The sequence below is a fragment of the Sorangium sp. So ce296 genome, from assembly GCF_051529605.1.
Lineage (GTDB): Bacteria > Myxococcota_A > Polyangia > Polyangiales > Polyangiaceae > Sorangium > Sorangium cellulosum_D.
Genome location: NZ_CP150325.1, coordinates 1,092,833 through 1,150,503 on the forward strand (window position 1 = coordinate 1,092,833; position 57,671 = coordinate 1,150,503).

Annotated in this window: 33 protein-coding genes (2 of these 33 running past the window's edge); 17 read left to right on the forward strand and 16 right to left on the reverse strand. The window is 72.1% G+C overall.

The window, feature by feature from the left end; all coding sequences use genetic code 11:
- A protein-coding gene (locus WME98_RS04160) for an ArsR/SmtB family transcription factor (protein ID WP_437950074.1) crosses the window boundary here: on the reverse strand, nucleotides 1-327 show its 5' portion. Its footprint begins 216 nt before the window's first position; the window shows 327 of its 543 coding nt (coding positions 1-327); the start codon lies at nucleotides 325-327; its stop codon lies beyond the left edge, outside the window.
- Between WME98_RS04160 and WME98_RS04165 the strand changes: the two genes are divergently transcribed.
- Nucleotides 317-958: a glutathione S-transferase family protein gene (locus tag WME98_RS04165; protein ID WP_437950075.1), complete on the forward strand. Its 642-nt coding sequence runs from the start codon at nucleotides 317-319 to the stop codon at nucleotides 956-958. The two genes, WME98_RS04160 and WME98_RS04165, sit on opposite strands and share 11 nt — an antisense overlap.
- Before the next feature lie 95 nt (nucleotides 959-1,053).
- Here WME98_RS04165 and WME98_RS04170 read toward each other — a convergent pair whose 3' ends face one another.
- From WME98_RS04170 to WME98_RS04180, 3 genes are all read right to left on the reverse strand, one after another.
- Nucleotides 1,054-1,836: a hypothetical protein gene (locus WME98_RS04170; protein WP_437950076.1), complete on the reverse strand. Its 783-nt coding sequence runs from the start codon at nucleotides 1,834-1,836 to the stop codon at nucleotides 1,054-1,056.
- 282 nt (nucleotides 1,837-2,118) lie between these two features.
- A complete protein-coding gene (locus tag WME98_RS04175) occupies nucleotides 2,119-2,961 on the reverse strand; it encodes a CPBP family glutamic-type intramembrane protease (protein ID WP_437950077.1) in 843 nt (280 codons plus the stop codon).
- A gap of 95 nt (nucleotides 2,962-3,056) precedes the next feature.
- On the reverse strand, nucleotides 3,057-4,316 hold the full coding sequence (locus tag WME98_RS04180) for an NAD(P)H-dependent flavin oxidoreductase (RefSeq protein WP_437950078.1): 1,260 nt from the start codon (nucleotides 4,314-4,316) through the stop codon (nucleotides 3,057-3,059).
- Between the two features lie 169 nt (nucleotides 4,317-4,485).
- On the opposite strand from WME98_RS04180, the gene WME98_RS04185 reads away from it, so the two are divergent.
- Complete coding sequence (locus WME98_RS04185) at nucleotides 4,486-5,301, forward strand: hypothetical protein (protein WP_437950079.1); 816 nt, start codon at nucleotides 4,486-4,488, stop codon at nucleotides 5,299-5,301.
- Between the two features lie 96 nt (nucleotides 5,302-5,397).
- Here WME98_RS04185 and WME98_RS04190 read toward each other — a convergent pair whose 3' ends face one another.
- From WME98_RS04190 to WME98_RS04210, 5 genes are all read right to left on the reverse strand, one after another.
- Nucleotides 5,398-6,348, reverse strand: coding sequence for an OmpA family protein (locus tag WME98_RS04190; RefSeq protein ID WP_437950080.1), 951 nt, complete (start codon nucleotides 6,346-6,348; stop codon nucleotides 5,398-5,400).
- A gap of 17 nt (nucleotides 6,349-6,365) precedes the next feature.
- Nucleotides 6,366-6,767, reverse strand: a complete 402-nt coding sequence (locus WME98_RS04195) for a DUF4398 domain-containing protein (protein WP_437950081.1) — start codon at nucleotides 6,765-6,767, stop codon at nucleotides 6,366-6,368.
- Nucleotides 6,768-6,912: 145 nt separating this feature from the next.
- Nucleotides 6,913-8,835: a DEAD/DEAH box helicase gene (locus WME98_RS04200; protein ID WP_437950082.1), complete on the reverse strand. Its 1,923-nt coding sequence runs from the start codon at nucleotides 8,833-8,835 to the stop codon at nucleotides 6,913-6,915.
- Nucleotides 8,836-8,975: 140 nt separating this feature from the next.
- Nucleotides 8,976-10,886 (reverse strand): glycoside hydrolase family 9 protein, encoded by a 1,911-nt coding sequence (locus WME98_RS04205; protein WP_437950083.1) that lies wholly within the window; start codon nucleotides 10,884-10,886, stop codon nucleotides 8,976-8,978.
- Between the two features lie 428 nt (nucleotides 10,887-11,314).
- Nucleotides 11,315-12,214, reverse strand: coding sequence for a 1,4-dihydroxy-2-naphthoyl-CoA synthase (locus WME98_RS04210; protein ID WP_061629811.1), 900 nt, complete (start codon nucleotides 12,212-12,214; stop codon nucleotides 11,315-11,317).
- A gap of 352 nt (nucleotides 12,215-12,566) precedes the next feature.
- On the opposite strand from WME98_RS04210, the gene WME98_RS04215 reads away from it, so the two are divergent.
- From WME98_RS04215 to WME98_RS04235, 5 genes are all read left to right on the forward strand, one after another.
- The gene (locus WME98_RS04215) at nucleotides 12,567-13,739 is read left to right on the forward strand and encodes a PAS domain S-box protein (protein WP_437950085.1); all 1,173 of its coding nucleotides are present in this window, start codon (nucleotides 12,567-12,569) and stop codon (nucleotides 13,737-13,739) included.
- A gap of 252 nt (nucleotides 13,740-13,991) precedes the next feature.
- A complete protein-coding gene (locus WME98_RS04220; protein ID WP_437950086.1) occupies nucleotides 13,992-15,059 on the forward strand; it encodes a fibrinogen-like YCDxxxxGGGW domain-containing protein in 1,068 nt (355 codons plus the stop codon).
- A 70-nt stretch (nucleotides 15,060-15,129) separates the two neighbouring features.
- The gene (locus WME98_RS04225; protein ID WP_437332268.1) at nucleotides 15,130-15,651 is read left to right on the forward strand and encodes a hypothetical protein; all 522 of its coding nucleotides are present in this window, start codon (nucleotides 15,130-15,132) and stop codon (nucleotides 15,649-15,651) included.
- 26 nt (nucleotides 15,652-15,677) lie between these two features.
- Nucleotides 15,678-16,313 carry a hypothetical protein gene (locus tag WME98_RS04230; RefSeq protein WP_020738422.1) on the forward strand — a complete coding sequence of 212 codons (636 nt, stop codon included), beginning with the start codon at nucleotides 15,678-15,680 and terminating at the stop codon, nucleotides 16,311-16,313.
- Between the two features lie 90 nt (nucleotides 16,314-16,403).
- Complete coding sequence (locus WME98_RS04235) at nucleotides 16,404-18,491, forward strand: protein kinase domain-containing protein (protein WP_437950087.1); 2,088 nt, start codon at nucleotides 16,404-16,406, stop codon at nucleotides 18,489-18,491.
- An 86-nt stretch (nucleotides 18,492-18,577) separates the two neighbouring features.
- On the opposite strand, the gene WME98_RS04240 is transcribed toward WME98_RS04235, so the two are convergent.
- Both WME98_RS04240 and WME98_RS04245 read right to left on the reverse strand, forming a co-directional pair.
- On the reverse strand, nucleotides 18,578-19,369 hold the full coding sequence (locus WME98_RS04240) for a hypothetical protein (RefSeq protein WP_437950088.1): 792 nt from the start codon (nucleotides 19,367-19,369) through the stop codon (nucleotides 18,578-18,580).
- A gap of 293 nt (nucleotides 19,370-19,662) precedes the next feature.
- On the reverse strand, nucleotides 19,663-23,637 hold the full coding sequence (locus tag WME98_RS04245; protein WP_437950089.1) for a protein kinase domain-containing protein: 3,975 nt from the start codon (nucleotides 23,635-23,637) through the stop codon (nucleotides 19,663-19,665).
- Nucleotides 23,638-23,722: 85 nt separating this feature from the next.
- Between WME98_RS04245 and WME98_RS04250 the strand changes: the two genes are divergently transcribed.
- Nucleotides 23,723-25,288: a serine/threonine-protein kinase gene (locus tag WME98_RS04250; protein ID WP_437950090.1), complete on the forward strand. Its 1,566-nt coding sequence runs from the start codon at nucleotides 23,723-23,725 to the stop codon at nucleotides 25,286-25,288.
- A gap of 52 nt (nucleotides 25,289-25,340) precedes the next feature.
- Here WME98_RS04250 and WME98_RS04255 read toward each other — a convergent pair whose 3' ends face one another.
- Entirely contained in the window at nucleotides 25,341-26,402 is a 1,062-nt protein-coding gene (locus tag WME98_RS04255) for a class I SAM-dependent methyltransferase (protein ID WP_437950091.1), read from the reverse strand.
- 156 nt (nucleotides 26,403-26,558) lie between these two features.
- Here WME98_RS04255 and cysS point away from each other — a divergent pair, with 156 nt between their 5' ends.
- Nucleotides 26,559-28,097 (forward strand): cysteine--tRNA ligase, encoded by a 1,539-nt coding sequence (gene cysS, locus WME98_RS04260; RefSeq protein WP_437950092.1) that lies wholly within the window; start codon nucleotides 26,559-26,561, stop codon nucleotides 28,095-28,097.
- 882 nt (nucleotides 28,098-28,979) lie between these two features.
- A complete protein-coding gene (locus tag WME98_RS04265; RefSeq protein ID WP_437950093.1) occupies nucleotides 28,980-31,484 on the forward strand; it encodes a LamG-like jellyroll fold domain-containing protein in 2,505 nt (834 codons plus the stop codon).
- 129 nt (nucleotides 31,485-31,613) lie between these two features.
- Here the strand turns inward: WME98_RS04265 and WME98_RS04270 are convergent, their stop codons facing one another.
- Nucleotides 31,614-32,429, reverse strand: coding sequence for an arylamine N-acetyltransferase family protein (locus tag WME98_RS04270; RefSeq protein ID WP_437950094.1), 816 nt, complete (start codon nucleotides 32,427-32,429; stop codon nucleotides 31,614-31,616).
- Nucleotides 32,430-32,841: 412 nt separating this feature from the next.
- Here WME98_RS04270 and WME98_RS04275 point away from each other — a divergent pair, with 412 nt between their 5' ends.
- A complete protein-coding gene (locus WME98_RS04275) occupies nucleotides 32,842-38,796 on the forward strand; it encodes an AAA family ATPase (RefSeq protein WP_437950095.1) in 5,955 nt (1,984 codons plus the stop codon).
- A gap of 182 nt (nucleotides 38,797-38,978) precedes the next feature.
- On the opposite strand, the gene WME98_RS04280 is transcribed toward WME98_RS04275, so the two are convergent.
- The 3 genes from WME98_RS04280 to WME98_RS04290 all read right to left on the reverse strand — a co-directional run bounded on the left by WME98_RS04280 (nucleotide 38,979) and on the right by WME98_RS04290 (nucleotide 42,743).
- Nucleotides 38,979-40,049 carry a type IV pilus twitching motility protein PilT gene (locus tag WME98_RS04280; protein WP_061624770.1) on the reverse strand — a complete coding sequence of 357 codons (1,071 nt, stop codon included), beginning with the start codon at nucleotides 40,047-40,049 and terminating at the stop codon, nucleotides 38,979-38,981.
- Nucleotide 40,050: 1 nt separating this feature from the next.
- Nucleotides 40,051-41,949, reverse strand: a complete 1,899-nt coding sequence (locus WME98_RS04285) for a PilT/PilU family type 4a pilus ATPase (protein ID WP_437950096.1) — start codon at nucleotides 41,947-41,949, stop codon at nucleotides 40,051-40,053.
- A 263-nt stretch (nucleotides 41,950-42,212) separates the two neighbouring features.
- Complete coding sequence (locus tag WME98_RS04290; protein ID WP_437332279.1) at nucleotides 42,213-42,743, reverse strand: hypothetical protein; 531 nt, start codon at nucleotides 42,741-42,743, stop codon at nucleotides 42,213-42,215.
- 911 nt (nucleotides 42,744-43,654) lie between these two features.
- Between WME98_RS04290 and WME98_RS04295 the strand changes: the two genes are divergently transcribed.
- The 6 genes from WME98_RS04295 to WME98_RS04320 form a co-directional block, all read left to right on the forward strand.
- Nucleotides 43,655-44,440: a class I SAM-dependent methyltransferase gene (locus WME98_RS04295; protein WP_061623715.1), complete on the forward strand. Its 786-nt coding sequence runs from the start codon at nucleotides 43,655-43,657 to the stop codon at nucleotides 44,438-44,440.
- A 46-nt stretch (nucleotides 44,441-44,486) separates the two neighbouring features.
- Nucleotides 44,487-44,720, forward strand: a complete 234-nt coding sequence (locus WME98_RS04300) for a hypothetical protein (protein WP_437950097.1) — start codon at nucleotides 44,487-44,489, stop codon at nucleotides 44,718-44,720.
- A gap of 441 nt (nucleotides 44,721-45,161) precedes the next feature.
- On the forward strand, nucleotides 45,162-49,901 hold the full coding sequence (locus WME98_RS04305) for a copper oxidase (protein WP_437950098.1): 4,740 nt from the start codon (nucleotides 45,162-45,164) through the stop codon (nucleotides 49,899-49,901).
- A 430-nt stretch (nucleotides 49,902-50,331) separates the two neighbouring features.
- The gene (locus WME98_RS04310) at nucleotides 50,332-55,083 is read left to right on the forward strand and encodes a multicopper oxidase domain-containing protein (RefSeq protein ID WP_437950099.1); all 4,752 of its coding nucleotides are present in this window, start codon (nucleotides 50,332-50,334) and stop codon (nucleotides 55,081-55,083) included.
- Nucleotides 55,080-57,083, forward strand: a complete 2,004-nt coding sequence (locus WME98_RS04315) for a YncE family protein (RefSeq protein WP_437950100.1) — start codon at nucleotides 55,080-55,082, stop codon at nucleotides 57,081-57,083. The genes WME98_RS04310 and WME98_RS04315 overlap by 4 nt, the downstream gene beginning before the upstream one ends.
- A gap of 8 nt (nucleotides 57,084-57,091) precedes the next feature.
- Nucleotides 57,092-57,671: the 5' portion of an SCO family protein gene (locus tag WME98_RS04320; RefSeq protein ID WP_437950101.1), read on the forward strand. It continues 29 nt past the right edge of the window; 580 of the gene's 609 nt are visible here — the first part of the coding sequence; it begins with the start codon at nucleotides 57,092-57,094; its stop codon lies beyond the right edge, outside the window.

Consider the following 57,671-nt stretch of genomic DNA (forward strand, 5'->3'; position numbering starts at 1 on the left):
CGTCTTGGCGATGTCTCCCACGGAGAGCGGCTGTGCGCGCACCCGCTCGAGAATCTGCCGGCGCGTCGGATCTGCGAGTGCCGCCAGCACCGCACCGACCGGATCCATGGAGCCAGCATGCGCAGGCGCAGAGGCAGCCGCAAGAACGATCTTCCGCTTGACCGGACCCCTCGAACCGGTAAGTATTGGCTTACGCGATACGGCGTGCGGGGTTCGGCCGCGCGCTGGCGCGAACCGCCGGAGGCGCGGCGAGGGGGCGCTCCATGCCTGCTCGCGCCGCGCGTCTGCGCCCCAGCCTCTCGTCAAAGGAGCCGTCATGTCGCGCATGATCGTCTATGGCACCCCTGGCTCGACCTACACCTGGAGCGCGGAGATCGCGCTGGTCGAGAAGAAGATCCCCTATGAGCTCGTCGAGGTCGCCTTCGGCGCGCACCTGTTGCCGCCGCACCGGGAGCTGCATCCGTTCGCGAAGGTGCCCGTGCTCGAGCACGACGGCTTCAGGGTGTACGAGACGCAGGCGATCCTCCGGTATCTCGACCAGGTGGTCCCCTCCCCGCCGCTGCAGCCGAGCGACCCGCGCGACGCGGCGCGGATGAACCAGGCGATCGGCATCGTCGACTGGTATTTCTGGAGGGCCGCGGGCCCCGGCATCGTGGGCCAGCGGCTGTTCGCGGCGGCGCGCGGCCTCGCGCCGGACGAGGCCGTCGTGCAGGCGGCGGTCCCGGTCGTGCGGACGAGCCTCTCCGAGCTCGATCGCTTCCTCGGAGACCGGCAGTTCCTGGCGGGCGACCGGCTGACGCTGGCGGACATCATGGTCCTGCCGATCGTGCGCTATCTCCAGCTGACCCCGGAGGCGTCGCTCTTCGAGCCCCACCCGCGCCTGCGCGCGTGGTGCGAGCGCCTCCGTTCCCGCGAGAGCGTCAAAGAGACCGAGCCGCAGCTCGCGCGGGATCGCTGAGCGAGCTCCGCGCCGCCCGGGCTCATCTCGCGCTCTGCCCGGCGGCGGCCCCCGAGGGAGGCGAGGCCCGCCGGCCGCGCGAAACGTGAGCGGGTCTAAGGGGCCAGGAACACCGTCACGGCGGCCTGCTGCATCTTGCCGGAGGGATCCCTGCACTTGTCGTAAGCGCCGTCGCTGAGCTCGCTGCCGCAGACGTCATCGCACTCCCCGAGCACCTCGATGGGGGAGCAGGCCCGGATGGACGGCCCGCACACCCGCGGGATCTGCGACGCGCCGGGCGCGACGCAGGCGTGGAGCTTCTGGGGGGTCGCGAAGATGTCTCCGAAATAGGCGCCCTCGCGCCTGGTGTATCCCTCGCGCTCCTCCCTCGTGCTGGCGAGCGCCTTGTCCTTCCCCCGGATCGAGATCCGGACGGTCTCGCCGAGGTAGTTGACCCGGGAGATGACGCACGCGGACACCCAGGACTTGCAGCTCTCGCCGCACGCGCCGCCGGGCTTGCCCCACTCGGGCGCGAGGCCCGTCGAGCCCTCGAAGGCGTAGTCGGCGCCCTGGATGTTCAGGCGGATGACCTGCCCCTTGGGGAGCGCGCAGCCCACGATGGTGGACAGCTGCTGGCGGCCCAGCGGATCCGAGAGCGCCGCCATGACAGACCCGTTGAAGGTCAGACCGTTGAACGTCAGGGCGTTGGAGGTCAGCCCGTTGTACGTCAGCCCGTTGAACGTGAGCCCGTTGAACGTCAGCCCATTCCCCATGATCGCGGCCTGCTCGTCCGCATCGACCGGCTCCTCGGCCGTATCCTCCGGGAGGACGGCACAGCCAAGTTGCACGAGGGAAGCCGCGGCGGCGACGACGAGGGCAAGGAGGGGCGACTTTGTCATGGTTCTTAACAATTGCCCGTCCCCGGCGCATGTTCAAATTTTTCTTTCCGTAAATAGACGGTGCTGCTGGACGGCGCTAGCTCGGTCGCGCAGGCCGCCAGCCGCGGTGAGCGGCCGAAGTGAGCACCGCGTGGCCGGACGCCGGGCAGCCTCGTCACGCGGCGCGGGTGAGCGGGGAGCAGGCCTCGCCGGCCTCGGTGTCGAGCGCTCCATCCCGATCGAGCCGCACGAGCCGCGCTCGACGCAGCGCCGCCTCGGAGGCGAATCGAGGCGCGCGCGGGGTCATAGAAGCCCTTGATGCCACAGGGAGAGCAGGTCCATCGACGTCGCGACGGCGACGTGGATCGCGCAGCCGCCCCAGATGGAGTCGCTCTTCAGGCTCACGGTGCCGAGGATGAACCCGGCGAGCACCGAGCCGAGCGCCTCGGGCAACGGCTTGCCGAAGTGGATCATCGCATAAGGCACCATCATGGCGAAGATCGAGGAATAGCCGAGCGCGCGGCGGACGCCGTGGATGAAGAAGCCGCGGTAGAAGAACTCGAGCGCGACGAACTGCGCGGCATAAAGGGCCTCCCACGCCCAGAACCACGGCCAGAGGTCCTCGCCGCGCGCGAGCTTGTAATAGGGGTACTTCGCCTGGAACGCGGGCGAGAGCGACGCGACGTAGAGGACCGGCGCCATGACCGCGAAGAAAAAGGCATAGATGGACATGTGCCGCGCCGTCCCGCGGACGCGCAGGCCGAGGGTCCGGATCGGCACGCCCAGCACGAAGCGCGCGACGAGGAGGGTCGGGAGCAGGTAACCGGTGAGGCGGCCGACCGCCCAGACGATCCGCTGGTGAAAGCGGCGGTCCGGGGAGGTGTTCAGCGCGTCGTGGAGCCGCGCCGCGGCGTCCTCGAGGCCGACGGCGCGCAGGCCATCCACCATCCAGCGCGTGTCGTTCTCGTTGCCGGCGAACCGGACGAAGATGAGCACGCCGATCACGGTGAGAAACACGCTCACCATGCGGCGGGTGACCTCGCCCGCGGGAGTCTCGGCCCGATGGAGCGCCGCCTCGGCGTCGAGTCGATCGCGCAGGTCGATGACGTACTCCTGCCAGATCCCGCGGAAAAAACGTCCGATCACGCGCCGTGCCTTATCACCGCGGGCGCCCCCGGCACAATCGAGAAGGCCTGCGCCCGAGCGCGAGCGGCCCTCCGGCCGGGCCGCTTTGCTGCCCGTCAGTCGTCCAACGCACGATCGTCGGAGTCGTCATCGTCCGCGTCGCCTCCCGACGGCGCGGCGCCGAGCACGCCGGTCGGGCGCACGTCGAGGATGGCCTGCGCCTCAGTCATCATCTCCGCCACGATCTCGGCTGCTGGCTTGACGCTGGCGATGGACAGGACGCTCTCCGAGCCTGCGGGCATATCCATCTCCTCGAGGTCGCCCACCGTGTCCGGCGTGGGCACGAACGCGCTGAATTTCGGCATCTCGTACGGGACGTCCAGGACCCCGGGAAACAGCACCGTGGTGCCGATCGTGGCCGGCGGGGGCGGCGGATCCGGGATCCGCGGCTCTCTCCCGGCCCACTGCCGCACGACGCGGTTCCGCAGGACGCGCTGGCGCTGGCCCGGCCACTCCGGGCCGAAGAAGGTCTGTACCGCCGTGGCCCCGGCGCCCGCCGCGACGAGGCGAGCCTTGTAGTCGGGATGGGCGTAGGCCTCCGTGGAGGCCACCAGCCGCGTGCCGACGACAACGCCGTCGGCGCCGTCCCGCAGCGCCCGCACGACGCCGGCCCCGTCCGCGATCCCGCCCGCCGCGAGGAGCAGCGCCGGCTTCACGTCCCTGCGGATGGCATCGACGAGGGGCTTCGTCTTCACCGTGGCCCGCGCGTGCCCGCCGGCCTGCGACCCCTGCGCGATGATCCCGTCGGCGCCGACCGCGACGGCGTCGCGAGCGGCCGCGACCGAGCCCACCTGGACCCAGACCTTCGCGCCCGCCGCGTGGAGCGCGTCGACCCAGGCGACCTCCGGCGCGTTCCAGTGGAAGACCACGAGCCGCACCGCCTCGGCGACGCAGACATCGATGTGATCCCGCGTGACGAACGCGCCCGCGGGCCCGGTCGCGACGATGAAATCCACGCCGAACACGCCCGCCGTGAGCGCCTTGGTCGCCCGGATCCGCGCCTCGACGACGGAAGGCGGCTCGGTCGCCGACCCCAGCACGCCGATCCCACCCGCGTTCGAGACCGCCGCGACCAGTGGAGGAAGGCTGACGAACGCCATGCCGGCGCTGACGAGCGGAAACGGAACACCGTAATCCACGGTGAGCCGGGTCCGGAGCGAGAGCGCCGGCCCCGCGCGCAATCCGTCCGACAGCGCCTCGCCGTCCTCCTCAGGCCCGCGCCCCGCATCGCCCAGCACGCAGCCCGGGCCCAGGGCCAGACCGAGCCCGCTCAGCCCCAGGAGATCCAGAAACGTACGTCGATCGAGCTTGTGCACCGATTCCTCCGTGTCTTGCGTCCTGCGCGTCGCCCACGCCCACCCAGAACCACCTCGGCCGACGGCCGCAGGGCCCCTCAGCGCTCCTCAAAGCAGCTGGCGACGCACCGGACGTTCCGTTTTCGGTATGTGGTTTGCATTCTTACGGGCTCTCGGAGAAAGCCAGCCCATGAAAATCGTTCAGCAGCACATTGTGCGCCATCAGGAGCAGTTCAGCGACCACCCCTTCTTTGCACGCCTCGCGACGGATCCGCCGTTCGAGCGGCTCGCGCCTTTCCCGGTCTGTCTGACATTCTTCGTGATGACATTTCAGGACATCCTGCGCATCTGCGATGAGCGCGCGACGGAGCCGGGATACAAGTCCATGGTGCACCGCCATCGCCTCGAAGACGCGGGGCACGACCGCTGGTTCCTCGGCGATCTGGCGGCGCTCGGCCTCGAGCCTCCCGCGGCGGCCGAGCTGTTCGGCGAGCGTCATCGCGCCGCGCGGAACGCGAGCCTCGCGCTGCTCTCGGAGGCGCTCCGCGCGCGCCACGACGCGTGCCGGCTCACCCTGCTCCTGACGCTGGAGTCGGCGGGACACGTCTTCTTCGAGCGCGTCGCGCGCTACCTGGAGCGCATCGGCGAGCGGCGCCGCCTGCGCTACTTCTCCCAGACGCACCTCGACGTGGAGAAGGCCCACGACGTGTTCGAGGAAGACACCGACGCTCGCATCGAGGCCATCTCCCTCGACCAGGAGACGCGGACCGAGGCGCTGCAGCTGATCGACCGATGCTACCGGGAGCTCACGGGGATGTTCGACGCGATCGAGGCGCAGATCGCGGCCGGCGCGGCGCGCCCCGCCCTCGCCCCGTCGAGGCCTCGGTCGGCGCGAGAGGCGGCGCGAGAGGCGGCGCGAGGGGCGGCGCCCCGCGTCGTGAGGACGCCCGTGATGAGGCCGTTTGCGCGGCGCGCTCCCCGGGGCGACGGGGGCAGCCCCGGATGACCGGCGCCGCGCCGTCGCTCGCCGTGAGGTGGTGATCGGAGAGAGGCAGGGAGGCGGGAGGTGCCGATGGATGCTCTCCCCGCCCCCCCGGCGGCGTCACTGCGCCGAGGTGGGATTGACGATGATCTCGACGCGCCGGTTGTTGGCGCGGCCCTCGGCGCTCGCGTTGTCCGCCACCGGGCGATCCGGCCCGTGGCCGACGGTCGCGATCTTGTCGGCCGGCAGACCCACGCTGACGAGGTGAGCCTTCACGGAGTCGGCGCGCGCGAGCGAGAGCTTGCGGTTCGCCTGGGCGGAGCCGGTCGAGTCGGTGTGCCCCTCGATCCGCAGCGGCGGCGACCCCTGATCCTTCAGGGTGGTCGCGACCTGGTTGAGCTTCTCCTTGGCGATCGGCAGGAGCTCGGACTTGCCCGAGGCGAAGAGCACCGCGCCGGAGAGCGTGATGACCACGCCGCGCTTCTCCTCCTTCACCGCGGCGATCTCCTTGAGGCTCGCGAGCGCCGCGTTCGCGACGCGCTCGGCCTCCCGCCGCGCCGCCTCGGCCTCCTGCCGGGCCTTCTCGGCCTCGGTCCGCGCGCTCTCGGCCTGGAGCCGCGCGCTCTCGGCCTGCGCGCGCGCCTGGCGCTCGCGCTCGATCTGCTGCTGGCCGCTCTGCAGCGCGTCCTTCGCGGTGGCGAGCTGCTGCTGCGAGAGCTCCTTGAAATCTTCCTCGGCCGCGGCCTTGTCGCGCTGCGCCTGCTGCAGCGCCGCCGCCGCCTCGGCCTCGCGCGCCTTGCGATCGGCGATGTACGCGAGGTCGCGCGTCTGCTGGGCCTCGGGATCCTCGTTGAACGCGCCCTCGGCGCGGGAGAGCGCCTGCTTCGCGGTGTCGAGCTGGGCGGGCGCGAGGCTCGACGCCGGGCCCTGGGCCGCGCGCTTGTAGCTGGTGCGGGCGTCGACGAGCTCCTTCGGCGGCATCGCCGCGCTGCACCCCGTGGCCGCGACGAGCGCGGCGCACAGCGCGAGGGACCAGCCCCGCGACGACACGTTGTTCACGAAAGAAGCCATCTCCTTCACCTCTCGCTTCACTGGACCCCCGCCTCTTGCAGCTTCTCGACCTGCTTCAGCGCCTCCTGCGCCTGGGCCTGCGTGGCGCGCGCCTTGGCGATGGCCAGCGCGAGCTCGGCGTCGGCCTCGGCGCGCTCGAGGAGGCGCAGGGCGGGCTCGTTCTCCTCGGCCTCGATCAGCTTCTTGGCCTTCTCGAGCTGCTCGCGGGCGAGCTTCAGGTGGAGGGTGGCCTGGGGGTCGGCCTCGGCGCCCACCTCGTCGGCCGCGCGGATGGCGGCCTGAGATTCGGCGAGCTGGTCGTTCGGCGGCGGCAGGGAGCCGCCGCAACCGGCGACGGCGAGGCCGAGCAATGCAGCGAGCGCCGCAACCGGGCTCGCGAGACGGCGTAGGGCTGGCTTGTTGTTCGGGCGTCGGTTCACCCGGCCTTTGTACATCACCTGAGGTCGTCGAGAAATCAGGAAACCCCTGCACTTGCTGGCGATCGTCGCCGCAGGGCGCGAGCGCGATCGATCGCGGCGCGGCGGCGCGCGCCGCCGACGCTCGGCGAAACGCTCGGCGACGCGGCTAGTCGACGCGCATCGAGCTCGCGCGGACGATCCGGATCCGCGCGTCGCGCGCGTCGGGCTGGTTGACCGCGCGCGCGAAATCGGGCGCGGCGGGGGAGGCCACCTCGACGACCGACGCGGTGGAGCCGATCCGGATCGCGCCGATCTGACGGCTCGAGACGCCGCCGCGGCGGCACACGAGGGCGAGCAGGCGCCGGGGATCGGCGCCGTGGCGCTCCCCCCAGTTGACCTGGAAGGGCACGAACGGGAGCCGCGGGGGCTGCTCGCCGTCGCCGCGGCGGGGCGCGGGGCGGCCGCGCGGCGGCGCACCGGACCAGGGCGCCTCGGCGGAACGGCCGCGCGACGGCGCACCGGACCAGGGCGCCTCGGCGGAACGGCCGCGCGACGGCGCGCCGGACCACGGCGGCGCCGCGGGGCGGCCGCGCGGCGGGGGCTCGGACCGCGGCGGCGCGACGGGGGTGACCGGCTGCGGCGCGCAGGGGCCGGTGTGCTTCGCCCGCGCGAGCAGGGCCGCGACGAGCTCGGTCGCGTCCATGTCCGCGAGCAGCCGCGCCGCGAGCTGCTGGAGCCGCGCGTCGGGCGCGGGGCAAAACGCCTCACGGGGCTCCCGTGCACCGGGCGCGGGGACCGGCGCCTCGCTCGCCCCCTCCGCGGCCGCCTCGACGGCCGCGTCGGCCGCGCCGCCGCGGCGCGCGCCGGCGAGCTCGGCCGCGAGCCGCTCGTCGGCGGCGCGCAGCACGTCCTCGGGCGACGGGGCGGGCCGGAACGTGGCCTCGACGCGCGCGCGCCGGAGCAGCCTCAGCGCGTGCTCGCGCGCCGACGGCGTGACGAGCAGCACGCTCGTCCCCTTGCGGCCCGCCCGCCCGGTGCGGCCGCTCCGGTGCGTGAAGACCTCGGGGTCGCCCGGGGGGTCGGCGTGGATGACGCGCCCGACCTCGGGCACGTCGATGCCGCGCGCGGCCACGTCGGTCGCGACGAGGGTGGTGACGGCGCCCGAGCGGAACGCGTCGAGCGTGCGCGTGCGCTCGCGCTGCTCGAGGTCGCCGCTCAGGGCGCGCGCGGGCAGGCCGAGCGCGGTGAGCTTGTCGGCGAGCTCGGCGGCGCCCTCGCGCGTGCGCACGAAGACGAGGGTGCGCTCGCCGGGCGCGAGGAGCAGCAGGTTGACGAGCGCGGCGTCGCGCTCCGCCGGCAGCACGAGGTGGGCGACGTGCGCGATGTCGACGTTGGCCGCGCCGGGGCGCGTGCCCTCGACGCTCGCCGGGTCGCGCTGGAAGCGGTCGGCGAGCGCGCGGACCTCGCGCGAGAAGGTGGCCGAGACGAGGTGGGTCCGGCGGTCCTCGGGCATCTTGCCGACGATCGCCTCGAGGTCATCGCGGAAGCCGAGATCGAGCATCTGGTCCGCCTCGTCGAGCACGAGGTCGAGGACGCCGCGCGGATCGAGGGTCCCGCGCTCGAGGTGGTCGAGCAGGCGCCCGGGCGTGCCGGCGATGACGAGCGGGTCGCGGCGCAGCGCGCGCGCCTCGGCGCCGAAGCTGGTGCCGCCGGTGACGCACGCGACGCGCGCGCCGAGGGGCGACAGGAGCCAGCCGAGCTCGCCGGCGATCTGCGCGGCGAGCTCGCGCGTCGGGGCGATGATCACCGCGGCCGGGGCCGCCGCGATCCGGGGAGCGGCGTCGGGCGCGGCCGCGGCGTCGGGCGCGGCCGCGCGCCCGGCGAGGGCGCGCTCGAGGCGGGGGGCGAGCGCGAGGCCGATGGCCACGGTCTTCCCGGAGCCGGTCTGCGACGAGATGCGGAGATCGCGCCCGGCGAGCTCGGGCGCGAGGACGGCGTGTTGAACGGGGGTGAGGGAGGTGAAGCCGCGGCGGGCGAGCGCGCCCGCGAGCGGCGCGGGCAAGGCGTCGTGCAATGAGTCTGGATTCATGAAAGCCGCGCAACCTAGCAGAACCTGGACGGTTGTCGCGGCCAATCGCCCGGCGGGGCGCCGGGGGCTGCCGGCTCCCCCGCCGGGGGGGAGCGCGCCGCGCGATCACGGGACCGCGCGGCGCTCCCGCGTCGCTCGCGTCACTGGGCGGTCTTGGCCTTCTCGTCGAGCCAGGCGACCGTCCACGCGAACGGGCTGTTCCAGTTGATGGTGATCTCGTTGACCGACCACGCCCCGATGTCGTCGAGGTAGCACCTTTGCGGGGCGCACTTCGCGCGCTCGGCCGTCTCGTCGAGCGCCGCTTGCGCCACCTCATCCTCCAGCCCCGAGTTCGGCCCGCCGGAGACCGCGCCGGGCGGAGCCGACGGGTACTCGGGGTCGACCTGGGCCGCCCAGAAGCGATGATGCGGGTTCTCGAGCGGGTTCTCGCCGTAGCCGGAGACGTAGGACTTGTCCATCGGGTTGCGCCCGAGGAGGTAGTCCGCGCCCGACGCCACGCCGTCGAAGTACTTCTGCTCGCCGGTGAAGTCGTGGGCCAAGGCCAGGACCAGCATGTTGTTGAGCACGAACGAGTTGGAGCCCCAGGGATACCCGCCCGCGCCCACCGTGAAGGGCACCCGGTACCCCTCCGTCGCGACGGCCTCGAGGTACTTGTCGGCGATGGCGATCAGCTGGGTGCGGGCCGCCTCGCGCTCCGCCGCGGCGTGCTGGGCCTCGACCACGGCGAGCGAGATGGCGCCCAGCCCGTCGACCTGGCCCCAGGTCATGGCGCTGAACGTGCCGTCCACGCCGATGAGCTCCTTGCTGTAGTCCGACGCCGCGAGCTCGGCCTTGTACGCGGCGTCGCCCGTGGTGAGGAACAGCTCGGCGGCCGCCCAGTAGAACTCGTCGTCCAGGTTTTCGTCGCCGTAGGCGCCGCCGCCCGCAACCATCCCCTCGTTCGGGAGGGTGACCTTCGGGTTCGCCTTCGCCGCGGTCCACGCCCGCGTCGCGGCCTCAAGGCACTTCGCCGAGAACGCGGGGTCGAGCTCCTTCCAGATGCGCGCGGCCTGGGCCGCGGTCGCGGCCAGGTTGAGCGTCGCCGCCGTGCTGACCGGGCGCAGGAAGCGCGGCTGCGTATCCTCGTGCGGCGCCAGCGGCAGGCCGGTCCACGCGAGGTCGTGGATCTTGTGGTGCACCATGCCCGCGTTGGTCTCGCCCTGGGGCACCTGCATCTTGAGCATGAAATCGATCTCCCACCGGGCCTCGTCGAGGAGGTCGGGGATCTGGTTCCCGTTCTCGGGGATCTTCAGCTTGCCGTCGGCGAAATCCCCCGCCGTGGTCCCGAGCGCGACGAACCGCTCGTACTGGTTCAGCAGCGTCCAGGCGGAGATACCGCCGTTGACCACGTACTTGCCGTGATCGCCGGCGTCGTACCACCCGCCCGTGACGTCGAGCGTGTACGAGCAGCCGATGCCGTCGGCGCAGGGCGCCTCATCCGGCTTGTGCCCCGCCGGGCGCGCGTGGTCCGGGCCGACGTACTGCTCGAGGATCTCGATGCCGGAGCGGTTGTGGTAGAAGTACGCGAGCGCGTCGTACTTCATCTGGGAATAGATGGTCGGGCTCACGTCGAACGGGTGGCTCGTCACGGTCCCGACGCGGAGCTTGTAGCCCTCGCCGACGGTGGTGAAATCGCTGAAGTCGATGGTGTGCACGTGCTCGCCGGAGGCGGCGTCGTCGCCCACGACGCGGGTCGCCCCGCTGTCGACCACGGTGCCGGCCGCGTCGACGAGCTCCCACGCGTGCGGCTTGTCGGCCGCGGCCACGACCGTGGCGACCTTGGCGGCGGCCGGCAGGTACCCGACCTGATTGACGCGGATCAGCTCCGAGCCGGAAGGCGGCACCGTCTCGACCGGCTCCTCGCCGCCCGCGCCGCCCCCGCCCGAGGCCCCCACGCCGCCGTCGCCGCCCGCGCCGCCCGCGCCGCCCGAGGCCCCCGCGCCGCCCGAGCCGTTGTTCGCGCCGTTCGAGGAGCCGTCGTCGCCGCAGCCAACCGCGGTGAGGCCGCCCACGAGCGCCAGGAGAAGCGACCCTCCCAGGGACAGCCATGAACGCTTCCAACCAGCCGACCTACCAGCACAAAGCATGATGAGCATCTCCGGAAGAAGAAGAAGTTGAGGGCCGCGCAGCAGTGAACGATGCGAACGTCACGTCACGGCGCGGCAGCGACACCATTGATGGATACGGTGTGATTGTCAAGCGCAGATAGGCGCCCCTCCCGCCGTGCGATCACCCGACCTCGTTGACTCGAGATCACGCATCGCGGCGTCACGAACATGCCGCATCCGTGCGTCCGCGATGGATTTTTGCAGGTCCGCGCCCCCGTGTAGACCGCGGGAGCGGCGCCCGGCCGCCCGGCTCTACATCAATTTTTCTACATGTTTCCGATGATTTATGGGAGGCCATCGGGGCCCCGGGAACAACCGGCGGCGCGGCGCCGTCAGTAGTGCCAGGGAAAGCGCTTGAAATCTGGACGGCGCTTGTCTAGAAACGCATCCCGACCCTCCTGCGCCTCCTCCGTGCCGTAGGCGAGCCGCGTCGCCTCGCCGGCGAAGAGCTGCTGTCCGACGAGCCCCTCGTCAGGCAGGTTGAAGCCGTACTTCAGCATCCGCATCGCGGTCGGGCTCTTCGAGTTGATGATCGCCCCCCAGCGGAGCGCCTCCTCCTCGAGCTCGGCGTGGGGCACCACGGCGTTGACCATCCCCATCGCCGCCGCCTGCTCCGCCGTGTAATCGAGCCCCAGAAAGAAGATCTCCCGCGCCTTCTTCTGACCGACCTGCCGCGCGAGCAGCGCCGAGCCATAACCGCTGTCGAAGCTCGCCACGTCCGGGTCCGTCTGCTTGAACATCGCGTGCTCGCGGCTCGCCAGGGTCATGTCGCAGACGACGTGGAGGCTGTGGCCGCCGCCCGCCGCCCAGCCGGGCACCACGGCGATGACGACCTTCGGCATGAACCGGATGAGCCGCTGCACCTCGAGGATGTGGAGCCGGCCGAGCCGCGCCGGATCGGCCTGCCCCGCGCTCTCGCCCTCGTACTTGTAACCGTCCTTCCCGCGGATGCGCTGATCGCCGCCGGAGCAGAACGCCCAGCCGCCGTCCTTCGGAGAAGGCCCGTTGCCGGTGATCAGCACACAACCCACGTCGGAGGTCGTGCGCGCGTGCTCGAGCGCGGTGTACAGCTCATCGACCGTGCGGGGACGAAAGGCATTGCGCACCTCCGGCCGGTTGAACGCGATACGCACGGTGCCCTGATCGACGGCGCGGTGATAGGTGAGATCCTCGAACGAGAAGCCCTCGACCTCACGCCAGCGCGCCGGGTTGAAAATCGCAGAGACGGTCATGGTCCACTCCTTGTGGCGCGGACCCTACCCGCCTCATCATGGCCTTGCAACCTCGCTCACACTGACAGCGGACGCCGCCCAGGGGCGAGCACGCACACCAGGCTCCGGCCGCTTCCGGCGGCTTCCCGGCGACGCCGCGGAGCCCGCGAAACACTCTTGACATAAAAGTCGATCTCGTGGACAAGCAAGCTCCGAAGCATGGGTGGGCTCGACCTCCCGCCGTGTGGACGCGGGCGCTTGCGCGCTCCGGCCGGACGGCGGAAGGGCTCGCCTGCGCCGGCACAGGGGAGTCGAGCGGAGCGGCCGGACGCGACGAGGAGCGCGCCGCGCCCGCACAGGGGAGGACATCGGCTTGAGCCACGAAAAGTTGTTCGAGGTCGCTTCAGGGCTCCTGGCTACGGCGGACGCACGCGGCCATTTCCACGATCTGAACCCCGCCTGGGAGCGGACCCTCGGCTGGTCGCTCGACGAGCTCAGGGCGAAGCCGTACATCGAGTTCGTCCACCCGGGCGACCGGGAGGCCACGCTCGCGGAGACCAACGCTCTCTTCAACGGTCGCACGACATCGCGGTTCGACAACCGCTATCTGTGCAAGGACGGGTCGTACCGCTGGCTCGGCTGGGCCGCCCGCGTGGACATGGCCGAGCCCGCCGAAGCGCGCCTCATCTATGCCACGGCGCTCGACGTGACGAACGACCGGGAGCAGGCGGCTCGGTTCGAGCAGGTGGCGCAGCTCGCAAAGGTGTACGAGCGGCTGTTCCAGGTCTCGGTGGGCCTGCTCGTGACCCTGGACGCCGACGGGTACTTCCGGCACGCCAACCCGGCCTGGGAGCGCACCCTGGGGTGGACGCCCGAGGACATGACGTCGCGGCCGTTCATCGAGTTCGTCCACCCCGAGGACCGCGAGGCCACGCTCGCCGAGGCCGCCGCCCTCTTCCAGGGCCGCACGACCATCCGGTTCGACAACCGCTACGAGTGCAAGGACGGCTCCTACAAGTGGCTCGCGTGGACCGCGCACCTCGACGCGGCCGATGACCCGGCGAACCGCCTCGTCTATGGCACCGCCCACGACGTCACGTCGTACCGGGAGCTGCTCGGCGAGTTCGAGCGGACGCTCGCGCGGCTCCGCGACTCGATGCAGGCGATGTCGACGCCGCTCATCCCGATCACGGATCGCATCGTGGTCATGCCGCTCGTGGGGCAGATGGACACGGAGCGCGTCAGCCAGGTGATGGCCGTCGCGCTCGATGGAGTCCAGTCCAGCCAGGCCCAGATGGTCATCCTCGACGTGACGGGGCTCAAGGAGATCGACACGCGGGTCGCCTCCGCCCTCGTCGACACCGCGAGGGCGCTGCAGCTGCTCGGCGCAAGGACCATCCTGACCGGCATCCGGCCGGCGGTGGCGCAGACGCTCGTCGGGCTCGGGCTCGACCTGGCGGGCCTCATCACGAAGAGCACCCTCCAGAGCGCCATCTCGTTCGCGCTGCAAAGCGGGCAGACCCCGGCCCGGGCCCTCTCCCCCTGACCGTCGCGCGCCGGCGCCGCGGCCACGCCGCGCCGGCGCCGCGGCCACGCCGCGCCGGCGCCGCGCGCCACGCCGGCGCCGCGCGCCACGCCGGCGCCGCGCGCCACGCCGGCGCCGCGCGCCACGCCGGCGCCGCGCGCTACGCCGGCGCCGCCCCGGTCGTGCTCGGTCGTTGGGCGGGGCGAGGCGGCTGGTGTATAAGGCAGCGTGGCGCGCGCTCGGTCCTCTCAAGAGTCCCCCCAACACCGCACGGTGCTCGGCCAACGTCCGGTCGCAGGCGCCTGCTGCGCGGCCGTCGTGTGGCTGGCCGCCGCGCCGGCCTGCACGACGAAGGTGCGGAGGTTCGGGGAGGACGGCGCCGGGGGGGGCGCGGGCGGCGCCTCGGCGAGCGCCGGCGAGGGCGGCGCGACGGCGAGCGGCGGCGGCGCCTCGGCGAGCAGCGGCGGCGGGCCGTGCGAGCCCGGGACCCAGGACGGCTGTTATAGCGGAGAGCCCGACACGATGAACCGCGGCGTCTGCCGCGGCGGCGTGAGGACCTGCGACGAGGACGGGAAGGGATACGGCCCCTGCGCCGGAGAGGTGCTGCCGGCGTCCGAGCGCTGCGACACCGCCGAGGACGAGGACTGCGACGGTGTGATCAACCAGGGGTGCACCTACGCCCGGTGCGCCGATGTTCCCCGCGGCCAGCCGAGCGGCGTGGTCCTCCTCGATCTGGACGGGGCCGGCCCAGAGCCGGAGCTCCCCGTCTACTGCGATCTGACGACGGACGGCGGCGGCTGGGCGCTCGTCTACAACAGCGTCGGCTCCGACGCGGGAGCGACGCTCCCTTTCTGGAACATCCCTTACGCCGAGCGGCTCGGGACCCGGGGAGCGCCGGCGATCTCGCAGAACTATTACCGAGGCTCGCTCTACTTCGTCGGTCGAGAGTACCGCGACGAGATCGAGGATATCGAGGGGACCGTCAAGACGGTCATGCGCGCGACCGCCGAAGGCATCGACTCGGCGACCATGAAGCTCCTCCGCCCCGAGCACGTCTCCGGGAACGCCGACATCTACGTCTCGCAGTTCCTCTCCGGGTGGTCGTCCCGGGACCGCGACGTCGACCCCGACCCGGGGAACTGCGCGCTCCAGAACCAGAACGTCACCCAGCACTACGCGCAGTGCTGGGAATACAACCTCGGCGCGGACGGGGACGAGCCGCGGGACGACGGCGGCTGGGGCCCCCACCTCGGGACCCACCTCGCGGAGCGGCTCGGGCTCGCCAGCGACGACACACGATTTACACGCGTTCGGCGAATCTCTCGCTGGACGCGGTGGTGAGCCGACCTCGGGGCGCACCTCCGCGGATTTGGTGACAATTTCCGGGCGGCTCGAGTATGCTGCCCCGGCCATGCGCTTCTATGCACTGTGTTTGCTCATGCTCTTCGCGGGCCTCTGCCTGGCGAGCTGCTGGAACAGCGGCGCCTGCGTCGAGGGAGAGGCGTGCGAGTGCTTCAACGGCGACGATTGCTACCTCGGCTGCGACGGTGATTTCTGCGACCAGCGCTGCTTCCAGATGGTCCACTGCGGCGCCGTCTGCGAGCACGGGTGCTCGTTCGAGTGCTTCGACGTCAACGACTGCTCGGCCTCGTGCGGCGACGACTGCGATCTCAACTGCCATAACACCGCGTCGTGCGGCGCCATCTGCGACCGCGGCTGCCGGTACGAGTGCCACGACACGAGCCGGTGCGGCGTCAGCGTCGGGTCGAGCAGCGTCGTGACCTGCCGGAACGTGGGGACCTGCGAGATCGAGTGCCGGGGCTCGTGCCATGTGTTCTGCGAGGCCGTGAGCGGCGAGTGCCGCGTCAGCTGCCCCGACGGCGAGGCCGCGGTCAGCTGCCCGGACGGCTCGCGCGCGTGCGGCGGATGCTGAGGAGACGGAGATCCATGCAGAGAGCGATGACATCGCAGCTTCGCGCGCCGCGCCTCCTGGCCGCCGCGCTCTCGTTCGCGGCGCTGACCGTCGGGTGGGCCGAGGTCGGGGAAGCGCAGATGACGATCAAGCGCCCCGGGGATCGCCCGGATTACAAGGTCGAGCTCGAGCCGCACCTGCTCTTCGCGCCGTTCGAGCCGCTGGGCCCGGGCGTCGGGACGGGCGTCGGCGCGGGCTTCCGCGCCACCATCGATATCGTGCCCGACGGCTTCATCAAGCGCATCAACGACTCGGTGGGGCTCGGCTTCGGCATCGACGGCCTCCACTACGCGGGCAACGGGAATTATCGCGGCGACTGCAGGCGCTTCGAGAACGGGCCCGCGGGCACGCGCATCTGCACCGAGGTCGACGCGTACGGGGACGCGTCGAACTACGTGTTCGGCTCGGTCGTGATGCAGTGGAACTTCTGGCTTCACCGGCGCTGGTCGGTCTTCGGCGAGCCGGGGCTGTCGTTCTATCTGGGCGACCTCGGGCGCGACCCGTACCCCGGGGTCTCACCGGTGGTGTTCATCGGAGGGCGCTTTCACTTCACCGAGAACGTGACGCTCACGATGCGCCTCGGGTATCCCGCGTTCTCGCTCGGCGTGTCGTTCCTCCTGTGAGGTGCGTCGCCGGGAGGCGCGCGCGCCCGCGCCCCTCCCGGCGCTGCGCACCTTCCCCGCGGCGCCGGCCGACCTGATATCCTGCGCCGCATGCCGGAGACGCCGCGATCCGAAGAGCCGCTCGGCTCGGCCGAAGAGCCGCTCGGCTCGGTCGAAGAGCCGCTCGGCTCGGCCTACATCGAGGAGCTCGCGGTGCCGAAGGTCGGAGCGCCGGCCGCCGCGCCGCTGGAGGAGCTCTCGAGCTCGGCGCTCGCCGAGGACATCGAGGCGGCGGCCGCCGCCGGCGCCGCGGGCGGCGACGCGCTGGTCGGGAGCCTGATCTCGGGGCGGTACCGCGTCGACGCGCTCATCGGGGAGGGCGGGATGGGCGCCGTCTACCGCGGCGAGCAGGTGCACCTGCGCAAGCGGGTCGCCATCAAGGTGCTCAGGCCGCTCGCCCGGCGGATGCCGGAGCTCGTGGCCCGGTTCGAGCGCGAGGCCGTCGCGGGCGCCCACATCCGGCACCCGAACGTGGTCGCGGCCATCGACTTCGGTCAGCTGGACGACGCGTCGTTCTTCCTCGTCCTCGAGTACGTCGAGGGCACGCCGCTCAAGGACGTGATCGCCGGGGGGCGGCTGCCGCCCGCGCGGGCGCTCCGCGTCGCGCGCCAGCTCGCGTCGGCGCTCTCGGCGACGCACGAAAAGGGCATCGTCCACCGCGACGTGAAGCCGCTGAACGTCCTGCTCGACGCGCACGATCAGGTCCGGCTCATCGATTTCGGGCTGGCGAAGGTGGATGTCGATCTCCTGTCCAGCCAGAGCCGGAAGACGGCGGGCCCGACCCCGGCCCTCACGAACGCGGGCGAGGTGTTCGGCACGCTCGCGTACCTGGCGCCGGAGGCGCTGCGCGGGATGGATGCGGTGGACGCGCGCGCGGACCTGTATGCGCTCGGGCTCGTGCTCTACGAGATGCTCACCGGACATCACCCCTTCGACACGAAGAACATCGTGGCGCGGCTCAAGCAGCAGGGCGCGGCGGGGCCGCCGGCCCTCAGCCTGCGCGCGCCGGATCTGGTCGTGCCGTACGAGGTCGAGCAGGCCGTGGCGCGGCTCATGGAGCACGACGCGTCGTTCCGCTACCAGACGGCGGCCGATGCGGTCGCGGCGCTCGACGAGGCGCTGGCGGCGATCGCGCGGGCGGCGGTCGGGAGCGCCGCGCAGGGGGCGCACGCCGCGCAGGCGACGCAGGCCGGGCAGGGAGTGCACGCCGCGCAGGGGGCGCACGCCGCGCACGCCGGGCCGGGAGCGCAACCCGCGCCGCGAGCGCCAGCTGCGCAGGCGGCGCCGGGGGCGCCGGCGACGCAGCCTGCGCAGGGCGCCCCCAAGGCGGCGCCGCCGGCCTGGTCAGGCCCCCGGAAAACCCTGCTCGCCCACGCGCACCGCCGGCCCGCGCCCTCGGCGCGCTGGGTGCCCCTCGCGGTGGCGCTGGCGACCGCGGCGGCGCTCCCGATCGGCGTCGCGCTCTGGCTCGTCGTCCGGCAGCCCAGGCCAGCCGCGGAGCCGCCCGCGGCCGCCGCCGTGGTCACCCCGCCCGCGCCGATAGCGCCGCCGCCGGCAGCGCCGGCGAGCGCGCCGCCCGAGGAGGACGACCGGGGCGCCGCCGGGCTGCGCGCGCAGCTCGGCAAGGCGGTGGCGATCAGGAACTGGGTGCTCGGCGCGCAGTCGCTGCTGGCCCTGGCCGAGGCCGACCCGGAGCTCGTCCTGAGCCGGGGCCTGCGCGAAGAGGTCCTCTCCACGGTGGCGGGCATCGCGTTCGAGGAGGACAACCCGGCGGCGGACCAGGTCTTCGACCTGCTCACGAACCGGCTCGGCACCGGCGGGCTGGACGTGCTGCTCGACGTCGTGCGCGCCCGGGGGGGCACGAAGGCGGCCCGGCGCGCCAGCGAGATCCTGGCGAGGCCCGAGGTGATGGCGCGCGCGACCCCCGCGCTCCGCGTCACGTTCGCGTTCCGCAAGGCCACGTGCAACGGCAAACGGGCGCTGTTCGGCCGCGCCGCGGCCGAGGGGGACGAGCGCACGCTCTTCGAGCTCCAGGTGCTGCACGGCGCCCGGTGCAGGCGGAACGACCCGTGCTGCTTCCGCGAGGACAAGGCGATCGCCGACGCCATCCAGCAGCTGAAGGCGCGCCTCGGGACGTGACGAGGTGCGTGGCGCGCGCGGGCAGGCCGCGCGCTGCGCCCGCCGGCCGGCGCGCGGCGAGCTCCCCGGCCGCCCGCCGGCGCCGGTCAGAGCAGGCCGCAACCTGGGTAGAGCGGGAGGAGATCGGCGTCGCGTAGCTGGGTCCGGATCGTCTCCGCGTAGCTGGGTCCGAGGATCGGCCCGAGCAGCGGCCCGAGCAGCGGCCCGAGCAGCGGGAGCGTGTTGCACGTCTTGTTGCCGGCGGTGTCCGCCGTGCAGGCCAGGCTGCAGAGCCCGACGAAGGCGATCCCGCACGTCGGCACATGACCGCAGAGCCTGTCCAGCTCGAGGAGGTTGAGATCGAGCGGGCAGCTCAGCGAGAGCCTCGAGAGCTCCCCCGTCAGATCGGGATCGATGCAGGCAAACCCGGCAATGGGCCCGGCAAGGAAGGCGTTGCCGAACATCGTGGCGTCCCGCACGATGAAATCGAGAAAGGGCGCCTCGTCCGGGGAGCACGCGAGGGCCGAATGGCCGCCCCTGAGCAGGATATCCACATGCGCGCCGGAGCCGTTCAGGTGCTGAAAGATGCACGCCGAAACCCAGCGCTGCTCCGAGAGGTTGAGCGCACGACCTGTCCAGGCCGGTGCAAAGCCAAAGGAGCCGTAATACGGATCGCCGTTCGGTGCGTGGACGACCTGACCCTCGGACAGCGCGCAACGTATCGTATAGTCGAGCACGCTCCTCCCGCCCTCGGTGCCGAGCAGCGACGTCGCGGCCAGGACGCCGCCGACGACGAGCGGAGCGCCGCCGAGCGCCCGGAACGCCGCGCGGTTCTCCTGCGCCCAGAAGTGAGCGGGGGCCAGGCCGTTCGCGCCGATGGGCGCCACCGGGCGGCGCATGATCGGCGCCTCCGCCGTCTCGGCCGTTTCGGCCGGCTCGACATCGGATGGTCCGATGCACCCCGCCGTGAGCACACAGGCGCCAAGGACACCAACTGCGACGAAGCGAATCGAGGACATTCCGCTTTCCTCCTGGGTCATTACAGCGTCAGACATAAGACTACAAGCGCTGTTTTCTTAATCCTACACTATTTCATTTTCCAGGAAGACGCGCAATACTGAAAACTGGTATACACTGCGTGCACGGATAGCCGTGCTCGCCCGAACGCGGCGCGGGGACATGGCTTGTCGAATCAAGCCGTCAGGGTTGGACGAACGTCCGTTCGCGACGCCTCCTCCAGCCTGCGCTCGAGCTCGTCGAAGCGAGACAGCCACATGGGGCTCGCCGCGCGGAGCGCCCGCGCGCTCGCGAGCGACTCCTCCGCCTCTCCGGTGTGTCCTCGACGAAGCGCCATTCGAGCACGCCAGTAGAAGAGCTGAAGCGTGTTCTCGACGATGGGCTGGTCTCTCGCGAGCGCGATGGCCTCGTCCCACGACAGAGAGGCGGACCCGGCCGGCCGGAGGCCGACCTCGGAGAGCACGAGCTCGAGCAAGGCGTAGTCCCGGACGTCGCCCGGCTCGAGGACGCAGGAGCGCGCGATCCACAGGGCCAGCTGGCTGGCCTGCTCGTACTCGTCGAGCACGAGGTGGATCTGCGCGAGCAGGATCGCCGTGTGCGGCACGGGGCGCTCCGAGGCCTGCTCTTCCAGCCACCGGGCGCGCCGCGCGAGCGCGAGCGCCTCACGCTGCCTGTCGCTCCAGTGAAGGAGCACGGCGACGTTGTACGAAGCCATCTTCTCGAGCCACGGATTGCCGATCTCGCGCGCGAGATCGACCGCGCGGCGGAGGTCGTCGACCGCGCCAGGCAGCGACCACCTCCAGGCCCACAGCGCGATGCGGTTGATGTACGCGGCGCAGAGGTGGAACCGGTCGCCGGCCGCCGTGAGCAGGGCGATGAGATCCCCGAAGGCCCGCTCGGCCTCCTCGCGGCGGCCCGCCGACGCGAGCTGAAAGGACAGCATGATGAGGGCGAGGACGCGCGCGTCGTAGTCGCCCGACGCCCCGGCGCGCTCGGCGCAGTCGGTGAGCTCCGCGATCGACGCCTCGAGCTTCCCCCGCCGCCACGCGGTCCGGCCCTCGGCGACCCGGAGGAGCAGCGCGAGCTCCGGCGAGCGCTCCGCGTCGACGAGCGGCCGCGCCTCGTCCACCCGGCGCGCCGACGCCTCGAAGTCGAAGTCCCAGTCGAGCGCGGTCGCGTCCTCGAGCAGCAGGCTCGCCCTCTGGTGGGCGTCGCCGAGCGCCTCGGCCAGCGCGAGCGCCTCGCCGAAATCGCGGCGCGCCTCCTGGAGGCGGCACATGCGGTACCGGCTCCTACCGCGCCCCGCGAGCGCGCGCACGCGCCGGCGCGCGTCGCCCGGCGCCGCGACCTGGAGCGCGGCGCCGTAGCGCTGGTCCGCCTCGACGACGTGGTGCCGCGCCGACGCGAGATCGCCGAGCGCGAGGTAGGCGTCGGCGGCCTCGGCGCACTCGCCGCTCGCGGCCGCGTGGCGCGCGAGCGCGCGGAGCCCGTCGGTCGAGCCGGCCGCCACCTGCGCCCGCCAGTACGCGAGGGCGCTCAGGTGGATCGCGGCGCGGTGCGCCGGGTCGAGCATCTCGTAGACCGCCTCCTGGAAGATCGCGTTCTGGAACGCGTGGCGGTCGTCCGCGCCGCCGCCGACCTCGCTGTCGCGCAGCAGGATCCGCCGCTCGACGAGCGCCGAGAGCCCGAAGCCCGCGTCGACCATCGAGCCGGCGGCGCCCGCGCGCTCCAGGCCGTCCAGCACCGCCTCGAGCTCGGCGCGATCGAACGACATGCCGAGCGCCGAGCAGACCCGGGCGCACGCGGCGAGCTCCGCCGGGAGCTCGTCGAGCTGCCGCGCCGCGAGCCACTGCCACGCCGGCGCGGGCGGCAGCGCCTCGACCTCCGCGGTCGCGAGGTAGAAGCCGCCGCCGGCGCGCCGGCGCACGACCCCGGCGTGCTTGAGGGAGCGGACGATCTGGCGCAGGCAGTCCGGGTTGCCCCCCGCCCAGTCGGCCAGGCGGCGGAGGGTCTCGGCCGGCGGGAACTCGGCGGGCAGGAGCAGCCGCGACGCGAGGTCCATCGCCGCCTCCTCCGCGAGCGGCGCGAGCGTCACGCGGGTGTGGCGCTGGTTGCGCTGGCCCCAGCTGGGGCGGGCCTGCTCGAAGCGCGGGCGCGCGGTCACGACCGCCCAGAGCAGGACGCCCTCGCCGTCGAGCGTGGCGTACTCCAGGGCGTCGAGCAGCACGTCGTCCGCCTGGTCGGCGTCGTCGAGGATGACGGCGAGCGGGCCGCGGCGCGCCCGCTGGCGGAGCGCCTCGGCGAGCGCCAGCATCAGGCCGTGGCGGGCCGCGCCGGACAGCCGTCCGCCCCCCGGATCCGCCCAGCCGAGCGCCGCCGCGACCGCCTCCCACGTCGCGCTGCCGAGCGGCTCGCCGAGCCGCGCCACGCAGAAGCCCCGCGGGTCGTCGGGCGCGTCGTCGGGCGCGTCGAGCGCGACGCGCAGGAGCGCGCGCACCGCCTGCGCGGCGCCGCCGTGGATGGGGTGGAGCGCGCGCACGACCACCACGCGCACGTCCGGGACCGGCACGCCGGCGATGCAGGCGGCCTCGGCCGTGAGGCGCGACTTGCCGAAGCCGGCGTCTCCGATCAGCGTGAACAGGCCGGGGCACGCCCCGTCGAAGGCCTCGGTCGCGCTGCCCGCGAGCGCCGAGAGCACGTCGTCGCGGCCGAGCAGCGGCGGCTCGCCCAGGCTCTCTGGGTCGTTCGGCGGCGTGGGGGCGAGCTCCTCCTCGGGCAGCGCGCGCTGGAACTCCTCGGTCATCGCGAGGCCCCGCCACGGCTCGGGGGGGAGCCACGTCTCGGGGCGCTCGACCGGGGAGCCGTAGGCCGCGTGCATGCCGCCGGGGACCCGGCGCAGGCGCACGCTGGCGAGGTGCAGCGCGACGCGCGCGCCGCCGCGCTCCGCGATCTCGCGCGCCGCGGCGAGGGCGGCGCGGGCCGGGTCGTGGACGTCCCGCGCGGAGAACACGGCGAGGCAGCGCTGCCCCCGCTGCCGCGCGACGAACCCCCGGCGGCTGCCGACCGCCGCGATCACCGGCCCGGCGCCGGCCTCGGCGAGGAGCAGCGCGACCGGCTGGCGCCCCTCGGCGGCGGCCGTGGCGACGCCGTCGACCGGCCGCGACGACCGCGGCCCGGAGCGCGGCGACGAGGGCGGCGGGAGGGTGTCGGCGGCCGGGCGCGCGCGCAGGGCGTGCAGGGTGCGCCGGAGCGCGGCGGCGCTGGCGGGCCGGCGGCTCGGGTCCTTGGCGAGGCAGGCGAGCGTGAGCTCCTCGAGCCCCTCGGGGACGTCCGCGAGGTCGCTCGGGCGCGGCGGGCGCAGCGCCAGGTGGCCGTGCTCGATGGCGTCCTCGTTCCCGACGAACGGCGGGCGCAGGGTGAGCAGCTCGAACAGGACGACGCCGAACGCGTAGATGTCGGCGCGCGCGTCGATCCGCGCGGCGTCGCCCCGGAGCTGCTCCGGGGCCATGTACTCCGGCGTCCCCACGACGTCGCCGGCGCGCGTGGCGCCGACCGACGATGCCGGCTGGTCGTCGCCCGGGGCGAGCTTCGCGAGGCCGAAATCGAGCAGCACGGCGCGGCCGCTCGCGCGGAGCAGGAAGAGGTTCTCCGGCTTGAGATCGCGGTGGACGACCCCGCGCGCGTGCGCCGCCTCGAGCACCGCGAGGATCGCGTCCGCGCGCCCGGCGGCGCGGTCCGGGTCGAGCGGGGCGCGGAGCGCGGCGAGCTCGTCGGCCAGGGTCCGGCCGAAGAGCCGCTCCATCGCGAGGTAAGGCCGGCCGTCGGCGAGCTCGCCCTGGCCGTACAGCTGGGCGACGTGGGGCACCCCCACGCGCTCGAGGAGCGCGGCCTCGCGCCGGAACCGCTCGCGGACGCTCGACGCCGCCTGCCGCGCCACCTTGATGGCCGCCGGCGCGCCGTCGTCGTCCCGCTCCGCGGCCCAGACGTCCGAGAAGCCGCCGCGCCCGAGCGGACCGAGCAGCGAGAAGCCGTCGATCGCGGGCGCCGCGCCTGCCACGACGTCGGGCTCGCCGGGCGGCGGCGTGAAGCCATCCCTGGCGCACGGCGCGCCTTCGGCGAGCCGCCCGTGACATACGGCGCAGCGGTGCATGATCGGCTCGATTTCGGGCAGCCGACGGTCGCGTTGGACACCGGCCTACTCCTACAGTAACGCAGGAAGTCGACGGCTGTCATGTATGAAGACCTCCTCTCGAGACGATGAGCCGTCCCTCGCCGAGCCGGCGGTGGACGCGCCCGTCGCGCCCGCGGCGGGCGCGACGGCGGCCGGCACGGCGCCGACCTGGGACCAGCGCACGCTCGATGCGCGCGATCGCGAGGGCGACGGCCCCGGCATCCCGATCGCCGCGGCGCCGCGGGCGGGCGAATACCTCCTCGACGGGGTGATCGCCGAGGGCGGGTTCGGCGTCGTCTACCGCGCGGCGCACGCGACGAGCGGGGCGCCGGCGGCGGTCAAGATCATGCACGCCGAGCTCATCTCGCGCACCGACGTGGTGCTCCGGTTCCAGCGCGAGGTCGACGCGATCGGGCGGATCCGGCACCCGAACGTCGTCGAGATCCTCGACGTCGGGCAGCTCGAGGACGGGCGGCCCTACTACGCGATGGAGCTGCTGCAGGGCAGGAGCCTCGAGCAGCACCTGTTCTCGCGCGGCCGGCTCCCGGCCGACGAGGCGCTCGCGATCCTCGATCCGCTCTGCAGCGCGCTCGCCGCGGTCCACGCGCTCGGGATCATCCACCGGGACGTGAAGCCCTCGAACGTGATCCTGTGCGAGCAGGGCGGCGGGCTCCGGGTGGTGCTGCTCGACTTCGGCATCGCGAAGCTGCTCGGCACGACGGATCTCTCGCTCACGTCGTCGCGGCACGTCGTGGGGACCCCGGCGTTCATGTCGCCCGAGCAGCTCCTGAACCGGCCGGTCGACATGCGGACCGACGTCTACGCGCTCGGCGCGCTGCTCTACACGATGATCGCGGGCGCGATGCCCTTCTCGGCGAGCGCGTACCCGGTGCTGCGCCACCTGCACCTCCACCAGGCGCCGCCCCGCCCGAGCCTGCACGCGCCGGTCGACCCGGCGTTCGACGACATCGTCGTGCGGGCCATGAGCAAGGACCCCGCGGGCCGCCACCCGGACGTCGCCGCGTTCCTGGAGGACGTGCGGGCCGCGACGGCGCGGGTCCTCCGCACCGACGCGAAGGAGGCGGGGCGCGTCCGCCGCCTCGCCATCGGGATGCTCGTCGAGGTCCTCGCCGAGACCCGGGCGCTCGAGGCGCCGACCGACTCCTTCCTGACCGATTTCGAGGCGGTGCTCCCGGAGGCGATGACCGAGCTCGCGACCGCGGGGTTCTCGCCGCTCGCGGTCACGAGCACCAGCGTGCTGCTCTCGGCGGACTGGCCGCGCGACGAGCGCGGCGCCGAGGAGGCGCGCGGCCGCGCGATCTCGGCCGCGCTCGCGCTGTACGAGCGGATCGCCGGGCCGGACCGGCGCGACCTGCGGGTCGGCGTGCGCTTCTGCCTCCACGCCGGCGACGTGGTGGTCACCGAGGACGGCTCGGTGGTGGGCGGGAACGTGCTCGAGCTCTCCTCGTGCCTGCCGGAGACGGCGGCGACGGGCGTCTACGCGTCGCCGGCCATGCTGGACGGCCTCGGCTTCACGTCGCACCGGGCCACGGGGGCCCCGGGCGCCGCGATCCCGATGCGCCGCGTGGTCGCGCGGCCGCCCTCGGACAGCGCCGCGGCGCCCGCGTAGCGGCGGGTCGGCGCGGCGCGCGAGGCGCGGGTGGGATCTGCGCGGGCGGGGGTCAGCGGGCGGGCTTCACGAACTTGAGGGTCATCCGGTCGCTCTCGCCGATGGCGGCGTAGCGCGCGCGGTCCTTGTCGCCGAGCCGGAAGTTCGGCGGCAGCGTCCAGACCCCTTCCGGATAGTCCTTCGTGTCCTTCGGATTGGCGTTCACCTCGGACTTCGTCGCGAGCTTGAAGCCGGCCGACTCGACCTTCTGGATCACCCACGCTTCCGGGAGGTATCCCTGCTTGGCGCTCTCGTCGGGGTTCGCGTCGGGCTTGGCGCGGTGCTGCACGATGCCGAAGACGCCGCCCGGCTTGAGCGCCTTGAACGCCTCGGCGACGTAGGTGTCGAATTTGCCGTTCCGTTGCCAGCCGTGCGCCTCGCGGATGGCGAGCACGAGGTCGGCCTTGCCGTCGATTCCGAGCTTCGGGTCGTCGCGGTCGATGACGACGACATCGACCTTGCCGAACAGGTCGAGCGACTTATCGAGCGTGCGCTTCAGCCGCTTGCCATAGAGGGTGTTGCGCGAGTCCGCGGGGCCGTTGGGGTCGAAGGACGTGACGATGAGCTTGCCCTTCTTGGCGAGCACGGGCGCGAGCAGCTCGGTGTACCAGCCCTCCCCTGCCCCGAGCTCGACGACGGTGCTCGTCGGCTTGAGGCCGAAGAACTCCAGGGTCTCGACGGGGTGGCGGGCCGCGTCCCGCTCGGCGTTGCCCGGGACGCGGTGCTTGCTCTTGAGCGCCGCGCGCAGCGCCGCGCCGGCGCTCGGGTGATTGGCCGCGAGGAGCGCCTTCACCTCGGCCTTGAGCGCGTCGTCGAACCGCGCGGCCTCCTGGTCGGCCTTGGCCTCCATGGCCTTCGTGTCCTCGGCGAGCTTGGCCAGCTCCGCCTTCTTCTTCTCCTCTGCCGGATCCACCGGGGGCGGGGCCGCCGCCTCGGGCTGCGCGGCCGGCTCGGCGGCCGGAGCCGGAGCCGGCGGCGGGGGCGGCGGGGCGGTCTCGACGGGCGGCGGGTTGGACGCGCAGGCGGCGAGCGCGCCCGTGAGGACGAACAGCAAGGTCCTTGAAGTGATGTGCATGCACGCCTGCGTAGATCGAAGACAGGACGGCCGCAAGCGTGCGGAAAACCACGGGAACGGGCGGGAACGGCGACGATGTTCCGCGTTGACCGGGGAGCGACGCCAGGGTAGCGTACGCGGTCCGGGGGGCAGCTCGCACATTCACGCAGGTGGCCGATGCCGCTCAAGGTCCATAACACGCTCACGAGGAAGAAGGAGCCATTCGTCTCCGCCCAGCCGAAGATCGTGCGCATCTACACATGCGGCCTCACGGTCTACGCGCCGATGCACATCGGTCACGCGCGCACCTACTGCTTCTGGGACGTCTTCCGCCGCTACCTCGAGTACCGCGGCAATCACGTGCTGAGCATCATCAACTACACGGACATCGACGACCGCATCATGCAGCGCGCGAACGAGCGCGAGGGCGCGGTCGACGTCGCCGAGCGGAACATCGCGGCCTTCCGGCGCGACTGCCGCAAGCTCCACATCAAGGACTACGCGGTCTACACGCGCGCCACCGACTTCGTCGACGAGCAGGTCGACATGGTGAAGCGCCTCATCGAGAAGGGCCACGCGTACTCGGTGAACGGCGAGGTCTTCTACGAGGTCGCCACGTGCCCCTCCTATGGTGAGCTCTCGGGGCGCAAGGTCGACGAGCAGGAGGTCGGGGCGAGCGGCCGCGTCGAGGAGGACTTCGCGCGGAAGCGGCACCCGGCGGATTTCAGCCTCTGGAAGCCGACCTCCCCGGGCCAGCCGAGCTGGCCGACCGGAGAGGGCGCGTGGCCGACGGGGCGGCCCGGCTGGCACATCGAGTGCTCGGCGATGAGCACGGCGCTGCTCGGCGACCATTTCGACGTCCACGGGGGCGGGATCGACAACATGTTCCCGCACCACGAGAACGAGATCGCGCAGAGCGAGCCGCTCTGCGGGAGGCCGTGGGTGCGCTACTGGCTGCACCCCGAGCACCTCGATCTCAAGGAGGTGAAGATGTCGAAGAGCCTCGGGAACGTCATCTCCGTCGAGGAGCTCCTGTCCCGGCACGGCCACGACGAGGCGCGGTGGTTCTTCGTGACGCACCATTACCGGTGCAAGCTCCCGTTCGGCTGGGATCTGCTCCAGCAGAGCGCCCAGGGCTACGCGCGCATCAAGAAGCTCGCGGCGGTCCTCGCCGAGAAGCTGCGCGGCGCGGGGGAGGAGCCGCTCGCGCCGGGCGCGTATGCGTCGCAGCGGCCCGAGGAGGAGCGGTTCCCGAGGATGCGCCACCAGTACGTCCACGGCCAGTTCAAGGAGCACACCGAGCGGTTCATCGCGCGCTTCGTCGAGGCGATGGACGACGACCTGAACACGCCGAACGCGGTGGCGGCCTTCTTCGATTACGTGAGCGCGCTTTATTCGGCGGGGATCGAGCAGTGCGACGACCGCGCGTCGCTGCTCGCGGTGTACCGGGCGGTGGCGCGCCATCTCTGGGTCTTCGGGGTGGAGGTGGCCGAGCCGGCGCTCTATCCGGCGCTCGTGGCCGACTATGCGGTCGCCCCTTCCGAGAGCGCGGCGGGGCGCGGGGGCGACGCCGCCATCGACCGGCTGATCGCGATGCGCCAGGCGGCGCGGAAGGCGAAGGATTTCGCGAAGGCGGACGCCATCCGCAACCTGCTGGCCGAGGCCGGCGTCGTCCTCGAAGACACCCCCCAGGGCCCCCGCTGGACCTCGTCCTGAGGAGCCCTCCCGCTTCGGATACGGGCCCATCTCGACGTTTTCGGTGCTCGGCGTACAAGAGTACGCCTCCGCGCCGAAAACGCCGATCTGGGCCCGTCTCCTGTGCGGGAGGGCTCCGCTGACGTGGGTCAGAGATTAGGGGGGAGGCCCGTCTCCTGTGCGGGAGGGCTCCGCTGACGTGGGTCAGAGATTAGGGGGCAGGCCCGTCTCCTGTGCGGGAGGGCTCCGCTGACGTGGGTCAGAGATTAGGGGGGAGGGCCGTCGCCTGTGCGGGAGGGCTCCGCTGACGTGGGTCAGAGATTAGGGGGGAGGCCCGCCTCCTGTGCGGGAGGGCTCCGCTGACGTGTATCAGAGAATAGGGGTGAGGTTGTAGAGGGGGGAGCGGCGGAAACTTGCCGCGATCGACCGGGGCACCGCGGCCGCCAGGAACGCGGCGCGACGGGAGCTGCTCCGTATAACGACCTCGCGCAGGGCGACGGACGGCAGAGGCGCGGCGTTCGGGGCGAAGAGCGACGGGCGCGCGGCTCCAGAGAGGAGCTTTGGCGTAGACGCGGCGCAGCGGCGGACGGTGAGGACGCGTTGGAAGCGTGCTTGTCGGGGCTCGAGCACCCGCCTGTCATCGTAAAAATGGTGTGCCACATGTGCCAGTGTCAGGCCGCCGCGACATGGCCGGACACGCTGGGATCGATGCGGCAAGGGGGAAAGCGTCGTCCAGCAGCGGGCATATCCATTGCTTGAGAAACAATGGGGCGCTCGGCACCAGCGCCCAAGCCCGAACAGCCCGGTCGGGTCTGAACCAACGCCTGCTCGCGTCACCAGCCGCAGATCGCGCTGCGGCCGGACCACGCTCGTGCAGTCAACTCTTACCCAACGAGAACGTAGATGCGGAACCTCTCCTTCGGCTTCGCCCATCCTCTCGCAACCAAAACCAGCTCGGCTGCGGTCCTCGCCCTGTTCGCCTTGGGCGCCGCCGCATGCGGAAGCTATGGCGTCGATGAAGGCTCGCTCGGCAACGCAGAGCTGGCGCTCGACGAGGCGGAAGGCGCCTCGATCGCCGTCAGCGTCGGCGTCGGCGGCAGCGGCGGCAGCGGCACCGGCGGCAGCGGCACCGGCGGAATCAGCACCGGCATCAGCAGCAGCAGCAGCAGCAGCACCGGCGTCGGCGGGGGCACCGGCGGCGGGCCGGTCGAGCCAACCCCGGTCGGGCCGCCGGCGGTCGCCTTCTGGCAGTTCGACGACTGCAACGGCTCGACGACGGAGCTGCTCGATTCGTCAGGCAACGGCACGACCGCCACCCGCTCGGCCAGCGCCGCCTGCGCTCAGGGCATCAGCGGCCTCGCCATCTCGTTCGACCAGAAAAAAGACACCGTCAGCGCCGACGACAATCCCCTCTTCACCTTCGGAAAGAACCTCGCGGTCGCGGCGTGGGTCAACCCGACCTCGGTGTCCGAGTCGACCCTGCAGACGATCGTGCAAGAGCGAGACAGCGGAGACAGGGGCTTCTCGCTCGGCATCCGCAACGGCGAGGCGCGGTTCGCCGTGACCCTGACCGACGGCCGGACCGTCACCTCCCGCGCTCCCATCGAGGCCAACGTGTGGACGCACATCGCGGGCATCTACGACGGCAGGTTCGTACGGCTGTTCCTGAACGGCGAGCAGGTCGGGCAGCTCAGCGCCGCAGGCACGATCCGCGACGTCAACGCGCCCATCCACATCGGCGGCAACGAGCAGAAGCAGCAGCGCTTCACGGGCCTCATCGACGAGGTGTGGCTCTCCGCCAGCCCGACGACCGCGAGCGAGATCGCCCAGCTCTCCTGCCTCAGGCGGCCCGGGACGATCACCGTCACGCCCGCGAGCACCGGGCCGGTCCCCCCGAACACGCCGGTGGCGTACCAGGTCGCCGTCGCCAACAACGATGTCGGCGCGTGCGCCCCGGGGGACTACGCCCTCCAGATCTTCAACCCGTCGCCGGGCATCAACGTCTCCGGAGATACCACGTTCATCCCCGGCGTCCCGCCAGGGAGCACGGCGACCTTCGCGGTCACCGTGAACGGCACCGAGGACGCGGATCCCGGCGTCCACGAGATCCCCTTCGACGTGCTCAATTTCAGGTCGACCGAGCTCCTCGTCGGCTCAGGCGCCCTCAACTTCGAGCTCGCCGAGCCCACCGGCTGCTTCGTCCGGACGAGCCGCGAGATCTTCGTGAAGCACCTCAGCGTCGTCGAGGATCCCATCCGCACGACCTCCAATGGGCCGCCGGAAGACCCCCGGACCGGCGCGTGGACGTTCGCGCGCCTCATGGAGGACATGGCCCCCACGCCCGCCGAGGCGCCAGCCATGGTCGAGCAGATGCTCAATACCTGGCTGACCGACCAGGTCGTGAACGGCTTCACGGTGCCGGCGCGCCCGGCCATTCAGCAGGTCGTGCTCGACGAGTGGCCGAGGAGCCCCGACGGGTCGCTCGACCTGACGCAGGCGCCGCTCCTGCTGCTCGGCATCGTCAACAGGATCGACGTGCGGAACCTCGCCGAAGGTCACGCAGGCGAGGGGCGCTTCGTGTTCGGCGTCGTGAGCCAGGGCTTCCCGCAACAGTTCACCATCATCCTGGAGTACAAGCTCCCCGCGTCGACCGAGGCCGACGTGCTCGACTGGGCGAACGACTGGCACGCCCTCGGCAGCCTGCCCTTCCCGTCCGAGGAGTACAACGCCGCCCTCCAGGACATCACCTCCCGGTTCGCGGGCCGGAACGCCGCGCCCGGCAGGCCGAACGGGAGCTCGCTCGGGCAGCTCCGCACGAACGAGATCGCGCTGGCAGGCCCGTGGGAGCTGCGCGAGTTCGTCCTCTCGGCCGACACGGGCTTCTTGCGCCCGGAGACCGTCAAGCTGACGCCGGACATCGGCTTCGACGGCTCGGCCACGCTCGCGGCCTACGTGAACCAGAACGAGGCGGCGATCGTCGCGGAGCAACACACGGTGCCCGACTCGTTCCAGGGGAGCCCGTTCCTCGGCGGCTCGTCGTTCAACAACCTGACGGCGTGGACGGCCCCGGGCATCCTCAACAACGAGGCGCGGCACAAGTTCTCGCTCAACACCTGCAACGGGTGCCACGGGGCGGCGGAGACCGGGACGCCGTTCCTGCACGTGAACCCGAGGTCGCTCGGGGGCGAGGCGACGCTGTCCGGCTTCATGACCGGCATCAACATGCCTGACCCGGTGACCGGCGAGCTGCGCTTCTTGAACGACCTCGGGCGCCGGAACCAGGACCTGAAGGCGCTGGTCTGCGAGCCCGCCCCGACCTTCGCAGGCGCCGCGGGGCGCGGCGGCGCGGCCGGCGCGGCCGCGAGCCGCTCGGCGTTCATCCGCCGCGGCATCGGGCGCGTCCACTGACGCGGCAGCGCGACGGGCGGCGGGCGCGGCCGGCGAGCCGCGCCCGCCGGCCCGTCGCCGCCTCGCCCCCGCGACGGCCCGCGCCCGAGGCGGCGCGCGCCGGACATCCCCGCTCGCGGGGCCGCCGCTTCAGCCGTTCAGGCCAGCGCAGGAGAGCCGCGCTCCGGCCGGGAGCTCCAGCCCGAAGCGGGTCTTCAGGACGTCGATGAGCTCGTCGTCCCCGAGCTCGAACCACTGGACCTGGCCGCCCCGGAGCACCCCCAGCTGGCGGTTGCGCAGCGTCACGCGCGCCTCCGGCGAGGAGATCGCCGCGAGCACATTGCTCACGAACAGCGAGTCGGGGTGGGTGGACGTGTAATGATTCGCCACCTCGTAATCGACCGGGAATTGCTCCTCGAGCGTGAACGCATAGAGGTCCTGCCACGGCTCGCGCCCCCTCGTCTCGAGCACCCACGCGTCGCCCTCCCGGCGCAGGCCGACCACATCGTGCGCCTGCGCCTGGCTCTCCCCCTCCACGAGCCGGATCGGCTGCGTGAGGCCCGGACCGCCGAAGCCGACGTCCGCGATGAACGGCCCTTCGGGCAGCTCGATCAGGGACAGCATATGAGTCCGCGGGCCGATATCGCTCCGATGGTACCTCACCCGCGCGATGAGCGTCGTGACCTTGAATCCGATCCGGCGCAGCGCCGCGACGAACAGGGTGTTCTGCTCGAAGCAGTAGCCGCCGCGGCGCGCCTTGACGAGCTTTTCCTGCACGCCGGCCAGGTCGATGCGGATCGGCCGGCCGAGGAGGACATCGAGGTTCTCGAAAGGGATAGAGTAGGAGTGCGCGGTGTGCAGCGCATCGAGCACCTCCCGCGTGGCAGCGAGCGCCCCGCGGTAGCCGATGCGGGCGAGGTAGGCGTCAAGGTCGAGCGAAGCGGTATCGGGTGCGGGCGGATGCATTGGGCCCACAAGGATACGCGCGTCGCCCCCGGCCGCGCCAGACGGAAGCTCCGCGAAGGCCGCGGGGCCGCCGGAGCGAAGCCGTCGTCGCGCGCGCTCGAGCCCGCATCGCTGCGCCGCGCGCCGCGCGCCTTCGCGGCCCGAGCTGCGGTGGACGCGGTGGACGGCAGACGTCGATACGCCCCCGCGGCTTGACCGCCACTGTGCCGGCCAGCACACTCCCTACAGTGGAGCCGATCTACCGGGCCAGCCCGCGGCGTGCTCGGTCGCCCTCTTCTGTGGAGAGCGCTCGGTGGCGCTCTGCGCGAAGCCGCCCGCCAAGCCGGCCAGTAGCGCGCCGGGGCGCGCGCCGCGCCGAGCGCGGGCGGACTCGACGGCTCGCGCGGCGCAGCCTGGCCGCCGGTTGAGGGCCATGCCCAGGCCCGATCGCTACACGCTGACGGAGGTCCTGCGCGAGGAGACCAGGTATGTCGTCCACCGCGGCGTGCGGAACGAGGACGGCTGTCCGGTATTGCTCAAGATTCCTCGCGCAGAGCGCCTCGATCGCCGGGACGTGGCGCGCCTGCGCCACGAGCTCGAGATCGGCCGGAGGCTCAGCGAAGAGACCGCCATCAGGCCCTGTGAGCTGACGACGTACCGGGACCGGCCGGCGCTCGTCCTGGAGGACTTCCGCGGGCGCTCGCTCGACCGGATGCTGGGCGCGCCGATGGAGCTCGGGCGCTTCTTGACGATCGCCGCCCGAACCTCCGCCGCGCTCGCGGACATCCATGCGAAGGGGGTTGTCCACAAGGACATCAAACCGCAGAACATCCTCCTCGATCCCGAGTCGGGAGAGGTGAAGATCGTGAGCTTCGATCTCGCGTCCTTCCTCCCGGAGGAGGAGAACGATGGGCGGAGCCCGGGCGTCATCGAGGGGACCCTCGGCTACATCTCGCCGGAGCAGGCAGGACGCCTGGACCGGGCGGTCGATCACCGCGCCGACCTCTACTCGCTCGGCGTCACGCTCTACGAGATGCTCACGGGCGTCCTGCCCTTCTCGGCCAGCGATGCCCTGGAGTGGGTCCACTGCCACGCCGCCGTGCTCCCCCGGCCGCCCTCGGAGCTCGTCCCCGGCATCCCGCGGACCGTGTCCGAGCTCGTCATGAAGCTCCTGGCCAAGGCCGCCGAGGACCGTTACCAGAGCGCGCGCGGCGTCACGCGCGACCTCGAGCGCTGCCTCGAGCGGCTCACGACGGTCGCTCACATCGACCCATTTCCGCTCGGAGAGCACGACTTCTCCGGCCTCTTCCGGATCTCGAAGAAGCTCTATGGCCGCGAGCGCGAGGCCTCCGCCCTCCTCGCCGCCTTCGCGCGCGTCGCCCTGCGCGGCGCGCCCGAGCTCGTCCTGCTCGCCGGCGGCGCCGGGGCCGGCAAGACGTCGCTGGTGCAGGAGCTCCACCGCACGTCGGTCCGCGGGCGCGGCCTCTTCGCGGCGGGCAAATTCGACCAGCGGCACCGGCACGTCCCCTACGCCACGCTCGTCCAGGCGCTCCGCGAGCTCCTGCTCGGCGTCCTCGGCGCGAGCGAGCCCGTCGTCGGCGCGTGGCGGCGGCGGCTCTCCGCGGCGCTCGGCAAGAACGCGCAGCTCGTCATCGACGTCCTCCCCGAGGTGGCGCTCATCCTCGGCGAGCAGCCGCCCGCCCCCGAGCTGCCGCTGACCGAGGGGCAGCGCCGGTTCGAGGCGGTGCTCCGGCAGCTCGTCGGCGTCTTCTGCCGCGCGGAGCGCCCTCTCGTCCTCTTCCTCGACGACCTCCAGTGGGCAGACCCGGAGAGCCTCTCGCTCCTCGAGCAGCTCGTCACCCACCCCGAGGCGCGGCACCTGCTCGCCATCGGCGCCTACCGCGACGTCGAGGTGGGGCCGCTCCACCCGCTCGCGCGCATGATCGAGCGCGCGCGGGGCGCCGGCGCGCCGCTCCGCGAGATCGAGATCCCGCCGCTCTCCACCCGGGACGTCCAGCGGCTCGTCGCCGACACGGTCCAGGCGAGCTGCGAGGACAGCGACTCGCTCGCGCGGCTCGTCCACGAGAAGACCGCCGGCAACCCGTTCTTCGCCACGCAGTTCCTGGCCATGCTCCACAAAGAGGGCCTGCTCGAGGCCGATCTGCGCGCCGGCGCCTTCCGGTGGGACATCGGCGCGATCCGCGAGAAGGGCCTCGCCGACAACGTGATCGATCTCATGATCACGAAGATCAAGCGCCTCTCCGAGCCCGCCCAGGAGGCGCTCACGCTCGCCGCCTGCGTGGGGAACACCGTCGACGCCGGCACCCTCGCCGTCATCCGGGATCGGCCCGCGGGCGCGATTCACGAGGACCACCGGGAGCTCGTGCGCGAGGGGCTGCTCCTCCGGTCCGGCGACACCTACCGCTTCCTCCACGACCGCGTCCAGCAGGCGGCCTATGCGCTCATCCCGGAGGAGGATCGCGCGGCGGCGCACCTCCGCATCGGCCGGCTGCTCTCCGCCCGCGCGGCGGCGGACGCCGCCGACCCGCGCATCTTCGAGATCGCCGGCCACCTCAACCTGGGCTCGGCGCTCGTCACGGACCGCCGCGAGAGGGACCGGATCGCCAGGCTCAACCTGATGGCGGGCCGGCGGGCCAAGGTCTCTTCCGCCTTCGCGGCGGCGGCCCGTTACCTCGCGGCGGGCATGGCGCTGCTCGCGGACGACGCGTGGGAGAAGGACTACGCGCTCGCGCTCGAGCTCCACGGCGAGGGCGCGCGCTGCGCCTTCCTGAGCGGCGATTTCGCCGCCGCGGAGCGGCTCGTCGGCGCGCTCCTCGGGCGCGCCCGGTGCCGGCTCGATCTCGCGGAGGTCCACCGCATCGAGATCGATCTGCACACGACGCGGGCCGATTTCGAGCGGGCGGCGCGGAGCGCCCTCGCCTGCGCGCGCCGCTTCGGCGTCGACCTCCCGCTCCACCCGGCGCGCGACGCCGTGGAGCGCGCGGCGCGCGAGGTGTGGGGCGAGATCCGCGATCGCCGCACCGAGGCGCTCGCACGGCTGCCGCGCATGGCCGATCCGGACACCGCGGCCCTCATGCTCACCCTGTCGACCGCGCTGCCGTCGGCCTACTACACGGATCCGGACCTCTACGGCCTCATCGCGTGCCACATGGTCCGGCTCAGCCTGCGCGCGGGCAACTCGGACGCCTCTCCGCCCGGCTACGTCGCGTTCGGCGGGACGCTCGGCCGCGTCCTCGGGCTCTACCGCGAGAGCTACCGGTTCGGCGAGCTCGCCCGCGCGCTGCTCGACGCCGGCGGTCAGGCCGGGAGCCGGGCGCAGATCCTCCACATGATCAGCACCTTCATCGACCCCTGGATCCGCCCCTTCCGCGACGTGGTCGGCCTCTTCCACGAGGCCTTCGACGAGGCCGTCGAGACCGGCGCGCTCATCTACGCGTCGTACTGCTGTTTTCACATCGTGGCGCTGCGCCTCGCGTCGGGCGATCCCCTGGCGGACGTCGCCGCCGAGGCCGAGCGGCGCCTCACCTTCACGCGCCGGGCCCGGCACGACGCCATCCACGACATCGTGGCCGTCCTGCACCGGCTCGTGCAGCGCCTGCGCGGCCACGAGCCGGGCCGGGCGGGCGAGGGCGCGGAGCACGAAGGCGCCCGGCCGGGCGAGGCGGCGTCGCCGCTCACGCGCTTCTACGAGCGCCTCTACGCGGCCCAGGCGGCGCTCGTGTTCGGGCGCTACGGCGAGGCCGTCGACGCGGCGGCCGCGGCGGGCGAGCTGCTCGGCCTGGTGACCGGCCAGATCCAGGCCGCCGACCACGGCTACATCGCGGCGCTCGCGCTGTCCTGCCGCGCCCGCGCGCTGCCCGAGGCCGAGCAGCGCGCGGTCCTCCCCGCCCTGCGCGCGCACGAGGCGGATCTCCGCCGCTGGGCGGAGGTCGAGCCCGCGAACCAGGAGGACCGCCGCGCGCTGGTGTCGGCCGAGATCGCGCGCATCGCGGGCGACGAGCTCGCCGCGATGCGCCGCTACGAGCAGGCCATCCGGGCCGCGCGCGCGAACGGCTTCGTCCAGGGCGAGGCGCTCGCCCAGGAGCTCGCCGCCGCGTTCTACCGCGATCGCGGCTTCGACCTGATCGCCGACACCTACCTCGGCGCGGCGCGCTCGTCGTACGCGCGCTGGGGCGCCGACGCCAAGGTGAAGCAGCTCGACCAGCTGTATCCGCACCTCGCGGCGCGGCTGCTCGCGGCGTCCAGCACGGTCACCATGCCGGCCGAGGAGCTCGATCGGCTGGCCGTCGTGAAGGCGTCGCAGAGCATCTCCGGCGAGATCCTCGTGCCCCGGCTCGAGGAGGCGCTGCTCCGGGTCGTGCTCGCGCACGCGGGCGCGCAGAAGGGCTACCTGCTGGAGGCCGGCCGCGGCGCCGCGTCGGTCCGGGCGAGGGCGCGGATCGAGGAGGGCAGGCCGTTCGCGGAGGCGCTCGCGGGCGAGGCGCGCGCGCCGGCGTCGTCCGCCGCGCTGCCGCTGTCGATCGTCGACTACGTCCGCCGGACCGGCGAGCCGGTCGTCGTCGACGACGCGGCGGAGTCGCGGTTCTCGGCGGACGAGTACGTCGCGCAGGCCCGGCCGCGATCGGTCCTGTGCATGCCGATCGCGCGGCGCGCCGGGGCCTCCGCGATCCTCTACCTGGAGAACGCGGCGATGCGCGGCGCGTTCTCCGAGGGCACGCTCGCGGTGCTCGAGCTGCTCTCGTCGCAGGCCGCCATCTCGCTCGAGAACGCGTCGCTCTACGCGGCGCTGAAGAAGAGCGAGGAGCAGCTCCAGGCCATCGTCGACAACTCGCCGGCGATCATCTACGTCAAGGACCTTGAGGGCCGCCTGCTCCTGGTCAACCGGTGTTACGAGCGGGCGGTCCAGCGGCCGCGGGATCGGATCGTCGGCCGGAGGGATCGCGACCTCTTCCCGCCGGAGATCGCGGAGCTGTTCGCCGCGAACGATCGCCGGGCGATCGAGATGGAGACGCTGCTCGATCTCGAGGAGGTGTTCCCGCAGGAGGACGGGCCGCACACCTACCTGACCGTCAAGTTCACGCTGCGCGACGCGGCGGGGGCCGCGTATGCGGTCTGCGGCATCTCCACGGACATCACCGAGCGCAAGCGGGCGGCGATGGCCGAGCGCTTCCTGGCGGAGGCGACCCGGCGGCTCGTGGCCGATCTCGGCTACGAGGCGACGCTTCAGGCGATCGCCGAGGTCGCGGTGCCGGAGCTCGCCCAGGGCGCCGCGCTCTACGTGCTCGACGAGGCGGGCGCGCTCGAGCTCTCGGCCGTGGCGGCGGGCTCGCCGGAGAGCGCCGGGCGGCTGCGCGCGCTCGCCTCGCCCGAGGGCGCGCCGTGGGCGCCCCGCCGCGCGCTGGGCGCGGAGCGCGCCGAGCTCGGCCGCGTGGACGATCGCGTGATGCGGCGCTGGGCCGCGGCGGCGGCGCGCCCCGAGGCGCTGTTCGCGCTCGCGCCGGCGGCGTACCTGAACGCGCCGCTGTTGACGCGGGATCGCTGCCTCGGCGTGCTCTCGCTGGTGCGGACGGGGGCGGCGCCGCCCTATGGCCGGGCCGACGCCGAGCTCGCGGAGGAGCTCGCGCGGCGGGCGGCGATCGTGCTCGACAACGCGCGGCTTTACCGCGAGGCGCAGCGGGCGATCCAGCTCCGCGAGGAGTTCCTCTCGGTCGCCTCCCACGAGCTCCGCACGCCGCTCACGCCGCTCAAGCTGAAGCTCGGGCTGCTGCAGAAGAAGCTCGCGACCGAGGCCGCGGCCCCGTCGCTCGAGCGCATGGTCGCGGCGAGCCTGGGGCACGTCGATCGGATCGAGGTGCTCCTCGACAGCCTCCTCGACGTCGACCGGGTCGCCCGCCGCGGGCTCGACCTGGAGCTCGCGGAGGTCGACCTCGCCGCGCTGGCGCGCGAGGTCGTGGTCGAGCTCGGCGAGGCGATCTCGCGGGCGGGCTGTCGCGTCGAGCTCGACGCGCGCGGCCCGGTGCTCGGCCGCGTCGACCGGCTCCGCGTCGCGCAGGTCGTGAGGAGCCTGCTCAACAACGCGATCAAGTTCGGCGCCGGCCGCCCCATCGAGGTGACCGTCGAAGCGCGCGGCGACGCGGCGCGCGTGGTCGTGCGCGATCACGGGATCGGCATCGCGCCCGAGGACCTGGAGCGCATCTTCACGCGCTTCGAGCGGGCGGTCTCGTCGAGGTTCTACGGCGGGCTCGGGCTCGGGCTCTACCTCGCGAACGAGATCGTCCGGGCGCACGGGGGCACGATCCAGGTGGCGAGCCAGCGGGGCGAGGGCGCCTGCTTCACCGTGGATCTGCCGCGCCGCCTGGCGGCGTGAGCTGCTGGAACAGGGGTGTCGGACGAGAGAGGGAGAATTTAACGCAAAGGCGCAAAGGCGAAGGCGCAAGGAAGAGAGAGATATTAAAAATTAATTCTCTTTCTTTTTGCGTCTTTGCGCATTTGCGTTAAAATTCTCTCTCTCCTTCATCATCCAATCTTCTACCGCCTTGACAGCTCCCCTCACGCCCCCTGCGCGTCGGGAAAGAGCCGCTGGAAGGTGTCCTTGTCGATCGCCTTCTCGAGCGCCGCCTGGACGGAGATGGTGTCCTTCTTGACGAGCCGCTCCAGCGCCATGTCCATCGTCTGCATGCCGGCGGAGCGGCCGGCCTGCATCAGGTTCGTGATCTGGAACGTCTTGCCCTCGCGGATCATCGCGGACAGCGCGCTCGACCCGACGAGGATCTCGTGCGCGGCGACGCGGCCCGTGCCGTCCTTCGTGCGGAGGAGCTGCTGGGCGATGATCGCGGCGAGGCTCTCGGCCAGCATGCCGCGGACCTGGAGCTGCTCGTCGGCAGGGAACGCGTTGATGATGCGGTCGATCGTCGCGGCGGCGCTGTTCGTGTGGACCGTGCCGAACACGAGGACGCCGAAGCTCGCGAGCTGCAAGGCGAGCTTCATCGTCTCGTTCGTCCTGAGCTCGCCGATCAAGATCACGTCGGCGTCCTCCCGCCCGGCGCTGCGGATCGCGCTCGCGAAGCTGCCCGCGTCGGGGCCGACCTCGCGGTGCGTGATCTGGGCCTTGATCGGGCTGTGCACGAACTCGACCGGATCCTCGATCGTGAGGACATGGCAGGCGCGCGAGCGGTTGATGTGGTCGATCATCGCCGCCAGCGTCGTCGACTTGCCCGAGCCGGTCGGGCCCGTGATCAGGATGAGCCCGCTCGGCCGCTCCGACAGCCGGCGGATGATCTCGGGGCAGCCGAGATCGTCGAGGGAGAGGATCTTGCTCGGGATGGTGCGGAAGACGGCCGCGAGCCCGGTGGTCTTGTAGAAGTAGTTGGCGCGAAACCGGGCCTTGTCCGCGTAGGAATAGGCGAAATCGAGGTCGAGCTCGTCGACGATGCGCCGCCGCTCCTCGGGGGTCGTGATCTCGAAGAGGAGCGCCTCCATCTCGGCCGCGTCGAGGGGCGTGTCGCGCAGCGGGACGAGCTCGCCGCGGGCGCGGACGAGCGGCGGATAGCCGATGCCGAGGTGCAGGTCGCTGCCCTTCCTGATCAGGAGCTCGTCGAAGAGGCGATCGATCCTGGCCACGCTAGCCTCCCTTCTTCCCGAAGAGCGCGCCCGCGCGCTCGAACAGGCCCTTGCCCGCCTCGGGGGCGCCGGGCCGCGACGCCTCCGGCGGCGGGGCGGGCGGCTTCCTGTCCGGCGCGAGCGCGGGCTGGCGCTTGCCGGTGAGGACCGCCTCGAGCTCGTCCGGCGCCTCGGCCACCGTGAGCGCGGCCTCGAGCGTCGTCTTGCCGGCGCGGACGAGCTCGGCCAGCGAGTCGTCGAGGCGGATGATCCCGAGGCCCTTCCCCCGCTGCTGCAGGCTCGGGATCTGGAACGTCTTCGAGTCGCGGATGAGGTTCCACAGCGCGACCGAGCCGGGCAGGACCTCGGCGGCGGCCACCATGCGCTTGCCGTCCGCGCTCGGCAGGAGCCGCTGGCTGACGATGAGCCGGAGGCCGCCCGCGAGGGTGACGCGGACCTGCTGCTGATCGCCGGGCGGGAAGAGGTCGATCAGCCGATCGATGGTCTTCGCCGCGCTCGGGGTGTTCATGGTGCCGAGCACGAGGTGGCCCGTCTCGCTCGCCGCCAGCGCCATGCGCACCGTCGCGGTGTCCCGGAGCTCGCCGACGACGATGACGTCGGGGTCCTCGCGCAGCGAGGCCTTGAGGGCGTTCTCGAACGAGCGGGTGTGGGTGCCGACCTCGCGCTGGCTGATCATCGCCTTGCCGCGCGCGTGGACGAACTCGACCGGATCCTCGACCGTGATGATGTGGTGGCTGGTCTCGCGGTTCAGGATGTCGACGATCGCGGTCAGCGTCGTCGTCTTGCCGTGCCCTGTCGGCCCGGTGATCACGATGAGGCCCTGATGGTGGCGGGTGGCGAGCCCGATCGCGTCGGGCAGGCCGAGCGACGCGAGGGTGGGGATCGTGCGCGCGATCAGGCGGAAGCAGCCCTTGTAGCCCCGGCGGTGGCGCGCGATGTTCACCCGGAAGCGGCCGAGCGCGGCGAGGTCCAGGGCGAAGTCGCAGGAGCCCTCGGCATCGAGGACCGGCGAGAGCCGCGCGGGGACGCGCGGGAGCAGGAGCGACGCGACCGCCGCCGGGTCGAGCGGATCGCCGTGCGGCACGAGCTCGCCACCGACGCGCAGGAGCGGCGGGCGGCCGGCGACGAGGTGGAGATCGCTCGCGCCCTGATCGCGCGCCATGGCGAGTAGCCCGTCGAGGGCGCCCGCCGGGACGTCGGCGGACGAGGGCCGCGCGCGCGGGCCCGCCGCGGCCGGCCGGGCGCCGGCGCGGGGCTCGGCGGGCGGCGCCGACGCGCGGCCGGCGCGGGGCTCGACGGGCGCGTCCTCGCCGCGCGGATCGAAGCGCGGCGTCGAGGGGCGACCGGCGCGGGGCTCGACGGGCGGCGGCGACGCGCCGCGGAGGTCGAACGCGAGCTCGGAGGAGCTCGGGCGCTTCGCGTCCGGGTCGCGCGGCGGCGGGCGCTGCGCCTCCTCGGGCGCGAGGTGCTCCCGCATGGAGAACTGCTGCGAGGGGCGGGCCGGCGGCGCGGCGGCGGCCCCGGGCGCGGCGGCGGCGGCCCCGGGCGCGGCGGCGGCGGCCCCGGGCGCGGCGGCGGCCCCGGGCGCGGCGGACGACGGCTGCATCCGCGTCATGCGGGCGTGCACGAGGTCGCCCTGGCGCGCGGCGACGACCGAGATGGCGCCGATGCCCTCGATGCGGATGTGCCACTGCGACGGCTTCGCGCCAAGCGCCTCGATGTGGCGGCCACCGCCGAGGGCGCTGAGGAGCATGAGGATGTCCTCGGTGGTGAGGGCGCTGGGATCGACGGCCTGGAAGGCGCCCGAGATCTTGACGCTGGGCATGCGCCCCGTGGCCACGGCGAACTCCGTCACCTCGGGGCGATTCAGTTGCGAGAGCCAGGATCGAAGGGCGTTCATCGTCGTCGCTCGTCTCCGCAAGGCGACTCTATCAACGATGAGGCGCGGCGTTTCAAAATGTCGTGCGGCGACGGCGAGATCCGGAGGGCGGCCTCACCCGGGCCGCGCGCGGCCTGGCGCGGCCTGGCGCGGCCTGGCGCGGGCCGCGCTGGCGGCGCGCCGCTCCCCTCCGCCGCGACGGCGCGCGGCGGCTGCAGCGGCGGCCCCTGCGCGGCGCGGCGCAGCTCACGCGGGCGGCGTGCTCAGCAGAGGCGATGTCGGGCCTACTGGATCGCGAGCTTGAGCCGCGCGCCCTTCACGAAGTGGCCCGGCGCCTTGCCCTTCTCCGCGGCCGGCGCCTGCTGCTCCGAGTCGATGGTGAGCTGCATGTTGCCGGTGGCCTCGATCTTCTTCATGGTCACCCTGGCGATCTCGACATACTTCGTGGGACTCGCGCCCTTGGGATCCTCGATCCTGCGGAAGAGCACCGCCTTGGTCCCCGCGGCGACCGGCGTCGCGCTGGTGGCGACGAGCGGCCGCAGCGTCGCGACCTTCCCGGCGCGGGAGACCAGCATGCCGTAGACCTCGACGGAGTAGCTGTCCCACTCGCCCGCACCGGGCGTGGCGGCGGGCTCTGCCGCAGGCGCGCTCTCCGCCCCCGGAGCCGCCGCCGGCGCACCCCCGGGCGCGGCCGGCCGCGTCGCCCCCGGGTGCTCCGCCGAGGCCGTGATCGGCGAGGCAGAGAGGAGCGCGACCGCAGCCGCCGCGACGAGGGATCGCGAGTACCTGGAGAGCCCAACACCCAACGTCTTCATGCACTCCGCTCCTTCGCTTCAATGAGACCCCGCGGCCCCCGTCCACCCGGCGAGGCCGCAAACACCCCAGTATCAAAACTTCTCATCCTGCCCGAGACTGACACTCTCCGCAACTCTTTTTCTTCGGCTTCGGCTTCGGCTTCGGCTTCGGCTTCGGCTTCGGCTTCGCGGCGCGGTCGCGGTCGCGGTCGCGGTCATCCCGCATCGCCGCCGCCACCGCATCGCCGGATTCTCCGGATTCCGATCCCGGCGCGGGCTGCTCGGCGAGGCTGACCGGCCCTGGAGGAGCGGCGCGCGCACAAGAGCGCGTCGCGGCTCGCCCGAGCTCACCTGTCACCTGCTCCTGCGGCTCGCCCGTCGTTCTGGCTCGCCCGCCGTTCGGCGCTGTCGTTCTGGCTGCCTGGTTACCCGGCTCGACCGCTCGCCTGGGCTCTCCGGCTCGCCTGGCTGGCTCCGCCTACGGGTAGGTCAGCGCGCTTCGCGCGAGGCGCGCTCTCGAAGAGCGAGAGGCCCGCGCGAGCGACCGGCGTGCTCGGTCCAAGCTCGCCGCATCTCATTCTGACCCGTCCGACGACACCAGCTGCGCACAACACCGCGACCTCTCCCTCGTCAACATCGCCCCGGGACATCCCCGTTGCCTTCCAACATCGCCGACGCGAACATCGATGTCGGAGTAAAAGTCGCGTTTCAATCAAGATATCACGCCTTCGTCAAAGCAGAACAGAAATTTTCGAGAGCAAGCGATTCTGGTGCGCCCTCGTGCGTCCATGTACGCTGTCACGTGGCCGCGTGGTCACGTGGCCGCGTGGTCGCGTGGCCGCGTGGCCGCGTGGTCGCGTAGGTTCCGCGCGTGCGGCGGTGTACGGCGGACGGCCGCGCGGCTGTAGGATGGCCGCGGAGGAAGAGAGACTATGCCCACCGTCACGGATCACTACGACAAGCTCCTCGCCGAGCACTACTCCAGGATGTTCGGGGACCACGACGCCAAGGTCGCCGAGCAGCGAGCCCTCTTCGAGCGCCTCGGCGTTCGCCCCGAGGGCGCTTCGGAGGCCATCGACCTCGGGTGCGGCTCGGGCTTTCAGTCCCTCGCGCTGGCGCAGCTCGGGTTCCGGGTGACGGCGGTGGACACCTCGGACAAGCTCCTCGCCGAGCTCGCCTCACGCCGCGGGCAGCTCCCCGTCGATGTCGTCCGAGGCGATCTCCTCGACGCGCTGGAGCGCCCAGGCCCCCCCTGCGCGCTGGCCGTGTGCATGGGCGACACCCTCCCTCACCTGGGCAGCAAGGGGGACGTAGAGCGGATGTTCGCCGGCTGCGCGCGGCGCCTCGCGCCCGGCGGCCAGCTCGTGCTCACGTTCCGCGACCTCACCCGAGAGCTGGAGGGCGCCGACCGGTTCATCCCCGTGCACGACTCGGCGGACGTGATCATGACCTGTTTCCTCGAATACGAACCGGAGACCGTCAAGGTGCACGATCTCGTCCACACGCGCGGCCGCGAGGACGGACGGTGGAGGCTTTCAGCGAGCTTTTATCGCAAGCTGCGGCTCTCCCCCGAGTGGGTCTGCGACAGGCTCGAAGCGGCCGGATTCCACGTCCTCCACCGCGAGATCGCGCGCGGCCTCGTCACCCTCGTCGCGCGCTCCGGAGGCGGCGTGGGCCGGGATACGAACACCGGGTCAAAACCCTGCACAGGAGGTTGATGGCCACGTCGCGGCGGCGCTACCTTGATAGGGGAGGATGAGACCCATGTCCGAGAGAGCACAGCAGACAGGCACGAAGGACGCCGGGCAAGCGGCGCCCGTGAGCCGGCCGCCGCGGGATGAGGTCCAGGACCTGCGGCGCGAGCGGGACGAAGCGCGCCAGCTCCTGAGCACGCTGGTGACGGCGCTCAAGCGCGCGACGTTCCGGCACGGCACGTACATCGACGGGCTCGGCGCCGCGATGGTCGCCGTGGACCGGTGGTCCAAGCCGCAAGGCTGAACACACCGCCAGCGGCGCGCGTCGCGCCGGGGCGGGCCGGTACGTTACCGACGGGCTCGTCCACGCGGCTCGACGTCCCTGACACCCCCTTCACCCAGCCCCGACGCGGGCGCCTCGACCGAGGCGCCGAGAGGGCGCGACGCCGTTCCACCGCGCACCGCGCACTCGCGTCCTCCAGCGCTGCCGGCTCTCCCCGGGCCGCGCCGACGACACCATCCCTGTAAAGCTCGCAATCCACGCGGGTCGACTGCGCCGGCCGGACGCGAGCAATTCTAATTGACGGCGATCTCACAAAGTCACAAAGTCGCTCACCCGGATTGCTACCGGATCCAGGCCAGTCCACGGCGGACGGCCGCGATCCGGCGCAGTGGAGACGCACGGGGCGCGGTCGGCGCGCCGTGCGAGGCGCGTGCCTGCGCGCGTACCGAGGAGAGGACAACCTTGATCAGGAACAGGCTGCTCGAAGCTGTCGGCTGGGCCGCGGTGGCGCTCGGCGTCGCGGGCTGTGGAGCCCCGGACGTCGATGCGCCCGAGGAAGAAAGCGATGAAGTTGCCGCATCGGAGCTGAACGATCATCCGACGAGCGGCAGGACCGTATTCGCCGATGTCGTCGCGCTCGATCAGGTCTACGTGTACAACCGGTTCGGGTCGTTCAACCCGGCCGGCATGATGTACGCGCTCAAGCGGGACGTCGTGCCGATCGACGGGCGCAAGCCGCTCGGCCCGGGCAACGCCATGCTGCGGCCGGGCAAGCGCCCGAGGCCGCTCGTGCTGCGCGTGAACGTCGGGGACGCGCTCCGCGTCCGGTTCACGAACCTCCTCCGGCCCGCGGACGAACGCCCTGACGACTCGACGGCGACGAGGAGCGCCTCGGTGCACGTCACCGGGCTCGAGATCAGGAACATCGAGGCGCTCGGCGGCAACATCGGCCGGGGGCCCGACTCGCTCGCAGAGCCCGGCGAGACGCGCGTCTACGAGCTCTTCGCCGACAAGGAGGGGACGTTTCTGTTCCACAGCGGCGGCGCTCAGGCCGGCGGCGGCGAGGGGGACGGCGGACAGACGGTGCTGGGGCTGTTCGGCGCGGTCAACGTCGAGCCCGCGGGGGCGGTCGCGTACCGGTCGCAGGTCACCGCCGAGGAGCTCGCCGCCGCCTCGCTGCCCACGCGGAACCCCGACGGGACGCCCAGGATCGACTACGACGCGCTGGACGAGCACGGCGAGCCGATCCTCAGGATGCTCAACGATCGCGACGAGATCGTGCACGGCGATCTCAACGCGATCATCGCCGGCTACGAGGAAAGCCAGCTCGACAGCCCGACCCCCGTGGCCCCTGGGCGGTTCCGCGAGTTCACGGTGCTGTTCCACGACGAGCTCAAGGCCGTCCAGGCGTTCGAGAAGCTCGAGGTCGACGAGACCTTCCACGGCGTGCGCGATGGGTTCGGGGTCAACTACGGCGCCTCCGGGTTCGGCTCCATCCTCCTCGCCAACCGGGCGAGGCTCGGTCCCAGCAAGAAATGCATCGAGTGCGCGTACGAGGAGTTCTTCCTGAGCTCCTGGGCCAACGGCGACCCGGCGATGATCGTCGAGCGGGACAGGCGCGGCAACGCGACGGAGGCGCTGTTCCCCGACGACCCGTCGAACGTCCACCACGCATACCTCGGCGACCCCGTCTGGTTCAGGAACGTGCACGCCGGGCCGAAGGAGACGCACGTCTTCCACCTCCACGCGCACCAGTGGCTGAAGACGCCGAACGACGCGAACGGGAACACCCTGGACGCGCAATCCATCGGCCCGGGCGCGGCCTTCACCTACAACGTCGGCAGGGGCGGCAACCGCGTCCTGACGCCCGGAGACTCGATCTTCCACTGCCACCTGTATCCCCACTTCGCGCAGGGCATGTGGGAGCTCTTCCGCAACCACGACGTCTTCGAGGCGGGCACGCGCGATCGCTTCCTGCCCGACGGCGAGATCAAGAAGGGGACGCCCACGCCCGCCCTCGTGCCCGTCCCCGAGATCGCGATGCCGCCCATGCCGACCTACAAGCCCACCGTCGTGGAGCTCCCCGGCGGCGGCAGGGAGGTGCGGCCGCCGATGCCGGGATATCCGTTCTACATCGCTGCCCTGAAAGGCCACAGGGCTCCTCAGCCGCCGCTCGACCTGATCGTCGACGGCGGGCTCCCGCGCCACGTCGTCACCAGCGTCCCGCCGGGCGGCGCCGAGTTCGGCAGGCGCGGCAAGTTCGACGTGGAGATCGAGGAAGCCAACATCAAGCTCCTGCCGAACGAGGGGACCCCCTCGGAGCTGGCCGCGCAGGCGTTCCACGCCGGCCGGTTCCCGGGAGCGACGCCCATCACGACGACGGACGGCTTCCCCGCGCAGGCATATCCGGCGTTCACGCCCGAGGGTGAGCCCGCGCTGTTCGCCGTCAACGGCCAGCCGCCTGCCCCCGGCGCGCCGTACGCGAACCCCTGCCCACCAGGGTCGCCGGAGCGCAGGTACCGCAGCGCGTTCGTCCAGCTCGACGGCGTGGTCAACCGGCGCGGCTGGCACGACCCGCAGATGCGCATCCTCGTCCTCGAGGACGACATCGACGCGACCCTGTCGGGCGCCCGGCCGCCGGAGCCGCTGTTCATCCGCGCCAACTCGAACGATTGCGTCGTCTCGGAGGCGACAAACTTGCTCCCCAACGCGCTGGAAGCGGATCCGTTCCAGATCTTCACGCCCACCGACACCGTCGGCCAGCACATCCACCTCGTGAAGTTCGACGTCACCGCCTCGGATGGATCGACGAACGGATTCAACTACGAGGATGGGACGTTCGCCCCACAGGAGGTCGTCCAGCTCATCGACGCGGCCAACAACCTCGGCGGCGCCCTGAAGGCGGACGGCACGGTCGAAGAGCGCGGCCGCCGCGTCATGCTGACGGCGCAGCGACACCCGCGCATCCACGACGACCGGAAGGGCCTGCAGACCACGGTGCAGCGCTGGTGGGCCAACCCCGTCCAGAGCCGGCGCGGCGATGACAACACCCTCAACACCTCGTTCTCGCACGACCATTTCAGCCCCTCCTCCCACCAGCAGCACGGCCTCTACATGGGCCTGATCATCGAGCCGAGCGGCTCGGTCTGGCGCGACCCGGTGACCGGGGTCGTGTTCGGCGACCGCCCCGACGGCGGGCCCACGAGCTTCCGCGCCGACATCATCCCGCCGCGCGGCTCCGCGCATCCGCCCTTCCGCGAGTTCGGCCTCGCCTTCGCCGACTTCGCCCTCCTCTTCGACGAGTGCGGCGAGCCGGTGAACCCGCCGACCACGCAGGAGGCCCCGCTCCCGCTCGCGGTCGAGCACCGCGACGTGCTCGCGCCGGAGGCGATCTCGGCCGCCGATCCGGGCGGTGGGCTCATCAACTATCGCAACGAGCCGATCCCGCTGCGCATCGCCCGGCGCGACTGTAGAACCGGCCGCGTCGAGCAGAAGCCGGGCGAGGAGGGGGAGATGCACAACGTGTTCAGCTCCCGGGTCCACCCCGATCCGTTCACGCCGCTGCTCTCGGCCCACGAGGGCGACAACGTCGTGGTGCGCCTCCTCCAGGGCGCGCAGGAGGAAGAGCACGTCTTCTCGATGCACGGGCAGCGGTGGTTCAACGAGATCAACGACCCGGACAGCGGCTACTCGAACGGCCAGCCCATCGGCATCTCCGAGCACTTCGAGTTCGGGCTGACGCCCTCGGCCTCTGCGCGGGGCGATCGCGAGCCCGGCGACTACCTCTACCAGAGCGCGCCCACCGACGACCTCTGGGACGGCATGTGGGGGATCATGAGGGTGCGGCCGCGGACCGACACGGCCTTGCTGCCGCTGCCTGGATCGCGGGACGGCGAGCCCCGCGAGGTGCGCCGCTTCCCGACCTGCCCGGCGGGCGCGCCGGTGACGAAGTATGTCGTCCACGCGATCACCGCGAAGGGCAATCTGCCGGGCGATCGGCTCGTCTACAACAAGGAGTTCGACCTCTACGATCCCGACGCCCTCCTGTTCGTCCGCGCCGAGGATCTGCCTGACCTCCGCGCCGGGCGCCGCGCCCCGGAGCCGCTCGTCCTGCGCGCCGCCGCCGGCGACTGCATCCAGGTCACGCTCGTCAACGACCTGCCCTTCGAGCTGCCCAAGACGCCGCACTGGAACTATAGCCCGCCCATCGTCGACGGGTTCAACACGAACCAGGTCAGGCCGTCCAACCACGTCTCGCTGCACCCGCAGCTCGTCGCCTACGACGTCAGGACCGACGACGGGGCCAACGTCGGGCTCAACGAGGAGCAGACCGTCGCGCCCGGCGAGTCCCGCGAGTACACGTGGTACGCCGGCGAGTTCGCCCAGAAGGACGGCAGGTGGGGCCCCGTCGAGCCGAGGGCCGTCGAGTACGGCGCCATCAACCTGAGGGACATGGCCGACGTCGTGAACCACGGCATGCACGGCGCCGTCGGCGCCCTCATCATCGAGCCCAAGGGCGCCACCTGGCGCGCCGATCAGGGCACGCACGCGCAGGCGGAGGTCACCTTCAAGGATTACTACGGATACACGCGCTCGTTCCGGGAGTTCGTGGTCGTGTATCAGGACGAGGTCGGCCTGCACTCGGGCGACCCGAGGTTCCAGTGCGTCGATCAGGATCTCAACTGCGGCACCGCCATCCGCAACTATGAGGCCGAGGACGACGCGGAGGACACGGGCCACGAGGCCTTCAACTACCGCACCGAGCCGTTCTGGGCGCGGCTCGGGATCGCGCCCGAGCTCGCGAGGGTGCTGCTCAACGAGAAGGACCTGAGCGACATCTTCAGCTCCCGCGTCCACGGCGACCCGGCGACGCCGATCTTCACGGCCGGCGCGACGCAGAAGGTGCGTGTGCGCCTCGTGCAGCCGTCCGGCCACCGGCGCATGCACTCCTTCGGCCTCTGGGGCGCGGCGTGGCCGAACAACCCGTTCGCCGAGGGGGAGCGCTCCCGCCGCATCGGCGAGAACAGGGACGTGCTGAACATCGGAATCGAGAACGCCATCGGCCCGATGACGAACCACAACGTGGTCCCGTTCTCCGCAGCCGGCGGGAGGTTCTTCGTCCCCGGCGACCGGCTCTACCTCGATCAGCCGAGCTTCAAGGTCTCGGACGGCCTCTGGGGCATCTTCCGGGTGACGCGGTAACCGCCTTTTTCACGCCGGCTCCCGCCGCTCGCAGGCCCGCTCGGCGCCGCCATGGCGCCGGCCGGCGAGCGGCGGGGGTGACGTCCTCCACCCCGGCACACGGCCGGCGCATCCGCGGCGCGGGACGAGGGAAGCCCGCGCGGGATCAAGCGAGCTCTCGCCACGACACATGGCTTCGTGCGCGCCGGATCCCCCGTCTCCGCCCGCGATCGACTCGATATCGCTCTGTCCGCAGGAGAGACCAGCCAAAGAGCGCCGCGGAAATCGGTTGACCTCGATAGGCCACACCACAGATTTGTGAGCCATATCACGCGCCAATGGATCGGCCGATGCTCGGTGGACAGCTGCGCGCCGATCTCCTGTGGACACGTGGGCGTAGCCGCTATCCAGGGCTGGGCGTGCAGGTGTGGCATTCGGAGGAGACGACACCTTGTTCAACAAGAGGCTGATTGGAGCTCTCGCCTGGGCTTCCGTAGCGCTAGCGCTCGCAGGCTGCGCCGGCGAAGACGCTCCGCGGGACGAGGATGGGGACGAGGATCTGTCCGGCAAGTCCGGAGACAACGGCGCGCGGGCGAACACCAGGGTCGTGTTCGCGGACGTCGTCGCGCTCGATCAGGTCTACGTGTACAACCGATTCGGGTCCTTCAACCCGGCCGGCATGATCTACGCGCTCGCGCGGGACGTCGTGCCCATCCGGAAGGACGAGCCGCTCGGCCCGGGCAACGCCATGCTGCGGCCAGGCAAGCGGCCGAGGCCGCTCGTGCTGCGCGTGAACCTCGGCGACACCCTGCAGATCAGGTTCACCAACCTGCTCAGCCCGCCGAACCAGCGCCCGGACGACTCCCCGAAGACACGGAGCGCGGGCATCCACGTCACAGGGCTGCAGATCGAGAACATCGAGTCGCTCGGCGGCAACGTCGGGTTGAGCCCCGACTCCCTCGCCGAGCCCGGCGAGACGCGCTTCTACGAGCTGTTCGCCGACCGGGAGGGGCCGTTCTTCATGCACAGCGCCGGCGCCATGGTCGGCGGCGAAGGGAGCGGCGGGCAGATCGTCCAGGGGCTGTTCGGCTCGGTCAACGTCGAGCCCGCGGGGGCGGTCGCGTACCGGTCGCAGGTCACCGCCGAGGAGCTCGCCGCCGCCTCGCTGCCCACGCCGAACCCCGACGGGACACCCAGGATCGACTACGACGCCCTCGACGCGTGGGGCGAGCCGATCCTCAGGATGATCAACGATCGCGACGAGATCGTGCACGGCGACCTCAACGCGATCATCGCCGGCTACGACGAGAGCCAGCTCGATCCGCCGAACCCGGAGATCCGGGGCCGCTTCCGCGAGTTCACGGCGCTGTTCCACGACGAGCTGAAGGTCGTCCAGGCGTTCCGGGAGCTCGAGCAGGACGAGGCGTTCCAGGGCGTGCGCGACGGATTCGGCATCAACTACGGCGCCTCCGGGATGGGCGCCATCCTCCTTGCCAACCGGGCGAGGATCGGCCCGAGCAAGGAATGTATCGAGTGCAAATTCGAGGAGTTCTTCCTGACCTCGTGGCCCAACGGCGACCCGGCGATGAACGTCGAGCGGGACAGGGACGGCGACGCGATCCGGGCGCTGTTCCCCGACGATCCCTCGAACGTCCATCACGCGTACCTCGGCGACCCCGTCTGGATCAGGAACCTCCACGCCGGGCCGAAGGAGACGCACGTCTTCCACCTCCACGCGCACCAGTGGCAGCGGGCGCCGAACAACGACAACGGCACGACCCTGGACGCGCAGAGCATCGGCCCGGGCGCGGCCTTCACCTACAACGTCGGCAGAGCGGGCAGCCGGGCCCTGACCCCGGGGGACGCGATCTTTCACTGCCACCTGTATCCCCATTTCGCGCAGGGCATGTGGGAGCTCTTCCGCACCCACGACGTCTTCGAGGCCGGCACGCGCGATCGCTTCCTGCCCGACGGCGAGATCAAGCAGGGGACGCCCACGCCCGCCGTCGTGCCGATCCCGAAGCTCGGGATGCCGCCCATGCCGACCTACGCGCCCACCGCCGTAGCGCTCCCCGACGGCACGATCGCGACGCGGCCGCCCATGCCGGGGTATCCGTTCTACATCGCCGCCGTGGCGGGCCGCAGGCCCTCTCAGCCGCCGCTCGACCTCCTCGTCGACGGCGGGCTCCAGCGCCACCTCATCACCAGCGTGCCACCGGACGGCGCGGTGCTCGGCGCGCAAGGCAGGTTCGACGTGGACCTCGTGGCGGCCAACATCAAGCTGCTCCCCCCGGAAGGGACGCCCCTCGAGCTCTCGGCCCGGGCTTTCCACGCCGGCCAGTTCCCGGGGGCCCGCCCCTTCGAGACCGGTAGATTCCCTTCCAGCGTCTATCCTGCGTTCACGCCGGAGGGCGCGCTGTCGGTGTTCGCCGTCAACGGCCAGCCGGCGGCCCCGGGCGCGCCGTACACGGACCCGTGCCCCGTGGGGACACCGGAGCGCAGGTACCGCAGCGCGTTCCTCCAGATCGACGGCGTGGTCAACAAACGCGGCTGGCACGACCCGCAGATGCGCATCCTCGTCCTCGAGGACGACGTCGATGCGACCCTGTCGGGCGCCCGGCCGCCGGAGCCGCTGTTCATCCGCGCCAACTCGGGCGAGTGCGTCGTCTCCGAGGCCACGAACCTGCTCCCCGCCTCCCTGGAAGAGGACCCGTTCCAGATCTTCACGCCCACCGACATCGTCGGCCAGCACATCCACCTCGTGAAGTTTGACGTCACCTCCTCCGACGGCGCCGCCAACGGCTTCAACTACGAGGACGGGACGTTCTCGTCAGAGGAGGTCGTCCAGCGCATCGACGCGGCCAACAACCTCGGCGGCGCTTTTCTGCCGGACGGCACCGTCAATGAGGGCGGCGTCCGCGTCCCGCTGATCGCGCAGCCGCACCCGCGCATCCACAACGGCATGGTCGGCCTGCAGACCACGGTGCAGCGCTGGTGGGCCGACCCGGTCGTGACCCAGCAAAACGTGGACCGCACTCTGGAAACCTCATTCTCCCACGACCATTTCGGCCCCTCTTCGCACCAGCATCACGGCCTCTACATGGGCCTGGTCATCGAGCCGAGAGGCTCGGTCTGGCGCGACCCCGAGACCGGGGCCGTCTTCGGCACGCGCGGCGACGGCGGGCCCACGAGCTTCCGCGCCGACATCCTCCCGCCGAGCGGCTCCGAGCACCCGCCGTACCGCGAGTTCAACCTCGCGATCGCCGACTTCGCCCTCCTCTTCGACGAGTGCGGCAATCCGGTGAACCCGCCGACGGCGCAGGAGGCGCCGCTCCCGCTCGCGGTCGATCACCGCGACGTCTTCGCCCCGGAGGTGATCTCGTCGCGCGACCCCGGCGGCCAGATCGTGAACTACCGCAACGAGCCCATCCCGCTCCGCATCGCCGAGCGCGACTGCAGGACAGGACGGGTGAAGCAGAAGCCCGGAGAGGAGGGCGAGATGCACAACGTGTTCAGCTCGCGAGTCCACGGCGATCCCGTCACGCCCCTGCTCCTCGCTCGCCAGGGAGACGCCCTCCGGTTGCGCCTCATCCAGGGCGCGCAGGAGGAGCAGCACGTGTTCTCGGTCCACGGCCAGAAGTGGAACAACTCGGACGAGGATCCGGACAGCGGCTACTCGAACGCTCAGCCCATCGGGCTCTCCGAGCACTTCGATTTCGCGCTCACGCCGGCGGGCGCCGGGCCAAGCGGCGACTACCTCTACCAGGGCGCGCCCACCGACGATCTCTGGGACGGCGTCTGGGGCATCCTCAGGATCATGCCGCCGTGCGATCCGGGCGGTCCGTGCGGTCCGGGCGGTCCGGGCCTCTTGCCGCTGCCCGCGCCCCCAGGCCCGCCAGCGCCCGCGCATCGAGGCTTCGAGACCTGCCCGGCGAGCGCGCCCGTCACGAGGTATGTCGTCCACGCGATCACCGCGAAGGGCAACCTGCCGGGTCACCGCCTCATCTACAACGACAAGTTCGAGCTCTTCGATCCCGACGCCATCCTGTTCGTGCGCGCCGAGGATCTGCCCGATCTCCGCGCCGGGCTCCGCGCCCCGGAGCCGCTCATCCTGCGCGCCGCCGCGGGCGACTGCATCCAGGTCACGCTCGTCAACGAGCTGCCCTTCGTGCTGCCCAAGACGCCGCACTGGAACTATAGCCCCCCGATCATCGACGGCTTCAACACCAACCAGGTGCGGCCCTCGAACCACGTCTCGCTTCACCCGCAGCTCGTCACCTACGACGTCAAGACCGACGACGGCGCCAACGTCGGGTTCAACGAGCCGCAGACGATCGCGCCCGGCGAGCTCCGCGAGTACACCTGGTATGCCGGCGAGTTCGCCCAGCTGGACGGCATGTCGGGCCCCATCGAGCCGCGCGCCGTCGAGTACGGCGCCATCAACCTGAGGGACATGGCCGACGTCGTGAACCACGGCATGCACGGCGCCGTCGGCGCCCTCATCATCGAGCCCGAGGGCGCGGTCTGGCGCAGCGATCCGGGCACCCACGCCCAGGCGGACGTCGTCTTCACCGACGAGCATGGCGCCGCGCGCTCGTTCCGGGAGCTCGTGGCCGTCTACCAGGACGAAGTCGGCCTGCACTCGACCCAACCGAGGTTCCAGTGCCTCGATCGGGGGCTCAACTGCGGCACGGCCCTGCGGAACATGGACGGCGAGGACGACGCCGAGGACACCGGTCAAGACGCCTTCAACTACCGCACCGAGCCGCTCTGGGCGCGGATCGGGGTACCGCCCGAGATCGCGAGCGACGAGCTCAATGATCGGGACCTGCGCGATATCTTCAGCTCCAAGGTCCACGGCGACCCGGCGACGCCGATCTTCCTGGCCAACGCCGCCCAGCCGGTGCGCGTGCGCGTCGTGCAGCCGTCCGGCCACCATCGCCAGCACGCCTTCAGCTTCTGGAGCACGTCGTGGCCGCACAACCCCTTTGCCCTGGGAGCGCGCTCCCGCCGCATCGGCGACAACCACGAGGTGCTGAACATCGCAGTGGAGAACGCAATAGGACCCATGACACACCGCAATATCGTCCCCTTCGCCCCGGCAGGCGGGGATTTCCTCGTCCCCGGCGACCGGATGTACAACGAACAGGCGCTCCCCATGCTCGCGAACGGGCTCTGGGGCCTCTTCCGGGTGCTGCCGTGAGGGCCTCCGCCGCGTCGCGCCGGCTCTCGCTGGCAGCAGGCCTCCTCGGCGCCGCCGCTTCGATGGCCTGCAGCCGGCGGGAGCCGCCTCCCCTGCCGGCCGCCGGGGCCCCGGCGCCCGCCGGGGCCCCGGCGCCCGCCGAGGCCGCCGTCGGGGGTGAGCCCAGCGCGGCCGTGAGCCGGATCGAGCGAGATGGGCTGTCGATCGCCTTCGAGCTCCGGCCGATCCCCGGCGCCGGAGGGCGCCTCGAGGCGCGCTCCGACGCGACCGCCGTCTTCACGATCACCGACGCCGCCACGGGCGCGCCCGCGCGCGACCTGTCGCCGCTCGCGTGGATGACGAGGCGCGCGGGGGCGCCGCCCGACGACGCCGGGTGCCAGGAGAAGATCAAGAGCTTCATGGCCGGCCTCATCTCGGTGCGCCCGGACGTCGACATGAACGCTTCCCTCCTGTGGACGCAGAACGACGACAACACGCTGTCGGTCATCAACTCGCAGATCGCGTTCAGCCGGAGCAAGCTGCGCAGCCTCGTCACGCTCGCGGCCGGCTCCACGTCGCTCGCGCTCCACCCGGACGGGAGCCGCCTCTACGTGACGCTCCAGAACGGGCGAGGCCTCGCCGTCGTCGACACGAGGCGGAGCATGGTGGAGGCCAACGTGCCTGTCGGCGCGGACCCGATGCGCGTCGCGGTGGCCCCGGACGGGCGCACCGTGTGGGTCGGCAACGACGGCGACGGGACGGTCAGCGTCGTCGACGCGCGCGTGGCGGAGGTGCTGAAGACGCTGCACGTCGGCGCCGGGCACCACGAGATCGCCTTCTCGGACGGCGGGCGCACCGCCTGGATCACGAGCCGCGACGCCGGCTCCGTCACGGCCGTCGACACCGGCGCGCTCGAGCCCGTCGCCGAGATCGAGATCGGCGAGGGCGCCGCCGCCGTCGCGGCGAGCGACGCCGCCGGCGCCGTCTACGTCGCGAACGAGCAGCGGGGCGAGATCGCGATCCTCGACGCCGGGCGCCGCGCCCTCTCCAGCCGCGTCGCCGTCAAGCCCGGCGTCAGCGCGGTCCAGTTCGAGCCGAGCGGCCGCTTCGCCTTCGCGCTCAACCCGGCGAAGGGCGAGGTGTCGATCCTCGACGCCTCGACGGGCGCGCTCGCGCACACGCTCGCCGGGTTCGCGAGCCCCGACGCGATCGCCTTCACGAACGCGTACGCCTACGTGAGGAACCTCGGCGAGAACCGGGTCTCGCTCATCGAGCTGCCCTCGCTACAGCGGCCCGGCAAGCTGGCGGTCATCGAGGTCCAGGTCGGCCAGCAGGCGCCCCGCGCGTCGAAGAGCGCGAGGAGCGCCGCGCCGTTCGCCCTCCTGCCGGAGGGCAACGGCGCCGTCATCGCGAGCCCGGCCGACAAGGCGCTTTACTACTACGTCGAAGGCATGATGGCGCCGATGGGCACGCTCTCGAACTACGACCGAGAGCCCCGGGCGGCGCTCATCGAGGATCGCACGCTGAAGGAGGTGCAGCCCGGCGTGTACGCGACGACGGTCCGGCTCGGCGAGGCGGGCGCGTACGACGTCGAGCTCCTGCTCGGCGACCGCCGCGTGGCCGCGTGCCTCGAGGCGACGGTCGCGCCGTCGGGCGTCCCGGTCGAGGACCGCTCGCCCGGGCTCACCGTCGAGCCGCTCTTCGACGGCAGCGTCGAGCTCGAGGTCGCGAAGCCCGTGACGCTGCGCTTCCGCGCGACGCCGAGGGCGCCTGCGCCTCCCCTCGAAGCCAAGGAGATGAAGGTCATGATCTTTCGATTCCCGATCGGATTCCGCGACGTCGCGCTGCCCCGCGCCGAGCCGGACGGCGCCTTCTCGGTGACGTTCACGCCCCCCGAGCCCGGCCGGTACCGGTTCATGGTCGAGGCCGAGTCGCGCAAAGCTCCGCTCGGCGCGCTGCCGTACGTCGATCTCCACGCCGGCTCGCCCGGCGCCGCGCCGGCGGCGGGAGGCGCGCGATGAGGCGCGCGATGAGGCGCGCCGCGCCTGTGCTCGCGGCGGCCGTCGCGCTCGCGCTCGCGCCCGCGAGCCCGGCCGCGGAGCCGGCGCCGGAGCGGCCCCGCGCGCGGGCCGCCGCCTCGCCCGCCGGCGACGCCGCGGCCGCGGCGTACTTCACCGACACGGAGCTCGTCGATCAGGACGGTCGCGCGCGGCGCTTCTACACCGACCTCCTGCGCGGCCGGAAGGTCCTCATCCACTTCGCCTTCACCTCGTGCAAGGGCGCGTGCCCGACGATGACGGCGAACCTCGCGCGCGTTCAGGCGCTGCTCGGCAAGCGCGCCGGCAAGGAGGTCGCGATCCTCACGATCACGGTCGATCCCGTGAACGACACGCCGAAGGTGCTCAAGCAGTTCGCCGCCAAGTTCAACGCGGGCGACGGCTGGCGCTTCCTGACCGGGACGCCGGAGAACGTGGAGAAGGTCCTCGGGCGCCTCGGCGGGCTCACGAAGAAGCCGGAGGAGCACACCTCGACGCTGCTCATCGGCGACACGACGACCGGCATGTGGGTGAAGACGATCGCCACCGAGCGCCCCGAGACGATCGTGCACC

Coding starts and splice junctions, on each gene's coding strand:
- WME98_RS04235 (WP_437950087.1), top strand. CDS start 16,404: ATGCCGGAGACGCCGCGATCCGAAGAGCCGCTCGGCTCGGCCGAAGAG.
- WME98_RS04210 (WP_061629811.1), bottom strand. CDS start 12,214: ATGACCGTCTCTGCGATTTTCAACCCGGCGCGCTGGCGTGAGGTCGAG.
- WME98_RS04230 (WP_020738422.1), top strand. CDS start 15,678: ATGACATCGCAGCTTCGCGCGCCGCGCCTCCTGGCCGCCGCGCTCTCG.
- WME98_RS04265 (WP_437950093.1), top strand. CDS start 28,980: ATGCGGAACCTCTCCTTCGGCTTCGCCCATCCTCTCGCAACCAAAACC.
- WME98_RS04275 (WP_437950095.1), top strand. CDS start 32,842: ATGCCCAGGCCCGATCGCTACACGCTGACGGAGGTCCTGCGCGAGGAG.
- WME98_RS04290 (WP_437332279.1), bottom strand. CDS start 42,743: ATGAAGACGTTGGGTGTTGGGCTCTCCAGGTACTCGCGATCCCTCGTC.
- WME98_RS04270 (WP_437950094.1), bottom strand. CDS start 32,429: ATGCATCCGCCCGCACCCGATACCGCTTCGCTCGACCTTGACGCCTAC.
- cysS (WP_437950092.1), top strand. CDS start 26,559: ATGCCGCTCAAGGTCCATAACACGCTCACGAGGAAGAAGGAGCCATTC.
- WME98_RS04190 (WP_437950080.1), bottom strand. CDS start 6,348: ATGGCTTCTTTCGTGAACAACGTGTCGTCGCGGGGCTGGTCCCTCGCG.
- WME98_RS04300 (WP_437950097.1), top strand. CDS start 44,487: ATGTCCGAGAGAGCACAGCAGACAGGCACGAAGGACGCCGGGCAAGCG.
- WME98_RS04165 (WP_437950075.1), top strand. CDS start 317: ATGTCGCGCATGATCGTCTATGGCACCCCTGGCTCGACCTACACCTGG.
- WME98_RS04255 (WP_437950091.1), bottom strand. CDS start 26,402: ATGCACATCACTTCAAGGACCTTGCTGTTCGTCCTCACGGGCGCGCTC.
- WME98_RS04200 (WP_437950082.1), bottom strand. CDS start 8,835: ATGAATCCAGACTCATTGCACGACGCCTTGCCCGCGCCGCTCGCGGGC.
- WME98_RS04245 (WP_437950089.1), bottom strand. CDS start 23,637: ATGCACCGCTGCGCCGTATGTCACGGGCGGCTCGCCGAAGGCGCGCCG.
- WME98_RS04170 (WP_437950076.1), bottom strand. CDS start 1,836: ATGACAAAGTCGCCCCTCCTTGCCCTCGTCGTCGCCGCCGCGGCTTCC.
- WME98_RS04285 (WP_437950096.1), bottom strand. CDS start 41,949: ATGAACGCCCTTCGATCCTGGCTCTCGCAACTGAATCGCCCCGAGGTG.
- WME98_RS04185 (WP_437950079.1), top strand. CDS start 4,486: ATGAAAATCGTTCAGCAGCACATTGTGCGCCATCAGGAGCAGTTCAGC.
- WME98_RS04225 (WP_437332268.1), top strand. CDS start 15,130: ATGCGCTTCTATGCACTGTGTTTGCTCATGCTCTTCGCGGGCCTCTGC.
- WME98_RS04250 (WP_437950090.1), top strand. CDS start 23,723: ATGAAGACCTCCTCTCGAGACGATGAGCCGTCCCTCGCCGAGCCGGCG.
- WME98_RS04240 (WP_437950088.1), bottom strand. CDS start 19,369: ATGCGCCGCCCGGTGGCGCCCATCGGCGCGAACGGCCTGGCCCCCGCT.
- WME98_RS04295 (WP_061623715.1), top strand. CDS start 43,655: ATGCCCACCGTCACGGATCACTACGACAAGCTCCTCGCCGAGCACTAC.